This window comes from Actinomadura sp. NPDC048032, assembly GCF_040653175.1.
Taxonomy (GTDB): Bacteria; Actinomycetota; Actinomycetes; order Streptosporangiales; family Streptosporangiaceae; genus Spirillospora; species Spirillospora verrucosospora.
This window is the reverse complement of the sequence record NZ_JBEZJP010000008.1, coordinates 1-50,521: the sequence shown is the minus strand read 5'-3', so window position 1 is coordinate 50,521 and position 50,521 is coordinate 1. Positions and strand designations below refer to the sequence as shown.

General features: G+C 71.8%; 44 protein-coding genes and 1 tRNA gene. 21 read left to right on the top strand and 24 right to left on the bottom strand.

Annotated features, from left to right (window positions below; genetic code table 11):
• From AB0C69_RS02675 to AB0C69_RS02660, 4 genes are all read right to left on the bottom strand, one after another.
• A partial coding sequence (locus tag AB0C69_RS02675) for a DUF47 family protein (protein ID WP_360348840.1) occupies positions 1–377 on the bottom strand: 377 nt, incomplete at its 3' end.
• A 323-nt stretch (positions 378–700) separates the two neighbouring features.
• The gene (locus AB0C69_RS02670; protein WP_345172759.1) at positions 701–892 is read right to left on the bottom strand and encodes a hypothetical protein; all 192 of its coding nucleotides are present in this window, start codon (positions 890–892) and stop codon (positions 701–703) included.
• Between the two features lie 252 nt (positions 893–1,144).
• Positions 1,145–5,284, bottom strand: a complete 4,140-nt coding sequence (locus tag AB0C69_RS02665; protein WP_360348837.1) for an AAA family ATPase — start codon at positions 5,282–5,284, stop codon at positions 1,145–1,147.
• 207 nt (positions 5,285–5,491) lie between these two features.
• A complete protein-coding gene (locus tag AB0C69_RS02660) occupies positions 5,492–6,013 on the bottom strand; it encodes a gamma carbonic anhydrase family protein (protein ID WP_345172755.1) in 522 nt (173 codons plus the stop codon).
• A 235-nt stretch (positions 6,014–6,248) separates the two neighbouring features.
• Between AB0C69_RS02660 and AB0C69_RS02655 the strand changes: the two genes are divergently transcribed.
• From AB0C69_RS02655 to AB0C69_RS02635, 5 genes are all read left to right on the top strand, one after another.
• Positions 6,249–7,352, top strand: a complete 1,104-nt coding sequence (locus AB0C69_RS02655; protein ID WP_360348834.1) for a hypothetical protein — start codon at positions 6,249–6,251, stop codon at positions 7,350–7,352.
• A gap of 130 nt (positions 7,353–7,482) precedes the next feature.
• Entirely contained in the window at positions 7,483–8,010 is a 528-nt protein-coding gene (gene def / locus AB0C69_RS02650) for a peptide deformylase (RefSeq protein WP_345172751.1), read from the top strand.
• 103 nt (positions 8,011–8,113) lie between these two features.
• Positions 8,114–8,842, top strand: a complete 729-nt coding sequence (locus AB0C69_RS02645; protein WP_353831822.1) for a response regulator — start codon at positions 8,114–8,116, stop codon at positions 8,840–8,842.
• The gene (locus AB0C69_RS02640) at positions 8,842–10,386 is read left to right on the top strand and encodes an ATP-binding protein (protein WP_360348830.1); all 1,545 of its coding nucleotides are present in this window, start codon (positions 8,842–8,844) and stop codon (positions 10,384–10,386) included. The genes AB0C69_RS02645 and AB0C69_RS02640 overlap by 1 nt, the downstream gene beginning before the upstream one ends.
• Positions 10,387–10,656: 270 nt before the next feature.
• Positions 10,657–11,634, top strand: a complete 978-nt coding sequence (locus tag AB0C69_RS02635) for a trypsin-like peptidase domain-containing protein (protein WP_360348827.1) — start codon at positions 10,657–10,659, stop codon at positions 11,632–11,634.
• 184 nt (positions 11,635–11,818) lie between these two features.
• Here the strand turns inward: AB0C69_RS02635 and AB0C69_RS02630 are convergent, their stop codons facing one another.
• On the bottom strand, positions 11,819–12,688 hold the full coding sequence (locus AB0C69_RS02630; protein ID WP_360348824.1) for an oxygenase MpaB family protein: 870 nt from the start codon (positions 12,686–12,688) through the stop codon (positions 11,819–11,821).
• 129 nt (positions 12,689–12,817) lie between these two features.
• Between AB0C69_RS02630 and arfB the strand changes: the two genes are divergently transcribed.
• Both arfB and AB0C69_RS02620 read left to right on the top strand, forming a co-directional pair.
• Complete coding sequence (gene arfB, locus AB0C69_RS02625; RefSeq protein ID WP_345172742.1) at positions 12,818–13,243, top strand: alternative ribosome rescue aminoacyl-tRNA hydrolase ArfB; 426 nt, start codon at positions 12,818–12,820, stop codon at positions 13,241–13,243.
• A 37-nt stretch (positions 13,244–13,280) separates the two neighbouring features.
• A complete protein-coding gene (locus AB0C69_RS02620) occupies positions 13,281–13,769 on the top strand; it encodes an isochorismatase family protein (RefSeq protein WP_360348821.1) in 489 nt (162 codons plus the stop codon).
• An 89-nt stretch (positions 13,770–13,858) separates the two neighbouring features.
• Here AB0C69_RS02620 and AB0C69_RS02615 read toward each other — a convergent pair whose 3' ends face one another.
• The 5 genes from AB0C69_RS02615 to AB0C69_RS02595 all read right to left on the bottom strand — a co-directional run bounded on the left by AB0C69_RS02615 (position 13,859) and on the right by AB0C69_RS02595 (position 21,308).
• Positions 13,859–15,667, bottom strand: a complete 1,809-nt coding sequence (locus tag AB0C69_RS02615; protein ID WP_360348818.1) for a M4 family metallopeptidase — start codon at positions 15,665–15,667, stop codon at positions 13,859–13,861.
• A 223-nt stretch (positions 15,668–15,890) separates the two neighbouring features.
• Positions 15,891–18,701 (bottom strand): AAA family ATPase, encoded by a 2,811-nt coding sequence (locus AB0C69_RS02610; protein ID WP_360348815.1) that lies wholly within the window; start codon positions 18,699–18,701, stop codon positions 15,891–15,893.
• An 81-nt stretch (positions 18,702–18,782) separates the two neighbouring features.
• Complete coding sequence (locus tag AB0C69_RS02605; RefSeq protein WP_360348812.1) at positions 18,783–19,526, bottom strand: L,D-transpeptidase family protein; 744 nt, start codon at positions 19,524–19,526, stop codon at positions 18,783–18,785.
• A gap of 235 nt (positions 19,527–19,761) precedes the next feature.
• Positions 19,762–20,526, bottom strand: a complete 765-nt coding sequence (locus AB0C69_RS02600) for a crotonase/enoyl-CoA hydratase family protein (protein ID WP_345172734.1) — start codon at positions 20,524–20,526, stop codon at positions 19,762–19,764.
• A gap of 8 nt (positions 20,527–20,534) precedes the next feature.
• Positions 20,535–21,308: an SDR family oxidoreductase gene (locus AB0C69_RS02595; RefSeq protein WP_360348809.1), complete on the bottom strand. Its 774-nt coding sequence runs from the start codon at positions 21,306–21,308 to the stop codon at positions 20,535–20,537.
• 179 nt (positions 21,309–21,487) lie between these two features.
• Between AB0C69_RS02595 and AB0C69_RS02590 the strand changes: the two genes are divergently transcribed.
• Positions 21,488–22,336: an SDR family oxidoreductase gene (locus AB0C69_RS02590; RefSeq protein ID WP_353831830.1), complete on the top strand. Its 849-nt coding sequence runs from the start codon at positions 21,488–21,490 to the stop codon at positions 22,334–22,336.
• Positions 22,337–22,346: 10 nt separating this feature from the next.
• On the top strand, positions 22,347–23,369 hold the full coding sequence (locus AB0C69_RS02585) for a DNA topoisomerase IB (RefSeq protein WP_360348806.1): 1,023 nt from the start codon (positions 22,347–22,349) through the stop codon (positions 23,367–23,369).
• 28 nt (positions 23,370–23,397) lie between these two features.
• Here the strand turns inward: AB0C69_RS02585 and AB0C69_RS02580 are convergent, their stop codons facing one another.
• Positions 23,398–24,801 carry a family 1 glycosylhydrolase gene (locus tag AB0C69_RS02580; protein WP_360348803.1) on the bottom strand — a complete coding sequence of 468 codons (1,404 nt, stop codon included), beginning with the start codon at positions 24,799–24,801 and terminating at the stop codon, positions 23,398–23,400.
• A gap of 626 nt (positions 24,802–25,427) precedes the next feature.
• On the opposite strand from AB0C69_RS02580, the gene AB0C69_RS02575 reads away from it, so the two are divergent.
• Positions 25,428–25,958, top strand: coding sequence for an NlpC/P60 family protein (locus AB0C69_RS02575; RefSeq protein ID WP_353831831.1), 531 nt, complete (start codon positions 25,428–25,430; stop codon positions 25,956–25,958).
• Between the two features lie 55 nt (positions 25,959–26,013).
• Here the strand turns inward: AB0C69_RS02575 and AB0C69_RS02570 are convergent, their stop codons facing one another.
• Together AB0C69_RS02570 and AB0C69_RS02565 are read right to left on the bottom strand one after the other, a co-directional pair.
• Complete coding sequence (locus AB0C69_RS02570) at positions 26,014–26,700, bottom strand: dienelactone hydrolase family protein (RefSeq protein WP_360348800.1); 687 nt, start codon at positions 26,698–26,700, stop codon at positions 26,014–26,016.
• 1 nt (position 26,701) lies between these two features.
• Positions 26,702–27,094, bottom strand: a complete 393-nt coding sequence (locus tag AB0C69_RS02565; RefSeq protein WP_353831833.1) for a hotdog domain-containing protein — start codon at positions 27,092–27,094, stop codon at positions 26,702–26,704.
• Between the two features lie 24 nt (positions 27,095–27,118).
• On the opposite strand from AB0C69_RS02565, the gene AB0C69_RS02560 reads away from it, so the two are divergent.
• Both AB0C69_RS02560 and AB0C69_RS02555 read left to right on the top strand, forming a co-directional pair.
• Positions 27,119–28,405 (top strand): cytochrome P450, encoded by a 1,287-nt coding sequence (locus tag AB0C69_RS02560; RefSeq protein ID WP_360348796.1) that lies wholly within the window; start codon positions 27,119–27,121, stop codon positions 28,403–28,405.
• A 44-nt stretch (positions 28,406–28,449) separates the two neighbouring features.
• Positions 28,450–28,525: transfer RNA gene (locus AB0C69_RS02555), tRNA-Lys, on the top strand.
• A gap of 204 nt (positions 28,526–28,729) precedes the next feature.
• Here the strand turns inward: AB0C69_RS02555 and AB0C69_RS02550 are convergent.
• The 4 genes from AB0C69_RS02550 to AB0C69_RS02535 all read right to left on the bottom strand — a co-directional run bounded on the left by AB0C69_RS02550 (position 28,730) and on the right by AB0C69_RS02535 (position 33,761).
• Positions 28,730–30,004: a cytochrome b N-terminal domain-containing protein gene (locus AB0C69_RS02550; RefSeq protein WP_360348793.1), complete on the bottom strand. Its 1,275-nt coding sequence runs from the start codon at positions 30,002–30,004 to the stop codon at positions 28,730–28,732.
• 185 nt (positions 30,005–30,189) lie between these two features.
• On the bottom strand, positions 30,190–31,737 hold the full coding sequence (locus AB0C69_RS02545) for an MFS transporter (protein WP_360348790.1): 1,548 nt from the start codon (positions 31,735–31,737) through the stop codon (positions 30,190–30,192).
• 223 nt (positions 31,738–31,960) lie between these two features.
• The gene (locus tag AB0C69_RS02540; protein ID WP_360348787.1) at positions 31,961–32,716 is read right to left on the bottom strand and encodes a sigma-70 family RNA polymerase sigma factor; all 756 of its coding nucleotides are present in this window, start codon (positions 32,714–32,716) and stop codon (positions 31,961–31,963) included.
• A gap of 301 nt (positions 32,717–33,017) precedes the next feature.
• Complete coding sequence (locus AB0C69_RS02535; protein ID WP_360348784.1) at positions 33,018–33,761, bottom strand: helix-turn-helix domain-containing protein; 744 nt, start codon at positions 33,759–33,761, stop codon at positions 33,018–33,020.
• 64 nt (positions 33,762–33,825) lie between these two features.
• On the opposite strand from AB0C69_RS02535, the gene AB0C69_RS02530 reads away from it, so the two are divergent.
• Entirely contained in the window at positions 33,826–34,395 is a 570-nt protein-coding gene (locus AB0C69_RS02530) for a TIGR03086 family metal-binding protein (protein ID WP_360348781.1), read from the top strand.
• 138 nt (positions 34,396–34,533) lie between these two features.
• Here the strand turns inward: AB0C69_RS02530 and AB0C69_RS02525 are convergent, their stop codons facing one another.
• Entirely contained in the window at positions 34,534–35,658 is a 1,125-nt protein-coding gene (locus AB0C69_RS02525) for a glycoside hydrolase family 76 protein (RefSeq protein ID WP_360348778.1), read from the bottom strand.
• A 282-nt stretch (positions 35,659–35,940) separates the two neighbouring features.
• Here AB0C69_RS02525 and AB0C69_RS02520 point away from each other — a divergent pair, with 282 nt between their 5' ends.
• Together AB0C69_RS02520 and AB0C69_RS02515 are read left to right on the top strand one after the other, a co-directional pair.
• Positions 35,941–36,693 carry a DeoR/GlpR family DNA-binding transcription regulator gene (locus AB0C69_RS02520; RefSeq protein ID WP_360348775.1) on the top strand — a complete coding sequence of 251 codons (753 nt, stop codon included), beginning with the start codon at positions 35,941–35,943 and terminating at the stop codon, positions 36,691–36,693.
• Positions 36,694–36,872: 179 nt separating this feature from the next.
• A complete protein-coding gene (locus AB0C69_RS02515; RefSeq protein WP_360348772.1) occupies positions 36,873–37,712 on the top strand; it encodes an NAD(P)H-binding protein in 840 nt (279 codons plus the stop codon).
• A 97-nt stretch (positions 37,713–37,809) separates the two neighbouring features.
• On the opposite strand, the gene AB0C69_RS02510 is transcribed toward AB0C69_RS02515, so the two are convergent.
• Positions 37,810–37,989 (bottom strand): hypothetical protein, encoded by a 180-nt coding sequence (locus AB0C69_RS02510; protein WP_360348769.1) that lies wholly within the window; start codon positions 37,987–37,989, stop codon positions 37,810–37,812.
• 230 nt (positions 37,990–38,219) lie between these two features.
• On the opposite strand from AB0C69_RS02510, the gene AB0C69_RS02505 reads away from it, so the two are divergent.
• The gene (locus AB0C69_RS02505; protein WP_360348766.1) at positions 38,220–38,783 is read left to right on the top strand and encodes a dihydrofolate reductase family protein; all 564 of its coding nucleotides are present in this window, start codon (positions 38,220–38,222) and stop codon (positions 38,781–38,783) included.
• Positions 38,784–38,922: 139 nt separating this feature from the next.
• On the opposite strand, the gene AB0C69_RS02500 is transcribed toward AB0C69_RS02505, so the two are convergent.
• Positions 38,923–39,930, bottom strand: coding sequence for an RNA polymerase subunit sigma-70 (locus tag AB0C69_RS02500; RefSeq protein ID WP_360348763.1), 1,008 nt, complete (start codon positions 39,928–39,930; stop codon positions 38,923–38,925).
• 304 nt (positions 39,931–40,234) lie between these two features.
• Positions 40,235–40,531 (bottom strand): hypothetical protein, encoded by a 297-nt coding sequence (locus AB0C69_RS02495; protein ID WP_360348761.1) that lies wholly within the window; start codon positions 40,529–40,531, stop codon positions 40,235–40,237.
• A gap of 167 nt (positions 40,532–40,698) precedes the next feature.
• Here AB0C69_RS02495 and AB0C69_RS02490 point away from each other — a divergent pair, with 167 nt between their 5' ends.
• The 3 genes from AB0C69_RS02490 (at position 40,699) to AB0C69_RS02480 (ending at position 44,884) form a co-directional block, all read left to right on the top strand.
• On the top strand, positions 40,699–40,950 hold the full coding sequence (locus tag AB0C69_RS02490) for a DUF4873 domain-containing protein (protein WP_360348758.1): 252 nt from the start codon (positions 40,699–40,701) through the stop codon (positions 40,948–40,950).
• 705 nt (positions 40,951–41,655) lie between these two features.
• Positions 41,656–42,444 carry an ABC transporter ATP-binding protein gene (locus AB0C69_RS02485; protein ID WP_360348755.1) on the top strand — a complete coding sequence of 263 codons (789 nt, stop codon included), beginning with the start codon at positions 41,656–41,658 and terminating at the stop codon, positions 42,442–42,444.
• Positions 42,431–44,884: an ABC transporter permease gene (locus tag AB0C69_RS02480; protein WP_360348752.1), complete on the top strand. Its 2,454-nt coding sequence runs from the start codon at positions 42,431–42,433 to the stop codon at positions 44,882–44,884. Before AB0C69_RS02485 ends, AB0C69_RS02480 begins: the two co-directional genes overlap by 14 nt.
• An 80-nt stretch (positions 44,885–44,964) precedes the next feature.
• On the opposite strand, the gene AB0C69_RS02475 is transcribed toward AB0C69_RS02480, so the two are convergent.
• Positions 44,965–45,348 carry a DUF5997 family protein gene (locus AB0C69_RS02475; RefSeq protein ID WP_360348749.1) on the bottom strand — a complete coding sequence of 128 codons (384 nt, stop codon included), beginning with the start codon at positions 45,346–45,348 and terminating at the stop codon, positions 44,965–44,967.
• 55 nt (positions 45,349–45,403) lie between these two features.
• On the opposite strand from AB0C69_RS02475, the gene AB0C69_RS02470 reads away from it, so the two are divergent.
• Both AB0C69_RS02470 and AB0C69_RS02465 read left to right on the top strand, forming a co-directional pair.
• Entirely contained in the window at positions 45,404–46,087 is a 684-nt protein-coding gene (locus AB0C69_RS02470; protein WP_360348746.1) for a LysR family transcriptional regulator substrate-binding protein, read from the top strand.
• A gap of 94 nt (positions 46,088–46,181) precedes the next feature.
• Positions 46,182–47,189 carry a hypothetical protein gene (locus AB0C69_RS02465; protein WP_360348743.1) on the top strand — a complete coding sequence of 336 codons (1,008 nt, stop codon included), beginning with the start codon at positions 46,182–46,184 and terminating at the stop codon, positions 47,187–47,189.
• On the opposite strand, the gene AB0C69_RS02460 is transcribed toward AB0C69_RS02465, so the two are convergent.
• Both AB0C69_RS02460 and AB0C69_RS02455 read right to left on the bottom strand, forming a co-directional pair.
• Positions 47,180–48,406, bottom strand: a complete 1,227-nt coding sequence (locus AB0C69_RS02460; protein ID WP_360348740.1) for a Wadjet anti-phage system protein JetD domain-containing protein — start codon at positions 48,404–48,406, stop codon at positions 47,180–47,182. The genes AB0C69_RS02465 and AB0C69_RS02460 overlap by 10 nt on opposite strands.
• The coding region (locus AB0C69_RS02455) for an SbcC/MukB-like Walker B domain-containing protein (protein WP_360348738.1) at positions 48,403–50,521 on the bottom strand (2,119 nt) is incomplete at its 5' end. The genes AB0C69_RS02460 and AB0C69_RS02455, both read right to left, overlap by 4 nt.

Here is a 50,521-nt window from a genome sequence, read left to right as displayed (position 1 = left end):
GCGGTCAGTTCGGCGGCGCGCTCCAGAACCTCGACCATGTGGACGATGCCCTTCGGGAACTCGTCGATCTTGTAGAGGACGACGAGGTCCGCGGCCTCCTCCATCTCGTCCATGACGTCGTCGATCGTGGAGGCCAGCCGGTAGATGTCCTCACGGTCGAAGGGCGTGATGAACGTTTCGTTCAACCGTCGCATGATCGCATGGGTGTTTTCGTCGCCTGCGTGTTCGCAGGCGCGCATCTTCTCCGCGATCGCCGCCCGGTCGGCGCCGTCGCTGATGAGTTCCACGAGCAGCCTGGCGCCGGTGACCAGGTTGTTCGCCGAGTCGGCGAACATGTCGTAGAAGCTGTCCTCACGCGGCGTGAGACGCAAGCGCACGTCGTTCTCCTGATGTGCCGGAACAGTCCGCTGAGGATCGTAGGCGCAACCAGCCGTAAAAAGAACCTTTGCCCCGGCTTCGGCTGCTGTCCGCCATCCTCTCACCTACAAGACTGCCCTAGATCAGGAGGTACATACCCCGCGAGAAGGGCCCTATCTGGAGGAACGTTCGCCGTTTCGGGCCCTGCGGACGCTCCGAGCGCGCCAACGGCGGTGACCGCGAGTGAGATTCGTTACAGTGCCGCGACCTGGGCGGCGAGCTTTCGGCGGGGCTGAAATGACGAACCGGGGACGCCCCGAAACGGCGTCCCCGGTTACGGTGCTCAATCTCGTGGCGTCAGCTCACGTCGACCGGCGTCGCCTGACCGCACTCCCAGTACCACGTCGATCTCGGCCACGGTCAGCGGCCGCTCCGCCGCCGCCACCGCACCGAGCATCTCGGCATAGAGTTCGATCTCGTCGAGCGCGACGCGGTCGTGGACGCGCAGATCGAGGTTCTGGCGCACCGCGTCCACCTCCGTTCGTTCCCCACACCCGTCGTCGAGGCTACGCGTCTCGCCGCGGCGGGCACATGACCCAAGAGGGCCATTCGAGGGCCACCTCGGCCCCGTCCGTCCGGGGGAGGTCCGCACGCGCCGCTGACGGCCGCACGCACCGGTTTCGGAAGCCGCACCCCGGACTGGCTAGCCTTCCCAGGTGATGCCCGTCTGATGCCCGTCTGATGCGCATGACCCATGCCCCATGGGACGAACGGGCGGTCACCGCTCCTACTGGAAGCCCTGCCCCGGCCCCTGGTGGAAGCCGCCGAGCATCTGCTCCAGCGGCGATTCGGGCAGGTCGCGGACCGTCAGCCGGGCCACGGTCGCGGCGTTGACGTCGGCCCCGGCGAGCCGGGCCGCCTGCCGCGCCACCGTCTGCTCGAACAGCGCGCGGACCGTCCGGGCGTAGGCGAACTGCGGGTCGTCCCGCAGGCGCGAGAAACGGTTGAGCAGCTCGACGCGCAGTTCCTCGTCCAGCATGTAGAGGTCGCGTTCGGCGTAGCTCTGGAAGAGCTGGACCATGTCGCGGTCGCCCATCCCGGTGAACTCCAGCGTCCGCCCGAACTCGGCGCGGAAGGCGGGATTCCCCGCGAGGAAGCCCTCCATCTCCGCCGCCGGGCTGGAGCAGACCACCATGAACCTGGCCCTGCCCTGGCCCTCCGCGCCGCGCTTCATGTGCCGCAGCAGCTCCGCCACCACGGCCGGGGAACGGTCGAGCAGGTACGCCTCCTGGATGAGCAGCACGCCGCCGAGCGCCTGCTCGACCATGCCCGCGACCCGGTTCTCGGTGTCGACCCGGTCGCGTCCCGCCAGGTGGACGGGGCGGCAGGCGACCACGTGCCCGGAGTTCAGCAGCCCGAGCGCCGCGTAGATGCCGCCGACGAGTCCGGCGACGGTCGTCTTGCCGGTGCCGGGCGGCCCGGTGAAGACCAGGTGCCGCGCGTCGCCGCCGGACATCCCGTACCGGGCCCGGTCGGCCGCGAGCCCCGCCTCCTCGGCCAGCTCCGCCACGGCGGCCTTGACCTCCTCCAGGCCGGTGAGCTGGTCGAGCCGGTGCAGGTAGCCGTCGATGTCGCCGGGCGGGCGCAGCGCGGGCTCGATCCCCTCGGCGACGCCCGCGAGGTCGTCGGGGGTCAGCACGAGCCGGTCGTGGGACGCCCCGGCGCGCTCCATGTTCCGCTGGGCCGCCTGGTCCAGGTACGCCTCGACCAGCCGCGCGTTGACCAGGTCGCCGGGCCCGCGCAGCCGCTCCAGGTCGGCGCGGACCGTCTCCAGGGCCGCGGCGCCGATCGTGACGCGCCGCTCCTCCGCCAGCAGGTGCAGCAGCGTCATCCGGTTGTCGAGGTCGCCGAAGTCGGGCAGCCGGTGGACGCGGAACGACTGCACGAGCTTCGGGTGGTCCTGCAGCAGCCGCTTGTAGGCGCGCGGTTCGCAGGTCGCGATCACCGGCGTGGTGTTCACCGGGTCGCGGCGGGCGCGGCGCACCGCGCCGACGAGCGCGGCCGGGTCGGACGCGCCGGCGACCGCCACGTCCAGCCGCTCGAAGAGGATCACCGGGCCCGGCCGCCCGAGCAGCCGCCCGAGCTCCTCCGGCGGCGCGTTCCGGACGTCCTCGGCGTCGTGCGCGCGGATCGACCCGTCGCCAAGCCCCGCGTTGGCCAGCGTCAGCGCGATCATCCGGGCGAGCCGCCGCTGCCCCGAGTGCGGGGCGCCGACCAGCAGCACGCCGGGCACGCCGGACCTGATCGAGCTGGGCGCGCCGTCCACGCGGGTCTGCTCGACGTCCTCGTCCGCCGCGGCCTTCCACTGCTCGGCCCGCGCCTTCAGGTCGCCGAGGAGCGCGGCCGCGTCGTGCTCGCCGTACACGAAGCCGAACCCGAACCGCTCCAGGACGCGGCGGGTGCTGCGGTCGCTCGGCGGCGGGATCTCGTGGACGGGCTGGTCCGGCGACGGCGTGTCGTCCAGGAAGTCGAAGCCGCCGACCATCGTGCCGGACATGACCTTCGTCCCCGGCCCGCCCCCGGGAACCGGCGCACCGGGGCCGGGCGGCACGGGGCCGGGCGGTGCGTCCTCGAGGTCGCCCGGGCCGAGGATGCGCGTCCCCGGAGGCTGCCCCGGCTGTCCCGGCGGGCCCTGCGGATTCGGCTGACCCTGCGGATTCGGCGGGCCCTGCTGGTGCTGCTGCGGGGGGCCGCCCTGGCCCTCCATGCGGGTCGCGTACGGGTCGAACGCCTGCGGCTCGGGGACGGGAGGCGCGGGGTTCGGCACGCCCGGCGGGACGTTCGGCTGCGCGCCCGGCTGGGGCGGCGGAGCGGAGCCCGCCGGCTGGTACCCCAGCACCGTGTACGGGGGCACGAAGTTCTCGTCCTGCTGCTCCTCCTCCGGAGGGGAGAAGCCGCCGAGCTCCGGCGGGGGCACCGGCCCACGGCCCGGCTGGACCGGCTCGGGCGCGGCGGGCTGAGCCGGCGGCGAGGGCGGAGGCGCGGGCTGGCTCTGCATCGGCGCGGGCGGCGCCGGACTCTGCATGGGCGCGGGCGGCGCCGGACTCTGCATCGGCGCCGGAGGCGCCTGGTGCTGCGCGGGCGCGGGCGGCGCCGCCCCGGGACGCTGGAACCCCAGCTCGGTGTACGGCGGCGCGACGCTGCCCTCGTCCTTGTCCTCCTCGGCGGACGAGTGGCCGCCCATCACCGGGTCCGGGGACGCGAACCCCGGGGCGGGCGGGGAGGCGAACGCCGCCTGCTGGCCGGGCGCGGGCGGCTGGGCGTGCCCGGCGGCCGGGCCGGGGGCGTTCTCCCAGCCGGGCTGCGCGGGCGGCTGGACGAACGGGCGGTCGGGCTCGGACGGCGCGAAGTTCGCCCCGGACGCCTCCTGCGGCGACGCGCCGGGGGCGAGGCCGGGCTGGCCCGGCATGTTGAACGGCGCGGGCTGCGGCGGCGCCGGGTTGGGCGGCGGCGTGGCCGTCGGCGCGGCGGCCGTGGCACGGGCCCGGTTGCGTCCGATGATCCCGGCGACGACCGCGGTCGGGACGGGGAAGCCGCGCGGACGGGCGGGCATGCCGCCGAGCCGGCACCACGCCAGGTCGACCTCGTACATGGCGGCGAGCAGCGACTCGGCTCCCGGCCCCGACCCGGCGGCCGACCGCAGCGGCTCCGGGAGCCGCATGTCCTGCGGCCACAGCCGCCGCAGCGGATGCCCCTTCTGCTGCGAGACCGCCTGGACGGTGTAGCGGATCTCCGGGTCCAGCCAGGGCACGATCGTGCCGACCATGTCCTTGCGGACGACGTCCAGATCGGCGGCGAGCAGGGCGGCGGCCACGAGCCGGGGCTCGATGTAGGCCGGTTCGGCGGGATCGCCCGACAGCTCGGCTATCAGCTCGCTGAGCGTGTAGAAGGCGTGGCGGAAGTTGTCCCCCGGCGAGCTCTCGTTCCTCAGCGCGGGCACGAGGTTCGGCGGGCACCGCGTCAGCCACTGCTGGACGATCGCCTGGTCGCCGTAGGGCAGCGCCCCGTAGTCGACGGTCGGGTTGGACAGGGTGGCGCCGAGGATGGCGAGCAGCGCGTCCGCCCTCACCTGGAACCGGACGTCGTCGCGGAGCGCGCTGGCGACGGCCCACATCGTCCGCAGGACGACCACCGCGGCGTCCACCCGGCTGGCGCGCAGCCGCTCGGCGTACAGCGCGACCAGCGACTCCAGGGCGGGCGGGGTGAGCCAGCGCGGGCCGTCCACATCGGGCAGGGGCCTGGCGCGGTAGGGCTTCCACAGGTCGAGCATCTGGGCGTCCAGCCGCGAGTCGAACGCGGGCGCGGCGGAGCACCACAGCATCACGCCCCAGGCGACGGCGACGGTGGACGGCGTCTCGCTCGTGAACTCCCGCCACCAGTGCGGGTAGTCGGGCGCCGCCAGCGTGGCGGCGGACTCGACGGTCGAGCGGACCCGCGAGGTCAGCTCGGTGGCGAACCCGTGCGCGACGAAGGGCAGCCCGGACGGCGGGTCGTAGGAGAAGTCGGGCCCGGCCGGGATGACGTGCGGCGGCAGCGCCGGGACCTGGCCGGCCCCCTGCTGCGCGGGCCTCGCGGCCATGCGGACGGAGGGGATGCGCGGCGGCGGGCACAGGTACCACTGGCCGTCGGCCGGGTGCAGCCGGTACCAGCGGGCCCAGGCGCCGAACAGCCACCACGTCCCGTCCGGCAGGACGAGCATGCGGCCGGCGATGGCGTGATGGCGCTGCTGCGGAGGCGCCGACGGCCACCACGCGGCGGCCACCATCGCCCTCGTGTCGCGCTCTGCCTCCGTGAACGGATCGTGCCCCGCCGGGGGGCTGGGCGGCGGAGCACTGCCATAGCCCGGTCCCCACACCACGATGGTCATCGTAGTCAGCAGAATCCGGCCGAGGCTCCCCCCAGCGCCCCTTTCTCCGCGTTATCGCAGGTCAAAGGATTATCAGAGGCAGGGAAACAGCCGTGCCGGGTACGGCCGGGGCACTTTGGCGCCGACCCCGTCACGCGTTTCGGACCGCGCCGCGCCGTTCTCGCGGGCCGCGCCGCCGCCTCGCGGCGCCGCCTCGGACCGCGCCGTTCAGTCCCACTGGGCGGTGCGGTGCCGCTCGGCCTTCTGCACGTAGACCTCGGGCGTGTACCGCAGCACGGCGCGGTCGTCGTCGGTCAGCTCCCGGACGATCTTGCCGGGGGTGCCCGCGACGAGGACCCCGGACGGGATCTTCTTGCCGGGCGGGACGAGCGCGCCGGCCGCGATGAGCGTCCCGGAGCCGATGCGGGCGCCGTTGAGCACGATGGCGCCGATGCCGATGAGCGAGCCGGTCTCGACGTGGGCGCCGTGCACCATCGCCTTGTGGCCGAGGCTGACCCGGTCCTCCAGGACCGCCGGCATGCCGGGATCGGAGTGCAGGCAGCTGAGATCCTGGATGTTGCACTCCTCGCCGACGACGATCTCCTCGTCGTCGCCGCGCAGCACCGAGCCGTACCAGACGCTGGACGCGCGGCCCAGCGTCACCCGTCCGACCACGACCGCGCCGGGGGCGACCCACGCCGTGGGGTCGATCTCCGGCCGGTCCTCGCCCAGCGCTCCCAGGTAGCTCATGGCGCCGATGGTAGCCGCCCCCGGTGAAGCGATTTCTCCGTAAATTGGATAGTTTGTCGCACACGCCCGTGTGACGAAACGACAGCGAGAAGTGCGTTCCGGTTGCGCGAATGGGGTGGACCGGACAAGAGTCGTCCTGACGTTTCCCACCGTGGGCCGCTCACCGGCGGGTGAGGATCGCAACTCAACCGACCCTGACGGGGCGCCGACCCCCGCCAACGACCCCCAAGGCATCATGAGCAACGAAGCCGAAATCCTGCCGAACCTCCTCCAAGAAGAGTCCTTCGAGATCGTCATGCGCGGCTACAACCGCCGCCAGGTCGACGACTACATCGCCCGCGCCCAGCAGAAGCACCGTGAACTAGAGGCGCGGCTCGCCCGCGCGCAGGACGAGGTCGAGCGGATCCGCCGCGAGATGGCCGAGGTCCGGGAGGCCCGCAAGCCGACCGGTGACGACCTGAGCGACCGGCTCCGGCAGATCATCAACCTCGCCGAGGACGAGGCCCGGGAGAAGCTGGCCGAGGCCGAGGCCAAGGGCGGCGAGATCCGCAAGGACGCCGAGCACGAGTCCAAGCGGATCATCGACGAGGCCCGCGCGCACGCCGAACGGAACCTCGCCCAGGCGCAGGAGAAGGCCGACCACGTGCTCGACTCCGCCAAGAAGGAGTCCGACAGCGTCCTGTCGTCCGCCAAGCAGGAGGCCGAGCAGACGGTGACCAGCGCCCGGCTGGAGGCCGAGCGCACCCTCACCGCGTCCGAGCGCCGCGCCAGTGTGATCAACGAGGGCGCGACCCAGCGGCTCACCGCGCTCACCAAGAACCACACCCAGGCCCTCCAGCGCCTCACCGAGATCAGCGACACGCTGCACCGGCTGCTGACCGCCGAGAACGAGGCCGGCCCGCTGGAGAAGATGGTCGAGGACGCCGTCCGGCAGAGCCCCGCGCCCCGCGCCCAGGCCAAGCAGGCCCCGCCGCAGCCCGCGCCCACGACGGGAGCCAAGCCCCCGCAGGCTCCCGCCAAGCCCGCGGCCGCCAAGCCCGCCCCGGCCAAGCCCGCCCCCGCCGCTCCGGCACCGGCGAGCCCCGCCCAGGCGAGCCCGGCACCGGCCGGTCCGGCGCCGTCGGCCCCGGCTCAGACGACCCCGGCGCAGCCGGCGGCGCCGCAGGCGAGCCCGCCGCAGACCGCGCCGCCGGTCAAGAAGCCCGAGCCGTCCCCGGCCGCCGACGCCCCGAAGCCGCCGGTCCCGCCGCAGGCCAAGCCCGCCCGCCCGGACGACGACTCCGGCGGTCCCGCGACCACCCCCATCCCCCCGCAGCAGCGCGGCCCCATCGAGTTGTAGGGCGAGACCGAGTCGCGGAGCGAGCAGCGCGACGACGCACGCCGCCGGGCGGTGCGCCGGGCCCTGAGCAGGCCTGGTGCACCGCCCTTCGCGTTCTCGGGGATCCGGCGCCCTCTATAGGATCTTCGACGTGAGCAAACGGACCCATCCACGCGGAACCGCCCGCCCGGTCAGGCTTCTCGGCGACCCGGTCCTGCGCACCGAGTGCGACCCGGTCCGGACGTTCGACGCGTCCCTGGAGCGCCTCGTCGACGACATGTTCGTCACCATGTACGAGGAGGACGGCGCCGGCCTCGCCGGCAACCAGATCGGCGTCGGCCTGCAGATCTTCGTCTACGACGTCGAGGACGACCGGGGCCGCCGCCACGTCGGCCACGTCGTCAACCCGAGGCTGGTGGCCGCCGACGGCGAGCTGGTGGTCGAGTCGGAGGGCTGCCTGTCGGTCCCCGGCCTGCGCTTCGACACCCCCCGCCACCACCACGCCGTCGTCGAGGGCGTGGACGTGAAGGGCAGGCCCGTCCGCGTCGAGGGGACCGGCTACTTCGCCCGCTGCCTCCAGCACGAGTGCGGGCACCTGGCGGGTGCGGTCTACATCGACGTGCTGTCCGGGGACGCCCGGCGCAAGGCGATGCGGGCGATCCGCGCCCTCCGCGAGTAGGCGCCCGTCCGGCGCGGACGCTCGACCTTTACCCTGCCCGCGTTCAGGGGACGTTCAGGTTGAGATGGCAACCTCTTCGATGATGTGGAGGGGGACGGTGCCAGTGGTCGAACGTACGGCGAACGGCGGCAGGGCGGCTGAGGCGACGCTGCTCGTCGTCGAGGACGAGCCCAACATCCTGGAGCTCCTCGCCGGCAGCCTGCGCTTCACCGGATTCGACGTGATCACCGCCACCAACGGCGCGGACGCGGTCCAGTCGGCGCGCCGGCACCGGCCCGACCTGATCGTGCTGGACGTGATGCTGCCCGACATCGACGGGTTCGACGTCGCGCGGCGGCTGCGGTCCGGCGGGAACCACACCCCCGTGCTGTTCCTGACCGCGCGGGACGCCGTCCAGGACCGGATCAAGGGACTGACGATCGGCGGCGACGACTACGTCACCAAGCCGTTCAGCCTGGAGGAGGTCATCGCCCGCATCCGGGCGGTGCTGCGCCGGTTCCGCGGCGGCGTGACCGAGCCGCCGCCGCGCATGGTCTTCGCCGACGTCGAACTGGACGAGGACAGCCACGAGGTGTGGCGGGGCGGCCGGCCCGTCCAGCTGTCGCCGACCGAGTTCAAGCTGCTGCGCTACTTCATGGCGAACGCGGGCCGGGTCGTGTCCAAGGCGCAGATCCTCGACCACGTGTGGAACTACGACTTCCGCGGCGACGCGGGCATCGTCGAGTCGTACGTCTCCGCGCTGCGCCGCAAGGTCGACAACACCGAGCCCCGGCTGATCCACACGCTGCGCGGCGTCGGCTACGTGCTGCGCGAGCCGTCGAGAACGGGCTGATGGCCACGCGGGTCCCTCCGGCGACCGCCCCTCCCCCGGCGCGGGGCGCCGGCGCGGCCCCGGCGGGGGGCCTCGCGCGGCTGTGGTCCCGCACGTCGCTGCGCGTCAAGCTGATCGCCGGGATGCTCGTCCTGGTCACGCTCGGCATGACGGTGATGAGCGCGGCGGGCGCGTCCGTGCTGCGGCAGTACCTCGTCGGACGGGCCGACGACCAGCTGCGCGGTTCGGTCGGGCGGGCGATCGACCAGGTCGTCCCGCAGCTGGAGAGCGGGCAGACGCGGATCACGGTGCGGATCCCGAGCGAGATGTACGGGCAGGTCCGCACCACCGACGGCCGCTCGCTCGGGCAGAACGAGGCGTGGAGCGAGGCCGGCCATCCGCGCCTGCCCGCCGATCTGAACAGGCACGTCGACCAGCCGTTCACCGTGACCGGGACCGGCGGGTCGACGTGGCGGATCCTGGCCGAGCCGATCCCCGGCGGCGCGGTGATCGTGCTCGCGTTCAGCCTGGAGGAGATCGACCGGACCGTGCAGCGGCTGGTGGTGATCGACGCGATCGTCGGGCTGGCCGTGCTGGCCGTGCTGACGGTGGTCGGCGTCGTCGTCGTCCGGGCCAGCCTGCGCCCGCTGTCGGCGGTGGAGGAGACGGCGGGCGCGATCGCGGCGGGCGACCTGTCCCGGCGCGTCCCGGAGGCGGACCCGGGGACGGAGATGGGCCGGCTCGGACGGTCGCTGAACACGATGCTCGGGCAGATCGAGGCGGCGTTCGGGGCGCGCGCGCAGTCGGAGGCGGCGGCGCGGCGCTCGGAGGAGACGGCCCTGCGCTCGGAGGAGACGGCGCGGCTCTCGGAGGAGCGGATGCGGCGGTTCGTCGCGGACGCCAGCCACGAGCTGCGCACCCCGCTGACCGCGATCCGCGGGTTCGCCGAGTTCTACCGGCAGGGCGCGGCCCGCTCCCCCGAGGAGCTGGACCGGCTGATCGGCCGGATCGAGGAGACCGCGTCCCGGATGGGCCTGCTCGTGGAGGACCTGCTGCTGCTCGCCCGGCTGGACCGCCAGCGCCCGATCGAGCGGCGCCCGGTGGACCTGCTCGCCGTCGCCGCGGACTCTGTCCAGGAGGCGAGAGTCCTGGCACCCGAGCGCACGATCGACCTCACCGTCGAGGGAGGGCTGGCCTACCAGGTGCTGGGGGACGAACCGCGGCTGCGGCAGGTCCTCGGCAACCTGCTCGCCAACGCGGTCACGCACACGCCGGAGGGCACGCCGGTCGAGGTGCGGCTGTCGCCGGGCACTCTGCGGGGCGAGCCGGCCGCGGTCGTCGCGGTCGCCGACCAGGGGCCCGGGCTGGCTCCCGACCAGGTGGAACGGGTCTTCGAGCGCTTCTACCGCTCCGACGAGGGCCGCTCGCGCGACGACGGCGGCGCGGGTCTCGGCCTCGCCATCGTCGCCGCGCTCGTCGCCGCCCACGAGGGCGTCGTCCGGGCCGACTCCACTCCCGGCGAGGGCGCGACGTTCTCGGTCGTCCTGCCTCTGGCGGACGGCTAGGGGCGACGGCCGGGGGACGCCGCCGCCCCGTTCAGGAAACGTTCAGGATCGTGGGTTCCAATGGACCCACAGGGCGCGCCCCGGTCTCGACGGGGAGCGGGAGGCCGCGCCCTGGCCAGCTTCGCGACGGTCGGCACGGCGGCCGAAGGGACCACCCCTCGGCCGCCTTTTTCATGACATGTAGGCGTTCAGCACACTTTCAGGTTGGCTCCAGGCGGCCTGCAGACCCGGGACGCACTCTTCATGGTGAGAGAGCGACAGGGGGATCCGATGAACGCCGACCGGCCGCAGCAGCAGCCCTGGGAGCCCAGCAGACCCGGGGAGTCCAGCACACCCGGGTTCGAGCCTTACCCGCCGTGGGCGGGCGACGTCCCGCCGCAGCGGCAAGCGGCGGCGCCGTCTCGTCCGGGCGTGTTCGGCATGGGGGTGCTGAGCACGACGCGGCACAAGCTCGCCGCGGCGGGCGCCGCGATGGCGCTGGCCCTGGGGGCGGGCGGCGCCGGCGCGGGAGTGGTGCTCGCGCTGACGCACGAGAGCACCGTCTACGCGAGCCCGACGGCCGTCTCGGGCGTCTCGTCCAAGAGCACGACCGCGCAGGTCGCCGCCGCCGTTCAGCCAAGCGTGGTGTCGATCCAGGCGCGGACGGCGTCGGGCGTCGAGGGGGGCTCGGGCGTGGTCCTGCGTTCCGACGGGGTGATCCTCACCAACGCGCACGTGGTGTCGGGCGCCCAGCAGGTCGCGGTGAAGTTCAGCGACGGCAGGACCGCCTCGGCGCGGGTCCTCGGCGCGAACACGGCGGAGGACGTCGCCGTGGTCAAGGCGCAGGGGGTGTCGGGCCTGAAGCCCGCGACGCTCGGCACCGGCGGCCGCGTCTCGGTGGGCGACGCGGTCCTCGCCGTGGGCAGCCCGCTCGGGCTGGACGGATCGGTGACGTCCGGCATCGTCAGCGCCCTGGGCCGCGACATCCAGGAGGGCGGCGACCAGCAGCAGCAGCTTCCGCCGGGGCTCCAGGGACGGCTGTCGCAGCAGCAGCAGACCGTGATCAAGAACGCGATCCAGACCGACGCCGCCATCAACCCCGGCAACTCCGGCGGCGCGCTGGTGAACGCCGCGGGCCAGGTGATCGGCGTCAACACCGCCATCGCCACGTCCGGGAGCAGCGAGGGGAACATCGGGGTCGGCTTCGCCATCCCCGTCGACTCCGCCAAGAAGGCCGCCGACGCGATCATCGCCGGCGCATCGGTCTGACCCTGGGCGCCGTCCGGCCAGGGCTCTGGGGGGAGCGGGCGGCGGACGGCGACCCGGGCCGGTAGGTCCTCCCGCCGGGTCTGGGCGGGAGGACCGAGCAAGGGAGAGCGGCCGCGTGACCTGCCTGTGGGTCGCGCGGCCGCTCACATCCGTCTCCGGCCCGCCCGGCCCGCCCGGCCCGCGGTCAGCCCTGTTCCGGCGCCGCGCTCCGCACCTCGACGGCCGGGCGGCGCTTCAGCCTGGCCAGCATGCGGCGGGTCGTGAGCAGGTAGTACTCGCGCGGCAGCGTGCGGACGCGCAGCGGGAGCCGCGGGTACACGAGCGCGATCACGCCGACCAGGAGGCGGAAGCGGCGCTCCCGCGCCGCGTTCCAGGTCCACCCGTACTGCTCGCGGATCGGCGCGGGCATCAGCCCCGCGGTGAGCAGCCGGATCGCCGCGAGCCCGGGCGCGTGCAGCGGCCCGCCCGGCAGCCTCGGGTTCAGCACCTGCTCGGCGATGGCCCGCGACGCGTCGGTGATCTCCAGGCCGCGCAGCATCCCCGCGTAGTACTCGCGGAAGCGCGGGTACGTCTCCGGCATCCGCTCCTCCGGGCAGCCGAGGATCGTCGCGTAGACCTTGGTCTGCCGGTAGAACTCCTCCAGCTCCGCGTCGGTGAACGTCCGCCGGAAGACCAGCTGGTAGAACTGCACCGCCACCGCGAACAGCGTGGCCGCGACCCACACCTGCAGCTCCGGGTCGTTCGCCTCGTAGTCCGGTCCCGTGACGGCCGCGTGCCCCTTGGTGACCAGGGCGCTGAAGGTCTCGGCCTCCTCCTTCGTCCCGAACTGCACCGCGTAGAGCCATCCCATCGTGTTCCGCAGCCGGCGCAGCGGGTCGTCCGCCGTGTAGCTGTGGTCGTAGACGCCCTGCGCGACCTTGGGGTGCGCGGTCTGGAGGAGCGACGCGGCCCCGCCCGCGGCGATCAGCACGCCCTCCCGCGTGATGACGCGGATGAGGTCGTCGTCCCGGAAGAGCCCTGGTTCGTCGGCATGGTCATCGGCGAGAACGGTCATGGCGCCCAGTGTAAGTAAGTACTTGCAGCGGTCGCCAGTCGGACCCGCGAGCCGGAGGCCGCGGCGCGACGCGGCGGCGGGCACGATATTGGAGCGACCGGGCCGGGCCTTCCCTGCGACAATGGGGGCATGCCCGCCCAGATCCACGTCCGCGGCTCGGTCTCCATCCCGGAGTCCGAGCTCGGCTGGCGCTTCTCCCGCTCCTCGGGGCCGGGCGGGCAGCACGTCAACACCAGCGCCACCGCCGCCGAACTCTCCTTCGACGTCGCGAACTCGCCGTCCCTCCCCGAGCCGCTGCGCGCCCGCGCCCTGGAGCGCCTGTCCGGCCGCCTGGTCCGCGGCGTCCTCACGATCCGCGCCGAGGAGTACCGCTCCCAGCAGCGCAACCGCGACGCGGCCCGCACCCGCCTGGCGACCCTCCTGGCCGAGGCGACGGCCCCTCCCCCGAAGAAGCGGATCCCCAAGAAGGTCCCCAGGGGCATCAACGAGCGGCGGCTGGAGAACAAGAAGCGCCGCAGCAACGTGAAGCGCCAGCGCAACGCCCGCTGGGACTGACCCCCGGCGCCCCGGGGACCGCCCTAAAATGATCTTCATGTCTTCCGGGCTCGTCCTCATCGACCTCATGCCGCGCATCGTGGCACTGCCGCTCGCCCCCCACTCCGGAGAGGACGTGCTCGACCGCTGCCGCGCGCTCGCGGGGGCGTTCCGCGCGCAGGGGCGGCCGGTCGTGCTCGTGCGCGTCGAGCGTCCGAACGTCGCCGAGCAGCCGACGGGCAGCGAGCTGGCGCCCGGACTCCAAGAGCCCGGCGACGTCGTCGTCGTGAAGCAGACGATCGGCGCGTTCCACGGCACCGACCTGGACGAACGCCTGCGGGAGCGGGGGGTGCGGACGCTCGTCTTCGGCGGGCTCGTCACGAGCATGGGCGTGGAGTCGACCGCGCGGGTCGCGAGCGACCACGGCTACGACCTGGAGTTCGTCGCGGACGCGATGTCCGACCGCACCGCCGAGGAGCACGACTTCGCCGTACGGCGCACCTTCCCGAGGTTCGGCACCGTCAGGAACACCACCGACTACCTCTGACGGCCCAGGGCATGGCAGAGCAGAGCGCAAGGGAGAACGCAGCGCGACGCCGCGGTGCTCGGCGGGAGCACCGCGGCGCGCGGGTTCGGTCAGATCCTCTCCCAGAGGGCGGGGACGTTGGGCGGGGTCCAACCGGGCATGGCGGTGTGGGCCTGGAGGCATCGGTAGCTGGCGCCGTCGTAGGTCACCACGTCGCCGGTCTTGTACGCGGTGCCCGCGGCCCACGATCCGCTCGGGTCGCCGGGGCCGGGGTCGTCGGGCCCCGGGTCGCTGACGCGGCTGCCGACGTTGACCCCGGCCCACGCGTTCGCGGTCGCGGCGTACTCGGCGCTGGACTGCCCGTACAGCTTGGACGCCGCCGCGAGCGTCGAGCGGCGGGCGTCGGCGTAGTTCGTGGTCGGGCGCATCTCCTCGGTGAGCGCCTTGTACCAGATCGCCGCGGCCTTCTCCCGGCCGATGCCGGTGACCGGCTTGCCGTCGGAGGTCGGCGAGTTGTAGGCGGTACCGTTGATCACCTTGGAGCCGCTGCCCTCGGACAGCAGGTAGAAGAAGTGGTTGGCGATCCCCGAGGAGTAGTGGACGTCCACGTTCCCGGCGTTCGGCGACCAATTGTCCAGCGAGGAGCCGTCCTTGCTGGGACGGTCCATGTACCGCAGCGGCGCGCCGTCGCCGCGCAGGTTGATCTTCTCGCCGATGAGGTAGTCGCCGACGTCGCTGGCGTTGTTCGCCCAGAACTCCATGGCGCTGGCCATGATGTCCGACGTCGCCTCGTTCAGGCCGCCGGACTCGCCCTGGTAGACCAGGCCGGCCGTGTTGGAGGTGACGCCGTGCGTCATCTCGTGGCCCGCGACGTCCAGCTCGGTCAGGGGCTTGCTGTTGCCCTGGCCGTCGCCGTACGTCATGCAGAAGCAGCTGTCGTCCCAGAAGGCGTTGACGTAGCTGGTGCCGTAGTGGACGCGGGAGTAGGCGCCGACGCCGTCGCCGCGGATCCCCGACCGTCCGAAGACGGTCTTGTAGAAGTCCCAGGTCTCCCCGGCGCCGTAGGCGGCGTCGACCGCGGCGGTCTGGCTGTTGCCGGCCGTGCCGTCGCCCCAGGTGTCGTCGGCGTCGGAGAAGAGCGTGCCGCGTCCCGAGGTGGCCCGGTTGAGGTTGGTGGTGTCGTGGTTGCCGCGCCCGGTGTCGCGCAGGACGTAACTGCCGCCGGACGAGCTGGTGCCGAGCTGGACCGTGCCGGAGTACTGGCTCCTGCCGGTGCCGGTCTGCACGCCCTGCCACTCGACGATCCTCTTGCCGGAGACGGCGTCGGTGAGGACGTGCAGCCGGTTGGGCGTGCCGTCCTTCTGCGTCCCGCCGACCACGGTCTCCCAGGCGAGGACGGGCTCGCCGCCCTCGCCGACCCACACGACCTTGCGCGGGGCGACGCTGCCCTCGGCCTTCGGCGTGTTCGGCCTGGTCGACACCAGGGTCTTCGGTGCGGTCTCCACCTGGAGCGGCTTGGTGAGCGCCTGGGAGACCCGCTCGATCGAACCGGCCTTGGAGCGGTGCACGATGAGGTCGCCGCCGAGGACGGGCAGGCCCTCGTAGGTGCTCTCGTAGTGCGTGTGGGTGGTGCCGTCCTGGTCCTTGACGACGGTCTTCACCTTCAGGCCGACCTTCGCGCCGAGCTTCAGCGCGGACCTGGTCTCGTCCTGCCGCGCCTCGGCCCGGCCGACGAGCGTCCGGTACTCCTGCGCGCTCACCTTCGCCGGCAGCTGGCCGGGGTCGCCCTTCGGCGCCCGCGCGGGTGCGGCGGACGCCGGGCCCATCGGCATGCTCAGCAGCGCCATGGCGGCGACGGTGACGAGGGATGTGCTCAGGGCGACGCGCCTGTGGGCGCGTCCGGGGGTCGTGGATCTCACGGGGGTACTCCTTGTCTGCCGGCCGTCGCGGGGGACGCCCGAGGGGGAGCGCTCCGGCGGCCCGGTGGGGCCGCGGAACTCCGGAGTGGGGGGTTTGCCTCGGGAACGATGACACGCCATTTCCGGCATGTCACCGCAAAGTTCCCCCTGCACCTGAGGTGTAGGGAGGCGCGCCGCACGGCAAGGGAAACCCCTACACGGCCAGGGGGCGGACGAGGGTTCCCTAGTGCGGCGGCGACGCCCCGGGGCCGGCCGGCCCGCCGCCCAGCAGCGCCCCGAGCTGCGCCCGGGAGCGGATGCCGAGCTTGCGGTAGACGCGCGTGAGGGACGCCTCGACGGTCTTCACGCTCAGATACAGCCGGTTGGCCACCTGCTGGTTGGTGGCGCCCTGACCGACGAGGACGGCGATCCGCCGCTCCCCCTCGGTCAGCGACGCCCGGGCGGCGGGACCGGGCCCGGCGGGGCCGTCCCGCAGGCCGGTCTCCAGGCGGGACAGCCGGTGCCGCGCCTGCTCGATCCAGGGCCGCGCCTCGCACCGCGTGAAGATCTCCAGGGCGTCCTCGGCCGCCCGCCGCGCGGCCGCGCCGCGCCGCCGGCGCCGCTCGACGCGCGCCTGGTCGAGCAGGCAGTGCCCGGCCTCCAGCGGCTGGCCGAGCCGCGCGAACAGCGCCGCGGCCTCGCTGAGGAGCGCGACCGCCGCGTCGTGCTCGCCGCGCGCGGCCAGCAGCGCCGCCTCCGCCCGGTCCAGCCGTCCGGTGACGCTCGCGCCGCGGTACCCGACGGCGGCGCGGGTCGTGCGGATCAGCTCCGCGGCCCGCCCGGTGTCGCCCAGGGCCGCGAGCCCCTCGGCGAGGTCGCACTGCCAGGGCAGCACCGTCGGCGACGGCAGCCTGCGGTCCTGGCCGAGCGCCTCGATGCGCCGCAGCGTGCCGACGCCCGCCCGGACGTCCCCGCTCCGCGTCTGGGCGACGCCGAGCACGTGCAGCAGGCGGCTCTGGAAGATGACGTCGTTCTCCTGCTCGGACGCCCGCACCCCGCGCTCGGCGAGGGCGACCGCCCGGTCGATGTCCCCGCCCGCCAGCTCCGCCAGCGCGCCGTGGTACCAGGCCGGGCCGGGGCTGAGGGCCGCCTGCTCGGTGACTCGCATGGCGCGGTCGGCGAAGTCCAGCGCCTCCCGGCAGCGGCCCGTCCGCGCCGACACCTCCGACAGGTTGCGCAGGACGTGCACGACCTCCTCGCCGGAGCCGCGCTCCACCAGCGCCAGCAGCCGCAGCAGCTCGGCGCGCGCCTCGGTGAGCCGGTCCTCGAAGATGGCGCAGTAGGCCGCGAGGTACCGGGGCGTCATGTGGAGCCGTCCGTCCAGCGGGGGCTCCGGGAGCCGCCGCGCCCGTTCGAGGTCGCCCGCGTAGTCGCCGCGCCCCTCGATCAGCGCGATGTTCGCCCGGACGGCGAGCGCCCGCGCCTCCAGGTCGGTGTCGCCGGTGTCGCGCGCGTGCACCAGCGCGGCGTTGACCTCCTGCTCGGCGCGTCCGGGCGCGCCGGTCACGAGCGTGCCGAGCGCCGTCCGCAGCCGCACCTGCCCGAGCAGCGCCGGGTCGCCCTCGGCGTCCACCAGCGCGGCAGCGAACAGCTCGCCCATCTCGGTGAGCCCCTGGCCGGACAGGTCCAGCAGCGCGAGCCGGACCCGGACCCGCTGCGCGCGGGTGGCGTCGGCGGCCAGGACGGCGTCGGCGGCGCGGTGCGCGAGGTCGGGCAGGCCGCCGCTCGCGCCCGTCTCGGCCGCCGCGACCAGCCACTCCAGCCGCTCGGCGGCGGGCTCGGCGGGCGAGCGGTCCGCGGCCAGCAGGTACAGCTCGGCGGCCATCCGGTGCGACCCCTGCCGGACGGCCTGCTCGGCGGCGGTGACCAGCGAGTGCGCGAGCTCGGCGTTCGGGCCCGGGTCGGCGAGGGCGCGGTGCCGGGCCCGTCCCGCCGCGTCCGGCACCACCTCGGCGAGGGCCCGGTGCACCCGCGCCAGGTGCGGGGCGTCGGCGGACTCGGCGAGGACGGTGCCGACCGCGGGCGGGGTGAACCGGATCCCGCCGCCCTCGGTGATCAGCAGCCCCAGCCCGGCGGCGTGCCCGATGTCGCGCGCGGCCTCGGCGCGCCCGGCCCGGCGCAGCAGGTCCGCCGTCGGCCGGATCGCGAGCGCCGCCATCAGCAGCGTCTCGCGGGCACGCTCGGGCAGCCGCGCCAGCCGTTCGGCGATCACGGCCCGCACGCGCTGCGGCAGCGGGGCGGGGCGCCAGTGCCGCGGGACGCGCCCGGTGAACGCGCCGCCGAGCGCGAGCGCCAGGTACGGGTTGCCGCCGGAGTCGGCGTGCAGGGTGTTCACCACCCGCACCGGGAGCCCGTAGCTGTCGAGCATCTCGGCCAGCTCGTCCGGCTCCAGCGGCGGGACGGGGAGGTGCGCGGCGTCGGGCGCGGGCGTCCAGGTGTCGCCGCCGTCGCTCGCGGCGAATCCCTCCGGCCAGCGCCCGGCGACGATGGCGCGCACGCCGCGCGGGCCGAGCCGGCCGACCGTGTAGCGGACGGCGTGCACGGACTCGGCGTCCAGCCACTGGGCGTCGTCGACGAGCAGCAGCACCGGCCGCTCCTCGGCGCACCGGGCGAGCAGCCCCCGGAAGGCCAGCCGGCACGCGGCATGGTCGGACGCCGCCGCCGGATGCGGCTCGGGCAGCCCGGACAGCCGCTCGCGCGGCAGCTCGGCGGTGAGCGCGCCCGGCAGCTGGTCGAGCAGCTCGGCGAGCCCCGAGCACGGCACCCACCGCTCGGTCTCGGTGCCCGCGACCCGCAGCACGAGCTCCCCGCGTTCCGCGGCCGCGGCTCCGGCGGCTTCGAGCAGCGCCGTCTTCCCGATACCGCTCGGACCGGTCAGCACCACGCTGCCGTTCCGCCCGATCCGGGACTCCACGGACGCGAGCAGCGCGGACCGCCCTGCCAGCCTGGGCGGTGCTCCGGCGCGGACCGCCGACGACACGGCGAGGACGTCCATGACTCGCTCCCCTCAGGAGGACTAGGACGCCGCCACCGACGATAGCCAGCGGACGAACCCGTCACAACGCCCGCGTTCCGCTCAGGGGCGGAACAGGGCCTGGCTCGTCCCCATCATGATCCGGTCGTGCGGGCGCAGGGTCCGCATGACGGCCTCCAGGACGGACCGCTCCATCGAGACGCACCCGGCCGTCCGACCCGCGCCGACGTGCATGAAGATCGCCGAGCCGTTCCCCTGGACGACCGGCGAGTCCGGAGGCCGGTTGTAGTTGATCACCACGGCCTGCCGGTAGGGCCCGTCCCGCATGATCTTCGAGAGGTTCTCGTCGGCGGGCAGGCACGTGCCCCGGTAGTACCGGTTGTACCGCCGGTCGCCGATCGTCGAGCCCCAGCAGTCGCCGCTCTCCCGCAGCGTGCGGTAGGGGAGGCGGGTGCCGGGGTCCCCTTCGCCGAACGCCTGGGTCAGGCTGTAGGAGCCGGTCGGCGACCTGCCGTCGCCCTCCCGCTTGGCGCCCGGCTCGGCATATCCGTTCCGTCCCACATGCCCCGGTGCGGTCAGGAGCGTCTTCCACGAGCGCCCCGCCCTGACGCATTCGGTGACGGCCACTTCGGTCGTGCCGTATCGGGCCGCCACGGCGAACACCACATGCCGCGCCGCACCCGGCTCGTAGCGCGTCTTCCCCTGGCCGAGCGCCCGGCAGGGATCCTCCACCCTCTCCCGGGCGAACGCCTGCGGGGCATGAACCCCCGCCGCGACCAGCACCGCGGCAGAGGACAGCGCGGCGGCAGAGGAGAGAACCGTGACCCGCATGGCACCCGAACGCATGACGCGGCTCCCTGCTCCTGAGGAACGGATGATCATGCCTCGATCTCTACCCCGCCCCGGTACCCCTCAACAGCAGGCGTGTGCCCGAGAGGACGGCGTTACTCACTGCCGGGCAAGGGGGCTCTTCTCGGCGACCGGATCAGGACGCTCTGGAAACCGCAGAACGCCCGGAACCGTGAAGTTCCGGGCGCTCTGCGTGCCGTCACGACACCGAAGGGCCACTCAGGCCGGAAGGCTACTCGCCCTTCCAGTTCGGCTTGCGCTTCTCGGCGAAGGCCGCCGGGCCCTCCTGGGCGTCCTTGGACATGAAGACCGGCAGGGTGATGTCCTGCTGCTTCTTCCACGCCTCGTCGGACGTCCAGTCCGCGGACTCGACGATGACCTTCTTGGTCGCCGCGAGCGCCAGCGGGGCGTTCTCGGCGACCTTCAGGGCCAGCTCCTTGGCCGCGGCGAGCGCGCCGCCCGGCTCGGCGAGCCGGTTGACGAACCCGAGCTCGGCCATCCGCTCCGCCGGGTACTTGTCGCCGGTGAGGGCGATCTCCATGGCGATGTGGAACGGGATGCGCTGCGGCAGCCGCAGCAGCCCGCCGCCCGCGGCGACCAGCCCGCGCTTCGGCTCGGGCAGCCCGAACTGGGCGTCCCGCGCCGCGACGATCATGTCGCAGGACAGCGCCACCTCGCAGCCGCCGGCCAGGGCGTAGCCCTCGATGGCGGCGATCAGCGGCTTGGCCGACGGGCGCTCGGTGATGCCGGCGAAGCCGCGTCCCTCGACGGTCGGGTTGTCGCCCGTCAGGAAGCCCTTGAGGTCCATCCCGGCGCAGAACGTCCCGCCCGCGCCGGTGAGGATGCCGATGGACAGGTCCTTGCGGGAGTCGAGCTCGTCGAGGGCCGCCGCGATCCCCTTCGCCACCTCGCCGTTGACCGCGTTGCGGGCCTCCGGGCGGTTGATGGTGACGATGAGGACGGCGCCGTCTTCTTCGGTAAGGACAGCGTCGGTCATTCAGTGCCTCACTTCGGCTGGAAGCGGATACCGCCGTCGAAGCGGATCGTCTCGCCGTTCATGTAGTCGTTCTCGATCAGGGACTTGACCAGGTGGGCGAACTCCGACGCCTTGCCCATCCGCTTCGGGAACGGGACGGGGGCGGCGAGCTTGGCCTTGAACGCCTCCGCCGCCTCGCCCTCGCCGTAGATCGGGGTGTCGATGATGCCGGGGCAGATCGTGTTGACGCGGACGCCGATCGCGGCGAGGTCGCGGGCGGCGGGGAGCGTCATGCCGATGATGCCGCCCTTGGACGCGGAGTACGCGAGCTGCCCGGTCTGCCCCTCGATGCCGGCGATGGAGGCGGTGTTGATCACCACGCCGCGCAGGCCGTCCTCGTCGGCGGGCTCGGTCTTGGAGATCGCCGCGGCGCCGATCCGCATCAGGTTGAAGGTGCCGATCAGGTTGATCCGGATGACGGTCTCGTAGGAGGCCAGGTCGTGCGGGGTGCCGTCGCGGTTCACGGTCCGCGACGCCCAGCCGATGCCGGCGCTGTTGACGATGACGCGCAGCGGGGCGCCGGAGTCGACGGCGGCCTGCACCGCGGCCTGCACCTGCTCCTCGTTCGACACGTCCGTCTTGACGAAGACGCCGCCGATCTCGTCGGCGAGGGCCTTGCCCTTGTCCTCGTTCAGGTCGGCGATGACCACCTTGGCGCCTTCGGCGGCCAGCGCGCGGACGGTGGCCTCACCGAGGCCGCTCGCGCCACCGGATACGACGGCGGAAACTCCGTTCAGGTCCATAAGCGACACCTTACGTGAGGGACCGAATGTGGTTCGGGGTGATGCTATCCAGACGTCGTCGCGCGCTCTGCTCACACCCCTGCGGATCACGGAGGCGCGACCTCGCCCGGGAAGGCGAAGTTACTCTGGAGTCACAATAGAGAACGTTTGCCGCCCCCTGGCAAGGGCACCCGGACCCCATGAGCGAGCGTCCTGCACAGAGCCAGTCCTACCCCGGGCGCACCGAGGACATGACGCCCGAACCACGCGACGAGATGCGCGGCTACACCGGCAGCGGCCTGCTGGAGGGACGGCGCGCACTGATCACCGGCGGCGACTCCGGCATCGGCCGGGCGACGGCCGTCGCGTTCGCCAAGGAGGGCGCGGACGTCGCGATCACCTACCTGGAGGAGGACGAGGACGCCCGGCACACCGCGGGCCTCGTCGAGGCCGCCGGCCGCCGGTGCGTGACGTTCGGCGGCGACCTGGCCGAGGAGCGGCACTGCCGCGAGGTGGTCCGGCACACCGTCCGCGACCTCGGCGGGCTCGACCTGCTCGTCCTGCACCACGGCACCCAGACGCCGGTGAAGGACGTGCGCGAGATCGACGACGCCCAGCTCCGGCGGACGTTCGAGGTGAACGTGTTCTCGCTGTTCTGGACCGTCCAGGAGGCCCTCGACCACCTGGGCCCCGGGTCGTCGGTGATCATCACCGGGTCCATCAACGGGCTGCGCGGCAACAAGACGCTCATCGACTACTCGGCCAGCAAGGCGGCGGCGATGGCGCTGACCACCTGCCTCGCCCAGAACCTCATGGACCGCGAGATCCGGGTCAACTGCGTCGCGCCCGGCCCGGTGTGGACGCCGCTCATCCCCGCCACGTTCGACGCGGAGAAGGTCGAGGACTTCGGGAAGCAGGCCCCGATGGGGCGCGCCGCCGACCCCGACGAGATCGCGCCGTCCTACGTCTTCTTCGCCTCCGACCGCCAGTCGTCCTACTACACCGGGCAGACCCTGGTCCCCGCCGGCGGTGAGATCCACCCGGGCTGATGGAGTGCCGATGACGGAGCTGCGACGCAGCGACCTGAGCGAGCCCGGCTACGGGCGCCGGAAGTGCGGGAAGGGATTCGTGTACCTCGGCCTCGACGGCCGGACCCTGGCCGACGCCGCCGAGAAGGCACGGATCAAGGCCCTCGTCATCCCTCCCGCGTGGAAGGACGTCTGGATCTGCCCCGACTCCGACGGCCACATCCAGGCCGTCGGGACGGACGCCGCCGGGCGCCGCCAGTACCTCTACCACGACGCCTGGCGCGAGCAGCGCGACCGGGAGAAGCACGACCACGTCCTGGAACTGGCCGAGCGGCTGCCCAAGGTCCGCCACACGCTCACCCAGCACCTGGCCGGACGCGGCTACACGCGCGAGCGGGTGCTCGCGGCGGCCGTCCGCCTCATCGACCTCGGGTTCTTCCGGATCGGCGGGGAGGCGTACGCGGCCGAGAACGGCACCTTCGGGCTCGCGACCGTCCTGCGCGAGCACGTCACCTGCGGGCGCGACCGGGTGACGTTCGACTACCCCGCCAAGGGCTCGAAGGACCGGTACCAGGCGGTCGCGGAGGAGAACGTGCGCAAGGTGGTGAGCGGCCTCAAGCGGCGCGGCGACGACTCGCCCGAGCTGCTCGCCTACCGGACGCCCGGCGGCTGGCACGACGTCACCACGTCCGACATCAACGAGTTCATCCGCGAGGTCACCCAGGGCGACTTCACCGCCAAGGACTTCCGGACGTGGCACGCCACCGTCCTCGCGGCCGTCGGGCTCGCGGTGTCGGTGCGCGCCGCTGACAGCGAGGCCTCCCGCAACCGCGCCGTCGTCCGCGTCGTCAAGGAGGTCGCCTCCTACCTCGGCAACACCCCGGCCGTGGCGCGGGCGTCCTACATCGACCCGCGCGTCATCGACCTGTACGAGGAGGGCGCGACGATCGCGCCCGCCCTCGGACGGCTCGGCGTGGACGTCGCCGAGGGCGAGCTGGCGACGCAGGGGCCGACGGAGCAGGCCGTCCTCGACCTGCTCCGCGGGGCCTCCTGATGTCCGCCGGAGGCGGAGACGCCCGTCCTCACTCCGCGCGGCGGTAGGCGGCGGGCGGGGTGGGCGTCGTGCCGAGGCAGGTGGCGACGGGATCCTCGATCGAGCACCAGCCGGGCTTGCGCACCGGCACGTAACCGGCGGGAACGCCCCGGTTCGCGATGATCGACCGGTAGGTCGGGACGGCGTCGGTCGGACGGCGCGCCAGGGACGGATCGGTCAGCGCGTCCACCGTGTAGAGGCCGAACCGCGGCCGGTAACTGCCCCACTCGTAGTTGTCGGTGAGGCTCCAGTAGTTGTAGCCCATCATCTTCACGCCGTCGGCCATCGCACGCTGGATCCAGTAGACGTGGTCGCGCAGATGGTCCGAGCGTGTGTAGCCGTCCTGGCGCGGCTTGCCGTTGTCCGTGGACATGCCGTTCTCGACGATGTAGATGGGCAGGTTCGGCAGGCGGCGCTGGTAGTTCCTGAGGACGTAGTACAGCCCCTCGGGCTCAGGGTCGATCTTCCAGAACTCGCCCATGAGCGCGTAGGCCGCGGTCCCGTTCTGCAGGTTGGCGCCGTAGTAGTAGTCGATGCCGATGAAGTCGAGCTTGTCGGTGACCTCGTTGAACAGGGCCGCGTCGAAGATGCCGTTGACAGGCGACCCGTAGGCGACGTTGCTGGACACCGGGGCACCCGGGTCCACCGCGTGGATCATGTCGTAGGCGGCGCGGTGCGTCCTGACCAGGGCGTTGCGCATCCTCATCATCTGGCCGAGGTCCATCGGACGGGCCGTCAGCTCCTTGTAGATGTAGGCGCTGGCCTCGTTGAACGTGATCCAGACGACGCCCTGGCGCTTGTACCTGTCCACGACGAAGCGGGCGTTGCGCAGCCAGTCGTCCCGCGTCCGAGGGTTGTCCCAGGCGCCCTGGTCGGCGACCCAGCCCGGGTAGACCCAGTGGTCGAGCGTCAGCATCGGGCGCATCCCGGCCGCCCTGATCCGTCGGACGAGGTCGTCGTAGTAGGCGATCGCCTTGGGGTCGCGGAAACCGCGGCGCGGCTCGACGCGGGACCACTCGACGGACGTCCGGAACACGTTCGCGCCGAGCCCGCGGGCGAGTTTCAGGTCGCTCGGGTAGCGGTGCCGGAAGTCGACGGAATTCTCGTAGGGGTCGGTGACGCCGCCAGCCTTGCGGTCGGCGTACCTCGTCCAGTTGCTGTCGGGGAAGGAGCCTTCGCTCTGGAAGCCGGACGTGGCGACGCCCCAGAGGAATCCCGGCGGGAACTTGGCGGTGGCGGGCCTGCCGGCGGCGGACTCGGCGGCCGGGGCGGCCGCGGCGGGGGACGCGGCGGTCAGCGCGAGGGCGGCCGCCAGGCCGAGGGCCGGCAGGAGGTGGACGGGGCGTGCTCTGCGGGGCCTGCCGAACACGGGACTCCCTCCGGAGGCGGACATGAATCTCCTTCGCACTACAGGGGTCGCGCGCGCCCCCGTCAATGGCCGGACACGGCCGGATCCGGCAACCGCCGGACCCGCCCCCGGCTGTGCCGCGCATCACAGACCGATAAATTGATCATGCTTTTCCGGCGCTTGTGACTCACTTCACAATCAGTGAAAGGGGTTGCCGATCAGTGCTGGCAGAACGCTGGACCGGTGTCTCAAACGGACCGCCGCCACCGTGGAGAAATGGCGGGTGATTTGCCAGCCCGGCCGCGCGCTGGCTAGCTTCCTGCCCGGTTCATGCGGCGCCCGAGCCGCCCGGACAACAGAACACGCACCCCGACGCGCGGCGGCGGCGCGGACGGTCTCCCACGGGAGGCCGGCGCGGACCCCCAGGTCGTCCCCTCCAGGGACCCCGCCCGGAAGCCGTCGTCGGACGCCGAATCCGTGCAGACGAGAGGCACGGAACCGGAAGCGGCCGCCATTTCTCTGCGTCCCCCCTCAATGACGCTGCGAAATCGGCCGCTGCATCTCGAACCCTCCAATTAATCCGGAGGGTGACGGCTGCCCGGTAGGCATCAACCGCGAGGTCTGGAGACATTCTGCATACCCCTCGAAACCCCCTCAAGGCCGGATTCACCGTGGGCGGGCTCGTGCTCACCACGACCACCGCGCTCGGCGCGTCCGTCCTGGCGGCAGGGCCCGTGCACGCCGCGGCCCCGCAGCGGGCGCCCCTCGCCGCGGCCCCGGCCGCGACGGTCACCACCACGGCCCTCACCGCCAAGCAGGCCCGGATCGCCAAGCAGAGGAAGCGCGCCGACTACGCCGTGAGGTACGCGGCCAAGCAGATCGGCGACCCCTACCGCTACGGCGCCACGGGCCCCGGCTCCTGGGACTGCTCCGGGCTCGCCGGAGGATCCTGGCGCAAGGCCGGGGTGAAGCTCCCCCGGACCACCCAGCAGATCTACAAGGCGGTCCACAAGAAGGTCTCCTGGAAGGGCGCCGTCAAGGGCGACCTGCTGTTCTTCTACGGCGGCCGGAGCCACATGGGCATCTACGTCGGCCACGGCTACATGATCCACGCGCCGAGCTCCGGCAAGCGGGTCAAGAAGATCAAGCTGAACGGCTACTACAAGCGCAACTTCCACGGCGCCGTCCGGCCCGGGATCTGACCCGGACCGCACGCCAGGCCCCGCGCCGCCCGCCCGGCGCGGGGCCTTCGCGGCACTAGGCCGGCAGGGTCCGCCGCAAGAACTCCTCGGTGAGCCGCCAAGCGCGCGCGGCGGGCTCCGGCTGGTAGAACATCGGCGCCTTGCGGTTGTGGAACGCGTGCCCGCCGTCCTCCTGGACGTGGATCTCCATGTGGTCCCTCTCCTCGACCGCACGTTCCACCTTGGCGACGTCCTCCCGGGGGATGTACGCGTCGGCACCGCCAAAGTGGAACTGCGCAGGCGCCTGGACGGCGTCGAGCTTGTCAAGCATTCCCGGCACACCGGACCCGTAGTACGAGACGAGCGAATCGACCTGCGCGTTCGCAGCCACCAGGTACGCCAGCGTCCCGCCGAAGCAGAACCCCAGGACGCCCACCCGGCCCACCTCTGGCAGCCCCTTGAGGACCCCCAGCGCCGCCACAGCGTCCTCTACGCCCCTCTCCCAGTCGAACTGGGAGACCATCGACATCCCCTTGGGCAGGGCCGCCTCGTTGTGCGCGGTCGTCCAGTTCGGCTCGATCCGCCAGAACATGTCGGGCGCCGCCACGACGAACCCCAGCGCGACCAGGTCCTCGGCGACCGCCTCCATGTAGTCGCCGACACCGAAAATCTCTTGGAGCAGCAGGATCCCGGGACCGCGCGTCCCCCACACCCGCAGGTCGAACTCGCCGTCCGCGACGACGACCTTCTCTGTACGCGTCATGTCAGCCGATGATGGCGTAGACCGCGCTGGCATGCGCGACCGTCCGCCCGTCCGCGGTCATGTCGATCTCCGCGAACGCCAGCGTCCGGCCCAGCTTGGACAGCTCCGCGCGCACCAGCACGTCCCGTCCCGTCACGGGCCGCTGGAACGTCGTGCTGAGCTGCACCGTCGTCATCGGCACGAAGGCCCCCCTGGCCCCCGACACCGCCAGCACCACCGCCGTGTCGGCCGCCGCCATCAGCGCCTGCCCCGACAGCGCGCCGCCCTCCCGGGCGAGACGGTCGGACCAGGGCAGCCGCAGCACCGCCGTCCCGTCCCCGACCTCCTCGGGCACCAGGCCCAGGTCGAGCACCCACGGCGCGAAGTTGTCACGGAGGATCTCTTCAGGCTTCACCCCGTCATGATGCACGCTGAGGGCATGCACGAGGAGATCTTCCTGCCCGCCACCTATGCCGCCGGCGTCCCCTACGCGACGTTCGCCCGGCTCCGCGCCGCGTCGCCGGTCGCCCGGGTCGGCGAACCGCCCGTCGGCCCCTGGCCCGCGGGCCCCGGCTTCTGGGCGGTCTTCCGGCACGCCGACGTCAAGCACGTCCTGCGCTCCCCGGACCTGTTCTCCTCCCACCTCGGCGCCACCCAGATCCGCGACCCCGACACGCCCGAGGACCTCGCCTTCGTCCGCGCGATGATGCTGAACCAGGACCCGCCGGACCACTCCCGCCTGCGCCGCATCGTCGCCGCCGCGTTCACCCCCCGCGCCGTCCGCGCCCTGGAGGACACCATCAACGAGCGGGCGCGCGCCCTCGTGGCCTCCGCCCTCGGCGAGGACACCGACTTCGTCGAGCTCGCCGCGGACCTCCCCGTCTGGACGCTGGCCCACATCATGGGCGTCCCCGACTCCGACCGCCGCCTCCTCTACGACTGGGCGTCCCGCGTCATCGGCTACCAGGACCCCGACTACGCCGGCCTCTCCACCGCCGACGCCGCCGCGATGACCCCCATGGCCCGCGAGGCGATGAGGCACCGCCCGTCCGAGACCGTCCGCCCCGACGGCCGCCCCATCAACCCGCGCTCCTCCACGGCCCTCGCCGACATGTTCGCCTACGCGCACGCCCTCGCCGCCGAGAAGCGCTCCCGCCCGTCCGGCGACATCATGTCCCGCATGCTCGAAGGCGGGCTCACCCCCTCCGAGTTCGAGAACATGTTCTTCCTCTTCGCCGTCGCCGGGAACGAGACCCTCCGCAACGGCATCCCGGGCGGCCTGCTCACCCTCCTCGACCACCCCGCCGAACTCGCCCGCCTCCGCGCCGACCCGTCCCTGCTGCCGTCCGCGGTCGAGGAGATGCTCCGCTACTGGCCACCGGTCATGGACTTCCGCCGCACCGCCACGACCCCGCTCGACCTCGGCGGCCAGAAGATCGAGCCCGGCGACAAGGTCGTCGTCTACCACGCCTCCGCCAACCGCGACGAGACCGTCTTCCCCTCCCCCGACCGCTTCGACGTCGCCCGCACCCCCAACGACCACGTCAGCTTCGGCTTCGGCCCCCACTTCTGCCTGGGCGCCCATCTGGCCCGCACCCAGATGCGCGCCGTCTTCCGCGAACTCCTCCCCCACGACGTCACCCTCACCGGCACGCCCGTCCGACTGGCCTCCAACTTCCAGAACGGCCTCAAGCACCTCCCCGTCCACCTGACCCCCGCCCCCTAACCCCGTCGCGAACCCCCCGTCGATCTCGGTACGCTTGCCAGGACGGGTCGCTAGCTCAATTGGCAGAGCTCCGGACTTTTAATCCGTAGGTTGTGGGTTCGAGTCCCACGCGACCCACCACCCCTGACCAGGGCGAACGCGAGAATGCCAGGCTGGTCCGCCGCCGCGTTTGCCCCGCTTCGTCCCCATGCCGGCTCAAGGACGGCTCGGCGGCCCAATCCGGGCCCCACTTCCCCCTGCACGCCTCAGGGCCCGGCGTGCCGCTGGTCGGCCTGGACGACCCGCCGCGGTCAGGGCGGCCGCCTGTGGTCGATGAGGCCGAGGTCAATGTGTCAGTTCGCGGGGCCTGTGCGGGGCTTCGTGAATCTCGCTGAAACCGCCTTCCGAACTCATCACGATCCGTCCGGTCTCGCGGCCGTGCTCGGAATCCTTCTGGTCCCTGTAGGTCAGCCCGAGGCAGATCAACCGGGTGACGGCGTAGGCGAGCGGCGGTCCGGCGAAGACGGCCAACCGGAAGAACCAGGTGACGTCGTACAAGGACAGGCGGAAGTTGTCCGCGATCTGGTCGTTGGCGGCCGCGGCCCACAGCAATCCGTAGAAGGCGATGCCGGCCGCACCCACTGCCGTACGGGTCACCGCGTCGCGGGGACGGTCCAGAACATGGTGAATGCCGCGATCGCCGGTAAGCCGCCGTTCTATCCAGGGATAGACCGCCAGGACGGTGAAGAACGCCCCCGGCATGAGAAGCGCGGGCACCAGCACCGCGAGGGTGATCGGGTGGCCGGCCACGCTGGGTTCCCAGCCCGGCATGATCCGCACGGCTCCGTCCAGGAAGCCCATGTACCAGCCGGGCACCGCTCCGGCGGTGATGTCCCCTGGCCGGTACGGGCCGTACTGCCAGACCGGGTTGATCTGCGCGAACGTTCCGAGGAGCGCGAGAACCCCGCAAGTGGCCAGCAGAAGCGCCACCGCTGAGCCGCGCGACGCGTCTCCCGAGAAGGCGCCGGGAAAACGGGTGTGGCCGTGCTCGCGGACGAGCCTCTGTCGGAGGACGAACAGGGCGGCCAGGACCGCTGGAAGGACGAGGATGTGCAGCCAGTAGAGCCGGGTGATGATCTTTTCCCCCGGAAACTCACCGCCGAAGATCAAGAACGTCAGGCTGGTGCCGACCAGCGGAATCGCTTGGGTCACACCTTGGAGGAGCCCGAGGCTGCCGCCGGACAACATGTCGTCCGGCAGAATGGTGCCGGTCCAGGCCGTCACCATGCCCAGCGACAGTACGGCCACCCAGACCAGCCAGTTGAGGCCGCGCGGGCGGCGGAACGCACCGGTGAAGAACAGCCGCAGCAGCTGCAGGGTGAGCGCGGCGACGAAGATCAGCGCGGCCCAGTGGTGAATCTGCCGCATGAGCAGTCCGCCGCGCACGTCGAGGCTGATGTCCAACGTCGACGCGTACGCCTCGCTGACCGGGACGCCCCGTAGCGGCCCGTACGAGCCGTCATAGGTGACCTGCGTCATGTCGGGGTCGAAGAAAACGGTCAGGAACGCGCCCGTGACGATGAGTACCAGGAACGAGTAAATCGCGAGCTGGGCGAACAAGAACGACCAATGATCGGTCCGTGCATGCCGTGACCACCGTCCCACGCCGCGGGCTTGTCCCTGCATTGGCTTCACTCCCCGAACTGGTTCTGGTACACATGCGACACTCCGAGATCGGCAGATGTGACATCCCACGGGAGAAAACCGGCAGGTGTGACATAAACGACGAGCGGCCGCTCGTACGGTCACTGGGCGGCGACGGTCTCTGTGTGCTCCGCCTCGTCCGGTGCGGCCGCGGGGGCGGGGTTCTTCGGGCCCCGGAGGGCGATGTACACGAGCAGCAGGCCCATAAGGGCGACGCCTGCCCACATGGACTGCTGCCATCCGTCGACGTAGGACTGCTTTGCGGCGTCGACCAGGGTCTGAGCCTGCGAGCCTGCGCTGTTTGATGCCTGGAGTGCGTTGGCGATGCCCTCGCGTGCGGTGCCTGCGGTCTCCTGCGGAATGCCGTCCAGCCGGTCGTCGATGGCGTTGCGGTAGCCGGCTGTCAGGAGCGCGCCGAGCATGGCGACGCCGAGTGCGGTGCCGAATTCTCGCGTGACGTCGTTGAGGGCGGAGGCGACGCCTTGTTTCTCTTGCGGCAGGGAACGGGTGATGGCCTCGGTGGAGGGCACCATGGACAGGGCCATGCCGACGCCCATGACAACGATTCCGGGCAGGATCGACAGGTAGCCGCCGTCGATGGAGACGAACAGGGCCAGGAGGGCCAGACCGACGCTGGTCAAAGCGATTCCCGAGCTCATGGTCAGGCGGGGGCCGACCCGCGCGGCCAGCCTGGGGGCCAGGCCGGAGGCCGCCATCATCGCGACGGCCATGGGCATCAGCGCCGCCGCGGACAGCAGCGCCGACCAGCCGAGCACGGCCTGGAAGAACGGGAAGAGGACCACGAAGATGCCCGACTGAACACCGAAGACCACCAGCAGCGTGATCGAGCCGCCGGCCAGGCCGCGCTCGCCGAACAGGCGCACGTCCAGCAGCGAGGCGTCCCGGCGGCGCAGTTCCCAGGCGACGAACCCGGCCGTGGCGATGAGGCCGGCGGCGAGGCCGATCAGCGTCGCGGGTGCGGTCCAGCCGCGACTGGGTCCCTCTTGCAGGACGAAGGTGAGGGCGGCCACGGCGACGACGGAAACCAATGCGCCGACGGTGTCGAAGGCGTGAGCGGAGCGCTCGTGGGAGTTGGGAACCGACTTCGACGTCATGGCCAGGGCCACGACGATCAGGGCCACGGGCAGGACGAACATCCAGCGCCAGTCGGCGACGTCGACCAGAAGAGCGGACAGGAACATGCCCAGGATGCCGCCTCCTCCGGCGACGCCGGTCCACACGCCGATCGCCTTCCCGCGCTGCTCCTCGGGGAAGGTGGAAGTGATGACGGCCAGGGTGATGGGCATGATCGTCGCTGCGCCGATACCGCCGGCCAGGCGCGCGGCGATCATGACTTCGGCGGTGGGGGCCAGGCCCGCCGCGATGCTCGCGACCCCGAAGACGACCAGCCCGGCGATCAGCGTGGGCCTGCGGCCCAAGCGGTCACCGATCGCGCCGAGCGGCAGCAGCAGTGCGGCCAGGGTGAGGGTGTAGACGTTGATGATCCACAGGACCGTGTTCTGCGAGGTGTCGAAGTCGACGGCCATCTGCGTCTGGGCGACGGTCAGCCCGGACACCGACGCGATGACGGCCATCAGCGCCATCGACACGGCTGTCAGGACCACGCGCAACTGACGCGCGTCCGGCACGTCCCCGCCGCCGTCGGCGAGCGCGACCCGTGAAGGTTTCATACTCATGGAGTCCTTTCGAGATGGGCATGCGGCATCGGCCGGTCTGTCGCCGGCTGAAGGGGATGTGGAACCCGACCGCCGTGCAGGGCGGATCCCTCGGATCGCGTCGCCTGCAATGGGGTCGATGACCGGAGCCTGCTCGGTCACCTGCTCGGCGCAGCCTCAGCCGAGGGATGGTGCCTCAGTGAGGTGCGCGCGCCTGCTCCGCGACCGTGCTCATCGCAGGGCGAGTGAGGTCTCGGTCTCTACGTGGGTCAGCTTGTCGGGGTTGCGGACGTAGTAGAGACCGGTGACGCGGGCGTCCTCGACGCGCACCGCCAAGACGCCGTCGAACTCGCCGTTCACGCGCAGAATCAGAGCCGGGTTGCCGTTGACCACGGTCGGCCCAACGGTGAGAGTGGCATCGGTCTTGGCCAGGCCGCCAACGATGAAACGGGCCACCTTCTCGGCGCCGGTGATCGGATGGGGCGCGGTGAGCGATCTGGCGGACGGCCGCGGAGGTCTTCCCGACGGCGACCGCGATCTCGCCATAGCCGAGCCCGAAGGCCTCGCGCAGCACGAACACGGCGCGTTCGGTCGGTGACAGCGTCTCCAGCACGAGCATCAGCGCCATGGACACGCTCTCGGCGAGCTCGATGTTCTCGGCCACGTCCGGTGTGGTGAGCAGCGGTTCGGGCAGCCAGGGACCGACGTAGGCCTCCCTGCGGCGTCTCATGCTGCGCAATCGGTTGATCGATTGGCGGGTCGTGATCTGGACCAGGTAGGCGCGCTGGTCGCGCACCTGCCCCACGTCGGCCTTCACCCATCGCAGCCAGGTCTCCTGCAGGACGTCCTCCGCGTCGGCCGCCGATCCGAGCATCTCGTAGGCGACAGTGAACAGCATGTTCCGGTGGGCGAGGAACGCCTCGGTCTCCGGGTCGGCGACGAGTTCGCCCACATCTCGAGCCTTCTCCTTCTCCGGCGGCCCTGGCTGCCGGCGGCCCTCACGCGGTGCGTCCACGACACGGTCCTCTTTCGGAGATTGCCATTGAGCGCGGCCCAACGGGTTGGTGCAGTCGACATCAAGACACCGGCTGGTGCACGCCTGTGACATCGAGCCGCCGCGGCTGTCCACTCACCCGGCGGACACCCGCCCGGCGCGCCTGCCGTCGTGACCTCTCCTCCGGTTCAGGGGGGACGGGTCGGTTGCCAGCGCGATGTCGTCGAGCACGCCGCCGTAGGTGTCGCGGGCACGCGGGCTAATACCGCTGCGCGTACCAGGTCGGTCGCTCGCCGAACATGCCCTTGAAGTCGCGGATGAAGTGGCCCTGGTCGACATAGCCGAGGTCGGCCGCAAGCGCGGCCCAGTCGATCGCCCCGCCGGCGGCCATGCGTGCGGTCACCTCGTGCAGGCGATAGCGGCGGATCACCCACTTGGGGCCGATGCCGACATACTCCGCGAAAAGCCGTTGCAGCCCCCGCATGCTCAGCCCCAGCTCGCCGGCGAGGCGTTCGACCCTGGTCAGGGTCTTGTCCTTGGCGATCAGCTCGACCGAAGCCACCGCCTGGCGCACCCGGGGGTCGTCGTCCGGCAGGTGTCTCAGCAGGAAGGCTTCCACGGTCGGCACGTCGAGCGTCGCGGGCAGGTCCGGGCCGAACACCTCGGTCGCCGGGACAACGCGGTCGGTGATCGTCGAGACGGAGGCACCGAGGAACAGGCGGAAGCAGCCCGGCCGGAACGCGACGCCGAAGACCTGGTCGCGGCCCTCGAGAACCTTGATCTGGTAGCCGCTGCACACGCCGTTGACGTCCGCGCGGCCGCCTCCGAACGACAGGTGCACGTTCGGGTACGGCACGATCTTCTGCCGGTAGGGCTCGGCGTAGTCCCAGCGAGCCTCCCAGTACCGCTCCACCCATGGCGCGAGCGCCGGCGACGGGCTGTGGAACGTGTGGCGCTGATACCTGGTCCACGCACCCCGCAGCTCACGAACGTCCCGCTCCACTCAGCAGAGTGTATGTCGCCTTTGTCCAATACCCCTCCGGCCGGGGCCGCCTAGCCTCGCGGCCATGTCACATCTGTCCAACGCTGCCGAGGCCATGGCCGCAGTCGCCCGCACCATCACCGACGACCAGCTCGCCAACAAGACTCCGTGCACGGAGTACGACGTGCGGGCGCTGGTCAACCACCTCCTGTTCTGGGGCCCGTCGCTCGCCGGCGGCGGCCGCAAGGAGTCCGTTCCGCAGCCGGCGGGCGCCGAGTCCGAGGTGGACCTGGCGGCCGGCGACTGGCGCGGCCGCCTGCTCGCCCTGCTGGACGACATCACGTCGTCGTGGGCGCCGCCGAGCGCCTGGGAGGGCGAGACAAGCATGGGCACACCGCAGACGCTGCCCGCGCCCGGCCTGGGCGACATGATCGTCGGTGAGCTGGCCATGCACGCCTGGGACCTTGCGGTCGCGACCGGGCAGCGGCTGGAACTGCCCGCCGACCTGCTGACGCATCTGCACGACACGGTGTTCGCCAGCGTGGAGCAGGGGCGGGAGATGGGCATGTACGGACCGGAGGTCGCGGTGCCGGCGGACGCACCCACCTTGGACCGCATCGTCGGCCTGACCGGCCGTGATCCCGCCTGGACATAGTTCCCAACCGGTGATGTCGGTCATACCTGACGTCAATTGTCGAAGCATGGTGCGGCGGCACCGCGTCCATGCCGCCTTTACGTGGCGTGGCGGATGTGGCGGCGTCGTCGTGGGCGGGCGAGTCCGTTCGCTCAGTGCTTACAGGACGGCGATGAGCAGGCTCACGGCGGACTCCTGGCGGGCGATGTCGGCCTGGTCGAACGGGCCCGTCCAGCGCAGGCCGTACTGGTCGGCGTTGTTCCGGCCGTAGGTGAAGGCGGAGCGGGCCTGGGTCGTCAGGTAGTTCCGGTACGGGTGGCCGGGGAGCGCGCGGTCGAGTTCGGCGAGGTTCCGCGCGAAGATGCCCTTGAACGCCGCCTGGTCGGAGTTGCACGTAGCGGCGGCCTCGCAGGGTTCGGTGAGGATTCCGCGCGGTGACAGGCCCGGGTCGGTGGTCACGGCGTCGGCGATCCGCCGGGCGGTGGCGAGCAGGGACGGGTCGCCGGTGGCGCGGTGCAGCTCCGTCAGGCCGCCCAGGATCACGCCCTGGTTGTACGTCCAGGTGGTGCCGCCGTTGTTGCCGCAGTTTCCGCTCTGCGTCGCCAGGCCGTCGTTGACCAGGTGGGATCCGTTGATCATCCCGCTGCGGGCGAACCAGCGCCAGGACTGGCGCGCGTGGGCGAGGTACTTGGTGTCGCCCGGGATCCGGTTGTGCAGGGAGGCGGCCAGTTTGAGGTAGAGCTCGTTGCTGATGGCGTTCTTGTAGGTCTTCCCGGGCAGGTCCCACCAGATGCCGCCGCCGCAGGTGTCGTCCCAGTACTGGCGCATGTACGCCTCGTCGGTCTCGGCGATCTTCAGGTACCTGGTGTCGCGGGTGAGGTCGTACATGCGGACCATCGCCAGCGCCCACCAGCCGGTGTCGTCGGTGGAGTCCGCGCGGAACTCGCCGTCGCCCTGCGGCCACCAGGGCAGCGGCTTGCGCTGGAGCTCGATGGTGTTCTTCACCTGGGGCAGGTAGCGGGTCGAGCGGGTCCGCGCCATGTAGTCGAGGAGCGCTTGGAGCGCGTTGCCCGACTGCCACCAGGGGCTCTCGGGCTGCCAGCGTCCGCTCGCCTGGTCGTAGAACCCCATCATCGCGTCGACGGCCGATGTGGCACGGGCCCGCGCGGTCCTGTCCTCGCCCGCGTCCGCGCTCGCGGCGGACGTGCCCACGGTGAGCGCAAGCACGGCGCCCGTCACGAGGGAGACCAGACCCTTTCCCGTACGTCGCTTCAGTCCGGTCATCGCGCACCCTCCATGGCAACGAGGCGTCCCAGCCCATGGCCTCCGCCCTGGGCGGGCAGTGCGCTGAATTGTGCCCCGGGCGGGACGAGGCACGCAAGAGTCGTCAGGATCGTTCACATATGTGAGCGTTCTTGCTTGAAATTGCCGGAGGCGTCGGTCGGTTCGCCGCGAGGGCGGTCAGGTGGGAGCGCGTGTCGGGTCGTGCGCCCACGAGAGCCGACGCGCAAGAGCGTGATCGAGAATGTCTGGTGGTGATCGGTCTTGCGCGAGTACGGTCGACGCATGCTCCGGGACCGACGCCATGAGCTGATCCTCCGCGTCCTTCGCTCCGAAGGGCCGGTGACGGCGGAGACGCTGGCCGAGCGCTTGGCGGCGAGCCTCGCCACCATACGCCGCGATCTGCAGAAGCTCGACGAGGAGGGCCTGCTCAAACGGGTGCACGGCGGTGCGATGCCGGTCGAGGGCCATGACGACCCCTTCACGGACGTCGCCGAGGTCCGCCCCGCCGAGAAGGACGCCGTCGCGCTGCGCTGCGCCGAGATGATCCAGGACGGCGAGACCGTGCTGCTCGACATCGGCACGACCGCGCACATGGTGGCGCGGCACCTGCGGGGCCGGGCGCTGACGGTCGTCACCAGCAGCCTCCCGGTGGTCGAGACGCTGGCCGACGACCAGCACGTCCAGCTCGTCGTTCTCGGCGGCATGCTGCGCCGTGACTACCGGTCGCTGGTGGGCTACCTGACGGAGGACAACCTGCGGCAGATCCACGCGGACCGGCTCGTCCTCGGCACCAGCGGGATACGGCCGACCGGAACCGTCATGGACACGACGGTGGTCGAGGTGCCGGTCAAACGAGCCATGATCGCGGCCAGCGAACGGGTGGTCCTCGTCGCCGACGTCGGCAAGTTCCCGGGCACCGGCATGGCGAAGGTCTGCGATGCCACCGACCTGGACGTGGTCATCACGAACGCTCCGGTCGATCCGGACACGGGGGCGGCCCTCGCGGATGCCGGAGTGCAGGTCCTGGAGGTGTGAGGCGCCCGGCGCCCACTGAACCGCTATGGCTGTTCTCATGGGACCGGTCCGGCGCCTTGGCGTCAATTCGCACGGGACCTGCTGGGCGATGACCCGCTGTCTCCGGCGGTCCGGCGTCGCCTGCACGACCAACTGATCAAGCTGCTCGGTGCAGACGAGCATTGAGGAAGGAGCCGGACATGGTCGCGGTCGTCTTCGGGGCCAGGGGAAACGTAGGCCGACATGTCGTCAGTGGTCTGCTCGCGGCGGGCGACAAGGTCCGGGCCACCAGCCGGACACCCGAGACCGCGGGCCTCCTGCCGGGCGTGGAGGCCGTAGCGGCCGATCTTGAGCGTCCCGAAACCCTGCCCGCCGCGCTGGAGGGCGCCGACAAGGTGTTCCTCTACGCCAAACCCGACGGTGTCGAGGGTTTCGTCGACGCCGCCGCGTCCGCGGGCGTCCGGCACGTCGTACTGCTGTCGTCGGCGGCGGTCGTGCTCCCGGACGCGGAGCACAATCCGATCGCCCGGCAGCACCGGACCGTCGAGTTGGCCATCGAGCGGTCCGGCATCGACTGGACGTTCATTCGCCCGGGGATGTTCGCCACCAACACGCTGTGGTGGTGGCAGCGGCCGCTCCGGGACGAGGGCGTCGTGCGCAACCCGTATCCGGATGCGCAGACCGCTCCGGTCCACGAGAAGGACATGGCCGCGCTGGCGGTGACCGCGCTGACCCGGCCAGGCCACCGGCGACAGGCATACACCGTCTACGGGCCGCAGTCGCTCACGCTGCGGCAGCAGGTCGAGCACATAGGCGAGGCCCTCAACCGGACGATCCGCTTCGAGACGATCTCTGTGGACGAAGCGCGAGTGGAACTGAGCAGGACGATCCCGGCGATCGGCGTGGAGACCTTCTTGCGCCAGTGGGCGGCCCGCAACGGCACCCCCGCCCAGGTTTCCACGACCGTCGAGGACATCACTGGCCGACCCGCGCGGACCTTCGCACAGTGGGCCGTGGACCACGCCGACGACTTCCGGTGACGGACCGTCAGCTCAGCGGCCCGGGCCCGACTTTTCCCTGGTCGCGCCTCTAGGTCCGGCAGTCCTCAGGGATGACGTGGGCGTAGAGCCCGACGTGTCATTTGCTCGGCTGGGGAACCTTGCAGTTGGCGGTGGGGTTGAGACCGATGTAGTTGAGCGGACCGGTGGCCAGGGTGATTCCGATGGTGGCGACTCTGGCGCAGCTGCCGTCGAATTGGGTGTAGTAGTGGCGCTGTCCCGCGGCGAGCGCTCCTATGGTCAGCCAGGCGACGAGCATCCACCGTCCGGACCTCATCGCTACCTCCGGTGACCGCTTCGCCGACCCTGGGGGTACGACAGTAACGACAAGGTCGTCCATAGTTAAGCAAGTCGGGGCGGGTGTGTCATGTCACCGACGTCTCGCGCAGCCGCTGGATCCACTGCTTGCGGACGCAGATCGCGCACCGATTAGGTTTCCGCGCCGCGCCCGTCAGTACGTGTGCGATCGACCCACAGGAGGCTGGCACGATGCGGAAACTGACCTTCGGCATGAACCTGAGCGTGGACGGCTACGTCGCCGCGCCCGGCGACGACATCGGCTGGAGCGCCCCGAGCGACGAGCTGTTCCAGTGGTGGTCCGACCGGGTGGGTGCGACGGAGCTGTCGCTGTACGGGCGCAGACTGTGGGAGACGATGAGCTCCAGCTGGCCGACCGCCGACCAGCAGCCCGGCGCCACACCAGAGCACATCGAGTTCGCCCGCCGCTGGCGGGACATGCCGAAGGTGGTGTTCTCCTCCACGATCAGGAAGGTCGACTGGAACGCCCGCCTGGTCACCGGCGACGCGGTCACCGAGATCACCCGGCTCAAGGACGAGGACGGCGGCCCGATGGACATCGGCGGCGCCACACTCGCCGCCGCGGCGATGCGGGCCGGGCTGGTCGACGAGTACGTGCTGGTCACCCACCCGGTCCTGGTGGGCGGCGGCGCGCCGTTCTTCACCGCGCTGGACAGCTGGGTGAACCTGGACCTGGTCGAGACGCGGACCTTTCCCGGCGGCGTGGTGCTGACCCGGTATGAGACGAGGCGATGAGCGCGGGCGGAATGCTCGGAAGATGAGGACGACGGCGTCGTTGACCGCGATGGCTTCGGCATGAAGACGCCCCGCCGGCAACGCCGGCGGGGCGGGCGGTGGCTTCGGTGACGCCCGACCGTGCGCTGGACTTGTCCGATCACAGCGTCGCGGGCAGGTCCAGCCATGGTTTGTCGGTGGCGTCGAATCCGGTGAGCTCGGCGATCTTCCCGTCGACGATGCGCAGGACCGCGATGTTGAACAAGCGGTACTCCGGGTCGCCGGGGGTGCGGAGGTACAGCACGGCGGCAGGCATGCGGTTGACCGTCGTGGCGATGCAGCGCCAGTCGTCGCGGCCGCGCTGGAAGAGCCCGCCGGAGACCCAGCCGTCCACCGCGTCCTTGGCCGTGACGGTCAAGGTGCCCCGCTCGGGCAGCATCACGAAGCGCAGGTCGTCGCGCAGCAGGGCCGTCAGCCCGTCGAGGTCGTTGCGCTCATGGGCGTCGATGTACGACTTCACCACGCCGCGCTCGTCCTGCGACAGCTCGTGCGTGGCGGGGCTCCGCCAGTCGAGGCGGCGGCCGGGCAGTTGCTCGCGCATCGTCACGCGCGCCCGCTGCAGGGCGCTGGTCACCGATGCGACGGTCAGTTCGAGGGCGCCCGCGACCTTCGACGCCGGCCAGCCCAGGACGTCGCGCAGGATGAACACCGCCCGCTGCCGCGGCGGCAGGTGCTGGACGGCGACGATGAACGCCAGCTCGATCGTCTCCCGCGCCACCAGCGATTCCTGCGGGTCCTCCGGGAGCATCCGGTCCGGGTAGGGCTGCAGGTAGCTCACTTCCGAGCCCGCGTCCGGCAGGTCGGCGGGCACGGGTGTGCGGTCGTTGCGCTTCTCCAGGAAGTCGAGGCAGGTGTTCGTCGCGATCCGGTACAGCCAGGTCCGCGGCGAAGCGTGGCCCTTGAACGACGCCCGCTTGTTCCATGCCCGCAGGAACGTCTCCTGCGTCATGTCCTGGGCGTCCTCGTAGTTCGCGAGCATCCGGTAGCAGTGCACCTGCAGCTCACGCCGGTGGCGCTCCGTGATGAGCGCGAACTGCGCCGTGTCATCCGAGCGGGCGGCCGCGATGAACGCGGCCGTGTCGGCGCCTGGCGGCGTGGCGTCGGTCATGGTCGTCAATCCTTCCGCGGTTGGCGAGGGGCTGCCAGAACTGACGACGTGGCGGAGGATTTCTGATCGGTGAAGCAGCCGACACTGGGCCGTTCGTCAGGCCGGATCGGTCGGGGTCGGTCTAGGGTACGTGTTCGGATCGGGCACACCTCGATGTCGAGGCGGGGTCTCAACAGTACGGGGGAGAGACCGGGCGGAAATGGCTGGTCTGTCCAGGCCGCCGGTACGTCCCACGCCCCCGCTTCCCTATCGAATTAGCGTGCGGCGCGTGGAGCTTGGCGGCTTGGGCGCTCCTCCGCGGAGATCACTCGCGGCTCGCGGCGACGTGGATCGGACGGCGGCGGGTGATGCGCCAGGTGGTGGCCGCGGTCGTTGCGGCGGTGACGAGGAGGGCACCGATGGTGACCCCCATGATGAGCGTGGTGGGAGGGGCGACGACGACGGCGCCGAGCGCGAGGCCGAGCGCCGTGACCGTGACCGTGACCGATTCGACGAGGGTCATGAGCAGGACCTGGCGGGTGGTGAGTCCGGTCATGCGGACCACCGCCAGCTCGCGCCCACGGGCGGCACCGGCCATGATGACGGCGTTGACCACGGCCATCGTCCTCGCCGTCCTCACCTACCTGCGCGAGAGCTGACGGCTGCTGGCGCCACCGACGCCTTCGCCTCCGCTGTGACCTTCAGCGACGGCCTGGGAACGTCCGACCCTCGCACTAGGGTTCGTCTTATGAACACATTCCGCACCAGCCGTGATGAGAAGGCCCCGGCGTGAGCCGGTACCGAGGGTCCGCCACCCTGATCGACAGCGCGGGAACCGAGATCGAGGTCTACGTCGATCTGCGCGCCAAGCAGCGGGAATGGTCCGGGACCGCGACCATCGCCGACTTCGATGCCGACGACTCTCACGACCAGACGCTGAGACTGCCCGACGGCCGCGAGGGGCAGGTCACGCTCAACGGTTCGCAAGCCTGGTCCGACGTCATCACGCTGGTCGGAAGCGGTCCGCCGCCCTTTGCCTAAGCGGGGGCCGAGGGAGGTTCGGGCACCCCGGCGGTGACCTGACGGGCTTGCCGCGCGCGCCTCCTCTCGTGGCTGCCGCATGTCTCGATCGTGGGCATCTCAGCTCCTGCTCGCCTGCGCGGCGACGGGACCTCACGCGTCCCCTCCTGAACGCCCGGCCCCGGCCGCCTGGACGCTCACCCCATCCGCGGTGGGCGGCGTTGTCCTGCTGGCGCGGGCACTCGCTCGGCTTTGACGATCTTTCCGTCGCCGGGCTCACGGGCTGGATCGATGGCCCAATGCACCTGGGGTCCTCTTAGCCCTGGCACTTACGGCCTCGCTGGCTGCGGCGGCAGCGCCGCGGGCTTGCCGGAGATCGCCCATCAGCCCGAGCCAGGGTCCTTCGTTCGACCGCCCTCGGGTCGCCGACGGACCGCACGCCTGCGCGGAACAGCCGGTCACCGGCATCGTGACCGGCCGCGCCTCCCCACTGTTGCGGGACAACCCTGAGAAGGACGCCCTCGAAGATCGGGGATCGTTCGGGGTGCTCCCCAATGGCGAGGCGGTGTCACCGACCTCAAGACTCGACCCATGAGCTTCGCCAGCTCGCCGACGCGTCGAGCTCGATGAGTGGCGCCCACCCCGCGGGAGAAATGAGTTGCAGTGCGCCTTGTAGGAAGACGCCGGAATCGCGGCGGCCTGGCCCCGGTGGACGCCCTTCCAGTAGTGGTGCGGCTGGACAACGTGGTTCGCCGTTACGGGGGCGGTCAGGCCGAGGTGGCCGCCCTGGATGGCGTGTCGCTCGACTTCGGACCTGGGACGTTCACCGCGATCATGGGGCCGTCGGGCTCCGGCAAGTCGACGTTGCTGCACTGTGCTGCCGGGTTGGACCGTGTGGACGAGGGCCAGGTGTGGTTGGCCGGGCAGGATCCGTCGCGTCTGCCGCGGCGGGCGTTGACCGAGCTGCGGCGTGACCACACCGGGTTCGTCTTCCAGGCGTTCAACCTGATCCCGACGCTGACGGCGAAGCAGAATGTGGAGCTGCCGGTACGGCTGGCAGGCCGTGTGCCCGACCCGGACCAGGTGGCACGCTCGCTGGACCGGGTGGGACTCGCCGACCGCGCCGACCACCTGCCGACACAGCTTTCGGGCGGTCAGCAGCAGCGGGTGGCGGTCGCGCGTGCGCTGGTCGCCCGCCCCCGGGTGCTGTTCGCCGACGAGCCCACCGGGGCTCTGGACATCCGTTCGTCGCGGGAGGTCCTCCGCCTGCTGCGTGACACCGTGGCGCAGAGCGGAACGGCCGTGATCATGGTGACGCACGACCCCGTGGCCGCGGCACACGCCCAGCGGGTGGCGTTCCTCGCCGACGGGCGTCTCGTCGGCGAGCTGGCCGGTGCGAGCGCGGAGAGGATCGCCGCGCGCATGGCGCTGCTGGAGTCCGGTCGATGGGCCGATGGTCAGGACGGCCACGCGCCGGACCGTTCCGGTGAGGGAGCCGTCTGTGCGCGGGGTTGACCGGCTGACCTGGGAACTGGGACTGGCCAGCGTGCGGCAGCGCTGGTCGAGCTTCGTGGGAGCGTTCGTGGCCCTGGCGGTCGGGACGATGATCACGGCCGCCAGCGTTCACGTCCTGTCGGCGACCACGAGTACGCCCTCACCAGGGCCCCAGCGTTTCGCGGCGGCTCAGAGCGTCGTCGTCCCGGTCGACGGCCTTGGGACGCCGTTGCCGGCACCGGCGGGCCTGCCCCGAGAGGCCGTGGAACGCGCCCAGCGCGTCGGCCCGGCCGTGGTGGATCGCAGCTTCGCGGTTCGAAGCCTGACCGGGGCCGGGGCGGAGGCTGTGGGGCACGGATGGTCCTCGTCGTCCCTCGCCTCCTACAAGCTGCTCTCCGGGCATCGGCCGGTCGATGACCAGCAGATCGTCGTGGCGGCCGACGACACCGGCTCCGCTCCCCTGGGTGAGCAGGTCAGGGTGGTGACGCCGCTGGGAACGGCGTGGTACACCGTCGTCGGCGCGGCCGGGCGCAAGTCGTTCGAGGACGCGGTCTTCTTCACTGACGCGGAGGCCGCTCGCCTGTCCCCGGCGGTGAACGCGGTGGCCGTCCAGGCGCCGGCCTCCGCGGTTCGCGCCCACGTGTCCAGCGAGGCCGCCGGAGTGCTCGCCGGCGACCTGCGGAGGGTGGCGGATCCGCCCACCGTCGGCGGTATCGGCAAAGCCCGGTCCGTCGTGCAGATGACCACCGGGCTGTCGGTCTTGGTGGTGGTGTTCGTCCTGATCGCGACGTTCGCCTTCGTCGTCGAGCAGCGGTCGCGCGAGCTGGCGCTGCTGAGTCTGGTGGGCGCCTCGCCCGCGCGGATCCGGAGGATGGTCCGTGCGGAGACCGTGGTGGTCGGCGCCGCCGCGGCGCTGCTGGGGTGCCTGCTCGGAATCCCCGCCAGCCTGCTGCTGCGGTCCTGGATGGTGGCCAACCGCCTGGCTCCGGAGTGGTTCCACGTCGGTTTCCACCCGGTGGCGTTGGTGATCGCGTTCCTGGTCGGCATCGGAGCGGCGGTGCTCGGCTCCGCCGCCGCCTCATGGCGCGCGTCTCGCGCCGAGCCCCTCGACGCCCTGCGGGAGACGATGGCCTCGCCCCGCGTGATGTCACCGGTGCGGTGGATCCTCGGTGGCCTGATCCTGGCCGTCGCCATCACGGTCGCGCTCGTGTTCGCCGTGATCAGCCCTTCGAGCGCCGCGAATCCCGGAACCTATTTCGAGGTGCCGATCCTTTGCGCGGCGGGTCTCGCGATTCTTTCGCCGGCGCTGGTCCGCCCTGTGGCACGGGTCGTGACCTGGCCGCTGATGCGCTTCGGCGCGCTCGCGCTGGTCCTGCGGCAGAGCACCCTCAACGGGGGACGCCGTGTGGCTGCCATCGTGACGCCGGTCGTCCTGGCCGTCGGCATGTTCGGCGGGATGATCAGCATGCAGGATTCCGGCCGTGACGCGGCCACCCGCCAGCGCACTGCCGCGGTCCGGGCCGACTTCGTCGCCACTCCGGACTTCGGCGGCACCTTCAATCTCCCAGCCGTCTCCGCCCTGCGCCACACCGGCGGCGTCCGGAGCGTCGAAGTGACCGACGAGGTCGTCACCCTGGCCGCGAAGGGCGGCCAGATCCTCGACACGGTCGACGCGCGAGGCGTCGATCTCAGCGCCCTCGGCGACGTGGTGACGCCACGGGTGCGGCAAGGCTCGCTCGACGCGCTCCCCGCCGATGCCATCGTGGTGAGCCGCGACCTGGCCGCCTCCGCCGACCTGCGGATCGGCCAGCCCCTCGTGGCGCGGATCGGCAACGGTCATCGCGTCACCGTGCATGTCGCCGCCGTTGTCGACTCAGTGCTCGGAGGCGGTGCGGCCTACGTGCCCGACGAGCTCCCGGGAAGCATGACGCCCGGCACAGCGTTCCTCCGCACCCTCCCCGGCAAGAGCGCGGCACCGCAGTTGAGAGAACTGCGCGAAGCGGGCGTGCGAATCGAGCCCGTCTCGACGTACGTGGCCCGAGCGAGCCAGGCCGAGAAGGAGGACTCGCATCTCGCGAACGTCGTCATCCTGGGCATCGTGATGGCCTACGCCCTCCTGGCCCTCGTCAACACCCTCGTGACGAGCGTCTCCGCGCGACGGCGAGAGATCGGCGCCCTCACCCTCACCGGCGCCACCCACCGGCAGATCGTCGGCATCGTCGTCAGCGAGGCGGTGCTGGCGGTGGCCGTCGGCACGCTGGTCTCGATCCTCTCCGCGGGAGCGGTGCTCGGGCTGCAGCACGTCACGCTGAGCCGCGTCATCGACCACCCGCCTCTGGCACTGCCCTGGACCAGCCTCTGGCAGATCGTCGCGCTGTGCACCGCGACAGCCGCGCTAGCTGCCTTCGTCGCCGTCTGGCGCACCCTCGCACGCTTCGAGGCCACACCCACAAGCGTGTAACGGCCCGATGACCAGCAAGAAGGCCTGGATGCCGGTCGGGCTGCGGGACGGCCGCAGCTCGGCCGGGGGCACGAGGTGAGTCAGGACTTGGCGCGCTGCTGTTTGAGGCGGAGTTCCTCTTCGCGGACCTTGGCCCGGATGGCCTGCTCGCGTACCAGCCAGTCGGGGTTCTCGGCCTTCAGGTCCTCGATCTCCGCGGTGGTGAGGGGGCCCGTGACGCCGGCGCGGGCCAGACCTGAGGCGGAGACACGGAGCTTGGCGGCGATGACCTGGCGGGGGTGGGGGCCCTCGCGGCGAAGGTCGGCGAGCCAAGCGGGCGGGGCGGCCTGGAGCGCGTTCAGTTCGTCCCGGGAGACAGGGCCCTCCTGGAACTCGGCGGGCGCTGCCGACAGCAGGATCCCCAGCTTCTTGGCCGCGGTCGCGGGCTTCATGGTCTGCGGGGTCTTCGCCTTGGACGCGCTCATGACCTCAAGGGTAGCCAGCGGCAGGGGGCCGCCTGGACGTGGCTAGGCTGGGGCGGTGACCGAAGGTGAGTTCCGGCTGGCCTACGTGCCGGGAGTGACGCCCGGAAAGTGGGCCGGGGTGTGGGCCGAGCGGGTGCGGGACGTGCCGCTCCGGCTGATGCAGTTCCCCGCCGCCGAAGTCGTCCCCCTGCTGCGGAAGGGCGATGTGGACGCGGCGTTCGTGCGCCTGCCCGTCGACCGCGAGGGCCTCCACGTGATCCCGCTCTACCTGGAGACGACCGTCGTGGTGGTGCCCAAGGACCACGCGGTCGCCGCGGTGGAGGAGCTGGAGCTTGCCGATCTCGCCGACGAGGACGTGTTCGAGCCGCTCGACGAGGTCCTGACCTGGGACGACCGCCCCGGGCAGCCCGCCTTCACCCGTCCCGAGACCACCGCTGCCGCGATCGAGCTGGTGGCGTCGGGGGCCGGCGCCCTGCTGCTTCCGCAGTCTCTGGCCCGCCTCCACCACCGCCGGGACCTCACCTACCGCACCGTGACCGACGCTCCCCAGTCCCAGATCGGCCTGGCCTGGCTTGAGGCCGTGACGACCGACCTCATGGAGGAACTGATCGGGATCGTCCGCGGCCGCACCGCCAACAGCTCCCGCGGCCGCAACGCCCAACAGCAGCCCGCCCGCAAGAAGCCGCAGCGCCGGCGCTCCACCCCCAAGCGCCGCCAGCAGAAGCGCCGCCGGACGTGAAGAAGGCCGCGCTCGGCGGCGGTAGCGTGCACAATGCTCTGCACGGTCGTCTCGTTCCGGCCGGCTGGTACTCATCCTTCCCGTGGGCGTGAACATGGACGCTGAGAAGCAAGGGGCCCCCGTTCAGCCTGGCCGGCTCGCGAACCTCCGGTCCAGGCTCCGCGACGGGCAGGACCGCCCGCCGACCTCGGTCTTCGTCGTCGGCACGCTGTTCTCGGGCTCGACCCTCATCGGGCGCGACATGACCACCCGGATCCGGGGCGCCCACTACGTCGGCGAGCTGAACAACTTCACGCAGATGCCCGACTACAGCCACAGGGACGCCGGCCGAGGCTGCGGGCCCTGCTCCCTGCTCGGCAAGGAGTGCCGCCACTTCACGGACGCGCTCCGGGAGCAGGTGTCCTACGACGACATCATCGGCATGCACCGGCGGTTCGCCCGGTCGCTGGGCGCCTCGGCGGTCGTCGACGGGAGCAAGTACGTCACCTGGCTCCGGCAGGCCGTCGAGCAGCAGCTCGCCGACCCGGCGGACCGGGCGCCGGTGAGCGCGATCGTCACGGCGCGGAACCCGATCGCCTTCGCGACCAGCTACCGGAACCGGACGGGGGAGCCGCTGTGGCGGGGCGCGGGCATCTGGCGGGACACGTACGTGGACGCCCTCCGCACCGCCAACACGTACGGTCTGCCGCACATCGTCGTCCGCTACGAGGACCACATGGCGCACCCGGAGCGGTCGCTTGAGCGGCTGGCAGGCTTCCTGCACCTTCCCCTGGACGCCGAGCCCGACAACACGAGGATCCACGACACCGGCGGCAACTGGAGCTCCTTCGTCCCGTACGTGGGAAAGGAGCAGCTGGAGGACTACATCCAGCGGCTCGACGGTCCCGGGCGCGCGGAGGCGGAGGACTTCGTGAGGCATGCGCGGGCGTACTGGAACGACGAGAAGCCCCGGGAGGACACCCGCTGGCGGGGCGGCCTGGAGGCCGGTGAGGCCAACGCGGTCCTCAGCACTCCGGGACTGACCGACGTGGCGAGCATCCTCGGCTACAACGTCGCGGAGGTCGTCCACGCGGCCGTCCGGGGCGCGCCTCGTCACGGATGAGAGGTCGTGGAGACGTCCAGCAGCCGGGTCGCCGCGTGGTCGAGGGGGATCATCTCCTGTTCGATCCGGCGGAACGGGGTGGGGCCCGCGGTCGCGACGGTGTCGTAGGCGGTCGCCTCGGCTTCGGTCAGATGCGGCAGGATCGCCGGGGACGGCCTGATGGGACGACCCGCCGTGTCGTGATTCACCCCGTGCCGGGCGTAGTGGTGCAGGTCGGTGGCGTCCATGAGGATCGAGGTGACCGGCTTCGGCGGCGCGTCGTCCGGGGCGGGCTCGGCCAGTGCGGCCCGGAACCGGTCGAGGATCGCGTATCCGTCCGCGTCGATGTCTCCCCAGTAGACGATGTGGTCCGCGGCACGGAGCCAGGGGACGTTCGCTAGGAGGGCCGCGGCCGCCTTGCCGCCGCCCTCGACCACGATGGTGTCCCGCACCGGTGGGAACCAGAGGCGGCAGTCGCGGTTCTCGACGACGAGAACGGTCCGCGGCCGGTAGGCGATGTCGTGCGTGTCGCCGGTGGTCCATGCGTCGTGTCTGCGGCGGCCCGACGCGACGTGATCGGGGTCGACGTAGGTCAGGTGCAGCACGGCCGGGCGGGGGCGGACCTCGTCCCGGACGTCGCGTCCGGCGACGTCGCGCAGCAATGCGCCATGGGTGTCGAGCCACTTGGTGTGCATGCCGGGGACCGGGAGTTGCCGTGCGGTCCATGCGCCCGCGTCCGGGTTCCGGCGCAACCAGGTCACCGCGCTGAGCAGCACCTCCGCGTCGTCGGCTCCGAGCCGGCAAGCGGCCCGGACGGTGGCCGGGGTGAGGAACGCGCCGGCGGACCGCAGCGACGACGCGAGCGCGCGGGCGCGGTCGACGTCCACGGGCGGCGGTCCCGTTTCGGAGACCAGGGCGACGGCGGCGTCCAGGCCCGCGACGAGCATGGCGGGGTAGTCGTCCGTCACGCCTTGGACGGACACCGGCTTGCGGACGATCTCCACGCCCGTGGGGTGCCGGCCGGCGAACTCGCGCCAGCGCATGTGCCACTCGTGCCAGGCGGCGTGCCCGATCCGCGCCACCGCGCTGCCGGTCGACACGCCGGGGCGGAGCGGGACGGAGAACGTGACCGGCTCTCCGGCGCCGAGGTCGGCGCACACGGCTGCCGCCCACTTCTGGTGGACCTTGCGGCGGAGCGCCTCGACCGCGCCGGCCGGGGTGACCAGGCGGGGGGTCATGCGTCGGGGACCGCCACGATGGGTTTCGCCCATGACCGCCCCTCGGCGTTCTTGAGGGTCAGGTACTCGGCGTCCACGTGGGGCTCGATCGCGCTGTGCTTGTCGTTGGGGGCACTGATGACGAGTTGGAAGCCGAGCCCCCGCCACGCGCCGATGGCTCGGCCGGTGAAGTGCGCGTCCGCCTTGATCAGCGCCTCGTCGAGGAAGACGGGGGCGTAGCGGGGGCGTTCGGCGCCCGCGTCGCCGAGCTGGTAGCGCAGCGCGGCGCCGACGATGAACGCGACCAGCTCCTGGGACTCGCCGCCGGACTTCTCCCCGATGTGGTCGTAGACCGCGACGTGCTCGCCGGCGAGGTCGATCTTCTCCGCGCTGATCCGGACGTGGTTGCGCACGTCGACCAGGTCGGCGAACTCGGGCGCCGTGCGGCGGATGCGGTCGATCACCCTGGCCATGCGGTGGTAGGCGCGTTCCCGGTCGGCGTCCGTGGCCGCCTTGTCGATGACGGCGCGCACGTCGCGCAGCTCCTTGCGGAACCGGGCGCGCACCGCGGAGTGGCTCTCCTGCGGGTCGATGCGCAGCCGGTGGCCGTCGTCGGCGAACGGCAGTTCGGCGAGGATCCGGTTGACCGGGTCGATCCGGTCGCGGATCTCGCGGACGGCGGCGGCGAGCTCGCTGTCCAGGCTGGTCAGGTCGTTGCCGGAGAGTCTGAGCAGGCTGTCGCGCCACTCGGTCTCCAGTTCGTGCAGGCCGCTGGTCTCCAGATCAGTGAGCAGGCGGTCGAAGTCGCGGTAGGAGTCCTCCGGTTCGGTGCCGAGGTTCGGGTTCGGCCAGCGCTCGACGAACGTCGAGAACGTGTCCCGCAGCGCCTTGCGCGACCGTTCGATCTCCTCCTCCGACGACGTGCGGTCGGCGCGCATCCGTTCGGAGCCGCGACGGTGCGCGGCGTCGAACTCCCTCAGCGCGGCCGCCGGGTCGGCGCCGTCGGGGACGGCGTCGAACAGCCCCGTGAGGTAGTCCCGGTGCTCCGCGCTCACCTCGGTGCCGGTCGCCGCGGCGGTGTCGAGCGCCTTCTGGGCGCCGTCCACCTCGTCGACGATCGACTCCCACTGCTTCTCGAGCTCGTGCAGCTCCCGCTTCCGCCCGCCGACGCGCTCGGTCAGGTCCTTGATCTCCTGCTTGAGCTCCTCCGCCTCCCGCTGCAGCCGGTCGATCTCCGGGTTGCCCTCGCGGACCTCGTCGATGACCTGCTTCCAGCGGTCCCGTTCGGCGGCGACCGACGCGACGTCCACCTGCTCCCAGGACAGTTCGGTCACCGCCTGGTAGGCGGTGCGCCGCTCCTCGAACGAGTTGAGGGTCCGCTCCGCCTCCGCCTCCCGCGCGACGGCGTCCTCGTGGCGTTCCCGGGCGTGCCCGATCCGGGTGTCGAGGTCGGCGAGCAGCCGGGTGTTGCTGAACCCCAGCAGGTTGGCCCTGCCGTGGCCGCCGTGCGCGCCCCGGCTGCCCTGCGACATCTGGCCGGTGATCGTGAGCGCCTTCGCGTGCTGCTTCAGCAACTTGGGCGTCTCGACGCAGACGAAGTCGAAGCCGCGGACGAGTTCGCTCTTGAGCCAGGCGGTGAACGGCGACGGCCGGTAGTCGAGCCGGCCGGGGAGCGTCCTGTCGTTCAGTCCGATCTGGTCGTGCATGCCGGTGCGGACGCCTTCGAACTGGATGCGCCGGGGAAGGCTCACCGCGTTGATCGCCTCGCGGAACGCGTTCAGCCCGCCGATGTCGATCAGCATCCGGGTGGCGAATCCGCCGAGCGCCAGGTTGAACGCCTCCCGCCACGGTTCGAACTCCGTGCGCACCTCGATCAGCTCGCCGACGAACGGCAGGTCGTCCGGGGTGACCCCGGCGGCGTCGGCGAGCCGGTCGCGGGCGGTGTGCAGGTCGGCGGGGATGTTGCCGCGGCGGGCTTGCGCCGCCGCGCGCTCGTCCCGCAGCCCGGCCAGCTCGCGCGCGGCGGCCGCGGCCTCCCCCGCCGCCTTCGCGAACGCGTTCTGGGCGGTCTCGGCGGGCAGCCATCCGCGCCGTTCCAGCTCACCGACCAGGCGTAGGTAGGGCGCGTCGAACACG

What these genes read in the sequence shown, in the direction of transcription:
- AB0C69_RS02665 (WP_360348837.1), bottom strand. Translation starts at nt 5,284, where the DNA reads ATGACCATCGTGGTGTGGGGACCGGGCTATGGCAGTGCTCCGCCGCCC.
- AB0C69_RS02660 (WP_345172755.1), bottom strand. Translation starts at nt 6,013, where the DNA reads ATGAGCTACCTGGGAGCGCTGGGCGAGGACCGGCCGGAGATCGACCCC.
- AB0C69_RS02655 (WP_360348834.1), top strand. Translation starts at nt 6,249, where the DNA reads ATGAGCAACGAAGCCGAAATCCTGCCGAACCTCCTCCAAGAAGAGTCC.
- AB0C69_RS02640 (WP_360348830.1), top strand. Translation starts at nt 8,842, where the DNA reads ATGGCCACGCGGGTCCCTCCGGCGACCGCCCCTCCCCCGGCGCGGGGC.
- AB0C69_RS02635 (WP_360348827.1), top strand. Translation starts at nt 10,657, where the DNA reads ATGAACGCCGACCGGCCGCAGCAGCAGCCCTGGGAGCCCAGCAGACCC.
- AB0C69_RS02630 (WP_360348824.1), bottom strand. Translation starts at nt 12,688, where the DNA reads ATGACCGTTCTCGCCGATGACCATGCCGACGAACCAGGGCTCTTCCGG.
- arfB (WP_345172742.1), top strand. Translation starts at nt 12,818, where the DNA reads ATGCCCGCCCAGATCCACGTCCGCGGCTCGGTCTCCATCCCGGAGTCC.
- AB0C69_RS02620 (WP_360348821.1), top strand. Translation starts at nt 13,281, where the DNA reads ATGTCTTCCGGGCTCGTCCTCATCGACCTCATGCCGCGCATCGTGGCA.
- AB0C69_RS02610 (WP_360348815.1), bottom strand. Translation starts at nt 18,701, where the DNA reads ATGGACGTCCTCGCCGTGTCGTCGGCGGTCCGCGCCGGAGCACCGCCC.
- AB0C69_RS02605 (WP_360348812.1), bottom strand. Translation starts at nt 19,526, where the DNA reads ATGCGTTCGGGTGCCATGCGGGTCACGGTTCTCTCCTCTGCCGCCGCG.
- AB0C69_RS02600 (WP_345172734.1), bottom strand. Translation starts at nt 20,526, where the DNA reads ATGACCGACGCTGTCCTTACCGAAGAAGACGGCGCCGTCCTCATCGTC.
- AB0C69_RS02595 (WP_360348809.1), bottom strand. Translation starts at nt 21,308, where the DNA reads ATGGACCTGAACGGAGTTTCCGCCGTCGTATCCGGTGGCGCGAGCGGC.
- AB0C69_RS02590 (WP_353831830.1), top strand. Translation starts at nt 21,488, where the DNA reads ATGAGCGAGCGTCCTGCACAGAGCCAGTCCTACCCCGGGCGCACCGAG.
- AB0C69_RS02585 (WP_360348806.1), top strand. Translation starts at nt 22,347, where the DNA reads ATGACGGAGCTGCGACGCAGCGACCTGAGCGAGCCCGGCTACGGGCGC.
- AB0C69_RS02580 (WP_360348803.1), bottom strand. Translation starts at nt 24,801, where the DNA reads ATGTCCGCCTCCGGAGGGAGTCCCGTGTTCGGCAGGCCCCGCAGAGCA.
- AB0C69_RS02570 (WP_360348800.1), bottom strand. Translation starts at nt 26,700, where the DNA reads ATGACGCGTACAGAGAAGGTCGTCGTCGCGGACGGCGAGTTCGACCTG.
- AB0C69_RS02560 (WP_360348796.1), top strand. Translation starts at nt 27,119, where the DNA reads ATGCACGAGGAGATCTTCCTGCCCGCCACCTATGCCGCCGGCGTCCCC.
- AB0C69_RS02530 (WP_360348781.1), top strand. Translation starts at nt 33,826, where the DNA reads ATGTCACATCTGTCCAACGCTGCCGAGGCCATGGCCGCAGTCGCCCGC.
- AB0C69_RS02525 (WP_360348778.1), bottom strand. Translation starts at nt 35,658, where the DNA reads ATGACCGGACTGAAGCGACGTACGGGAAAGGGTCTGGTCTCCCTCGTG.
- AB0C69_RS02520 (WP_360348775.1), top strand. Translation starts at nt 35,941, where the DNA reads ATGCTCCGGGACCGACGCCATGAGCTGATCCTCCGCGTCCTTCGCTCC.
- AB0C69_RS02515 (WP_360348772.1), top strand. Translation starts at nt 36,873, where the DNA reads ATGGTCGCGGTCGTCTTCGGGGCCAGGGGAAACGTAGGCCGACATGTC.
- AB0C69_RS02510 (WP_360348769.1), bottom strand. Translation starts at nt 37,989, where the DNA reads ATGCTCGTCGCCTGGCTGACCATAGGAGCGCTCGCCGCGGGACAGCGC.
- AB0C69_RS02505 (WP_360348766.1), top strand. Translation starts at nt 38,220, where the DNA reads ATGCGGAAACTGACCTTCGGCATGAACCTGAGCGTGGACGGCTACGTC.
- AB0C69_RS02500 (WP_360348763.1), bottom strand. Translation starts at nt 39,930, where the DNA reads ATGACCGACGCCACGCCGCCAGGCGCCGACACGGCCGCGTTCATCGCG.
- AB0C69_RS02495 (WP_360348761.1), bottom strand. Translation starts at nt 40,531, where the DNA reads ATGGCCGTGGTCAACGCCGTCATCATGGCCGGTGCCGCCCGTGGGCGC.
- AB0C69_RS02475 (WP_360348749.1), bottom strand. Translation starts at nt 45,348, where the DNA reads ATGAGCGCGTCCAAGGCGAAGACCCCGCAGACCATGAAGCCCGCGACC.
- AB0C69_RS02465 (WP_360348743.1), top strand. Translation starts at nt 46,182, where the DNA reads ATGGACGCTGAGAAGCAAGGGGCCCCCGTTCAGCCTGGCCGGCTCGCG.
- AB0C69_RS02460 (WP_360348740.1), bottom strand. Translation starts at nt 48,406, where the DNA reads ATGACCCCCCGCCTGGTCACCCCGGCCGGCGCGGTCGAGGCGCTCCGC.